The sequence below is a fragment of the Nonomuraea sp. ZG12 genome (assembly GCF_052068115.1).
Taxonomy (GTDB): Bacteria; Actinomycetota; Actinomycetes; order Streptosporangiales; family Streptosporangiaceae; genus Nonomuraea.
Genome location: NZ_JBQHCW010000014.1, coordinates 164,307 through 216,801 on the forward strand (window position 1 = coordinate 164,307; position 52,495 = coordinate 216,801).

53 protein-coding genes (1 of these 53 running past the window's edge) are annotated in these 52,495 nt (G+C 69.0%); 25 read left to right on the forward strand and 28 right to left on the reverse strand.

Annotation, left to right across the window (positions count from 1 at the left end):
* On the forward strand, positions 1 to 630 hold the 3' portion of the coding sequence (locus ACTMTF_RS31560) for a DNA cytosine methyltransferase (RefSeq protein WP_441113939.1). The gene continues 483 nt to the left of window position 1, outside the view; the window shows 630 of its 1,113 coding nt (coding positions 484–1,113); the start codon falls outside the window, past its left edge; the stop codon is at positions 628 to 630.
* A 263-nt stretch (positions 631 to 893) separates the two neighbouring features.
* Here ACTMTF_RS31560 and ACTMTF_RS31565 read toward each other — a convergent pair whose 3' ends face one another.
* Positions 894 to 1,823: an HNH endonuclease gene (locus tag ACTMTF_RS31565; RefSeq protein WP_441113940.1), complete on the reverse strand. Its 930-nt coding sequence runs from the start codon at positions 1,821 to 1,823 to the stop codon at positions 894 to 896.
* A gap of 252 nt (positions 1,824 to 2,075) precedes the next feature.
* Between ACTMTF_RS31565 and ACTMTF_RS31570 the strand changes: the two genes are divergently transcribed.
* Both ACTMTF_RS31570 and ACTMTF_RS31575 read left to right on the forward strand, forming a co-directional pair.
* Positions 2,076 to 2,354, forward strand: a complete 279-nt coding sequence (locus tag ACTMTF_RS31570) for a hypothetical protein (RefSeq protein WP_441113941.1) — start codon at positions 2,076 to 2,078, stop codon at positions 2,352 to 2,354.
* 189 nt (positions 2,355 to 2,543) lie between these two features.
* The gene (locus ACTMTF_RS31575; protein ID WP_441113942.1) at positions 2,544 to 3,023 is read left to right on the forward strand and encodes a hypothetical protein; all 480 of its coding nucleotides are present in this window, start codon (positions 2,544 to 2,546) and stop codon (positions 3,021 to 3,023) included.
* 250 nt (positions 3,024 to 3,273) lie between these two features.
* On the opposite strand, the gene ACTMTF_RS31580 is transcribed toward ACTMTF_RS31575, so the two are convergent.
* Positions 3,274 to 3,741 carry a hypothetical protein gene (locus ACTMTF_RS31580; protein WP_441113943.1) on the reverse strand — a complete coding sequence of 156 codons (468 nt, stop codon included), beginning with the start codon at positions 3,739 to 3,741 and terminating at the stop codon, positions 3,274 to 3,276.
* Positions 3,742 to 3,920: 179 nt separating this feature from the next.
* The gene (lgt, locus tag ACTMTF_RS31585) at positions 3,921 to 4,739 is read right to left on the reverse strand and encodes a prolipoprotein diacylglyceryl transferase (protein ID WP_441113944.1); all 819 of its coding nucleotides are present in this window, start codon (positions 4,737 to 4,739) and stop codon (positions 3,921 to 3,923) included.
* 112 nt (positions 4,740 to 4,851) lie between these two features.
* Here lgt and ACTMTF_RS31590 point away from each other — a divergent pair, with 112 nt between their 5' ends.
* The 3 genes from ACTMTF_RS31590 to ACTMTF_RS31600 all read left to right on the forward strand — a co-directional run bounded on the left by ACTMTF_RS31590 (position 4,852) and on the right by ACTMTF_RS31600 (position 7,443).
* Positions 4,852 to 5,991: a sensor histidine kinase gene (locus tag ACTMTF_RS31590; RefSeq protein WP_441113945.1), complete on the forward strand. Its 1,140-nt coding sequence runs from the start codon at positions 4,852 to 4,854 to the stop codon at positions 5,989 to 5,991.
* Positions 5,992 to 6,014: 23 nt separating this feature from the next.
* Entirely contained in the window at positions 6,015 to 6,647 is a 633-nt protein-coding gene (locus ACTMTF_RS31595) for a response regulator (RefSeq protein WP_441113946.1), read from the forward strand.
* A 214-nt stretch (positions 6,648 to 6,861) separates the two neighbouring features.
* On the forward strand, positions 6,862 to 7,443 hold the full coding sequence (locus ACTMTF_RS31600) for a nitrilase-related carbon-nitrogen hydrolase (protein WP_441113947.1): 582 nt from the start codon (positions 6,862 to 6,864) through the stop codon (positions 7,441 to 7,443).
* On the opposite strand, the gene ACTMTF_RS31605 is transcribed toward ACTMTF_RS31600, so the two are convergent.
* Entirely contained in the window at positions 7,424 to 9,028 is a 1,605-nt protein-coding gene (locus tag ACTMTF_RS31605) for an FAD-dependent monooxygenase (protein ID WP_441113948.1), read from the reverse strand. The two genes, ACTMTF_RS31600 and ACTMTF_RS31605, sit on opposite strands and share 20 nt — an antisense overlap.
* 245 nt (positions 9,029 to 9,273) lie before the next feature.
* Between ACTMTF_RS31605 and ACTMTF_RS31610 the strand changes: the two genes are divergently transcribed.
* The 3 genes from ACTMTF_RS31610 to ACTMTF_RS31620 all read left to right on the forward strand — a co-directional run bounded on the left by ACTMTF_RS31610 (position 9,274) and on the right by ACTMTF_RS31620 (position 14,743).
* On the forward strand, positions 9,274 to 9,798 hold the full coding sequence (locus ACTMTF_RS31610) for a hypothetical protein (RefSeq protein ID WP_441113949.1): 525 nt from the start codon (positions 9,274 to 9,276) through the stop codon (positions 9,796 to 9,798).
* A gap of 362 nt (positions 9,799 to 10,160) precedes the next feature.
* Positions 10,161 to 13,103: a hypothetical protein gene (locus ACTMTF_RS31615; protein ID WP_441113950.1), complete on the forward strand. Its 2,943-nt coding sequence runs from the start codon at positions 10,161 to 10,163 to the stop codon at positions 13,101 to 13,103.
* 71 nt (positions 13,104 to 13,174) lie between these two features.
* A complete protein-coding gene (locus ACTMTF_RS31620; RefSeq protein WP_441113951.1) occupies positions 13,175 to 14,743 on the forward strand; it encodes a DUF5722 domain-containing protein in 1,569 nt (522 codons plus the stop codon).
* 166 nt (positions 14,744 to 14,909) lie between these two features.
* On the opposite strand, the gene ACTMTF_RS31625 is transcribed toward ACTMTF_RS31620, so the two are convergent.
* Both ACTMTF_RS31625 and nhaA read right to left on the reverse strand, forming a co-directional pair.
* Positions 14,910 to 15,764 (reverse strand): alpha/beta fold hydrolase, encoded by an 855-nt coding sequence (locus tag ACTMTF_RS31625; RefSeq protein WP_441113952.1) that lies wholly within the window; start codon positions 15,762 to 15,764, stop codon positions 14,910 to 14,912.
* A gap of 37 nt (positions 15,765 to 15,801) precedes the next feature.
* A complete protein-coding gene (gene nhaA / locus ACTMTF_RS31630) occupies positions 15,802 to 17,112 on the reverse strand; it encodes a Na+/H+ antiporter NhaA (RefSeq protein ID WP_441113953.1) in 1,311 nt (436 codons plus the stop codon).
* Positions 17,113 to 17,302: 190 nt separating this feature from the next.
* Here nhaA and ACTMTF_RS31635 point away from each other — a divergent pair, with 190 nt between their 5' ends.
* Positions 17,303 to 18,289 (forward strand): serine hydrolase domain-containing protein, encoded by a 987-nt coding sequence (locus ACTMTF_RS31635; RefSeq protein ID WP_441113954.1) that lies wholly within the window; start codon positions 17,303 to 17,305, stop codon positions 18,287 to 18,289.
* Here the strand turns inward: ACTMTF_RS31635 and ACTMTF_RS31640 are convergent.
* Both ACTMTF_RS31640 and ACTMTF_RS31645 read right to left on the reverse strand, forming a co-directional pair.
* Positions 18,273 to 19,442: a serine hydrolase domain-containing protein gene (locus ACTMTF_RS31640; protein ID WP_441113955.1), complete on the reverse strand. Its 1,170-nt coding sequence runs from the start codon at positions 19,440 to 19,442 to the stop codon at positions 18,273 to 18,275. The two genes, ACTMTF_RS31635 and ACTMTF_RS31640, sit on opposite strands and share 17 nt — an antisense overlap.
* 33 nt (positions 19,443 to 19,475) lie before the next feature.
* Entirely contained in the window at positions 19,476 to 19,853 is a 378-nt protein-coding gene (locus ACTMTF_RS31645; RefSeq protein ID WP_441113956.1) for a hypothetical protein, read from the reverse strand.
* 233 nt (positions 19,854 to 20,086) lie between these two features.
* On the opposite strand from ACTMTF_RS31645, the gene ACTMTF_RS31650 reads away from it, so the two are divergent.
* Positions 20,087 to 21,244, forward strand: coding sequence for a DUF418 domain-containing protein (locus ACTMTF_RS31650; protein ID WP_441113957.1), 1,158 nt, complete (start codon positions 20,087 to 20,089; stop codon positions 21,242 to 21,244).
* 1 nt (position 21,245) lies between these two features.
* On the opposite strand, the gene ACTMTF_RS31655 is transcribed toward ACTMTF_RS31650, so the two are convergent.
* From ACTMTF_RS31655 to ACTMTF_RS31670, 4 genes are all read right to left on the reverse strand, one after another.
* On the reverse strand, positions 21,246 to 22,250 hold the full coding sequence (locus ACTMTF_RS31655) for a nucleoside hydrolase (protein WP_441113958.1): 1,005 nt from the start codon (positions 22,248 to 22,250) through the stop codon (positions 21,246 to 21,248).
* Between the two features lie 61 nt (positions 22,251 to 22,311).
* Positions 22,312 to 23,703: an extracellular solute-binding protein gene (locus tag ACTMTF_RS31660; protein WP_441113959.1), complete on the reverse strand. Its 1,392-nt coding sequence runs from the start codon at positions 23,701 to 23,703 to the stop codon at positions 22,312 to 22,314.
* Positions 23,700 to 25,586, reverse strand: coding sequence for a hypothetical protein (locus ACTMTF_RS31665; RefSeq protein ID WP_441113960.1), 1,887 nt, complete (start codon positions 25,584 to 25,586; stop codon positions 23,700 to 23,702). The genes ACTMTF_RS31660 and ACTMTF_RS31665 overlap by 4 nt, the downstream gene beginning before the upstream one ends.
* Before the next feature lie 149 nt (positions 25,587 to 25,735).
* Positions 25,736 to 25,942 carry a cold-shock protein gene (locus ACTMTF_RS31670; protein ID WP_055509312.1) on the reverse strand — a complete coding sequence of 69 codons (207 nt, stop codon included), beginning with the start codon at positions 25,940 to 25,942 and terminating at the stop codon, positions 25,736 to 25,738.
* 475 nt (positions 25,943 to 26,417) lie between these two features.
* Between ACTMTF_RS31670 and ACTMTF_RS31675 the strand changes: the two genes are divergently transcribed.
* The 4 genes from ACTMTF_RS31675 to ACTMTF_RS31690 all read left to right on the forward strand — a co-directional run bounded on the left by ACTMTF_RS31675 (position 26,418) and on the right by ACTMTF_RS31690 (position 30,052).
* The gene (locus tag ACTMTF_RS31675) at positions 26,418 to 26,936 is read left to right on the forward strand and encodes a phospholipase (RefSeq protein WP_441113961.1); all 519 of its coding nucleotides are present in this window, start codon (positions 26,418 to 26,420) and stop codon (positions 26,934 to 26,936) included.
* A gap of 120 nt (positions 26,937 to 27,056) precedes the next feature.
* Positions 27,057 to 28,199, forward strand: a complete 1,143-nt coding sequence (locus ACTMTF_RS31680) for a serine hydrolase domain-containing protein (RefSeq protein WP_441113962.1) — start codon at positions 27,057 to 27,059, stop codon at positions 28,197 to 28,199.
* A gap of 72 nt (positions 28,200 to 28,271) precedes the next feature.
* Positions 28,272 to 28,979: a ThuA domain-containing protein gene (locus ACTMTF_RS31685; protein WP_441113963.1), complete on the forward strand. Its 708-nt coding sequence runs from the start codon at positions 28,272 to 28,274 to the stop codon at positions 28,977 to 28,979.
* The gene (locus ACTMTF_RS31690) at positions 28,964 to 30,052 is read left to right on the forward strand and encodes a Gfo/Idh/MocA family protein (RefSeq protein WP_441113964.1); all 1,089 of its coding nucleotides are present in this window, start codon (positions 28,964 to 28,966) and stop codon (positions 30,050 to 30,052) included. Before ACTMTF_RS31685 ends, ACTMTF_RS31690 begins: the two co-directional genes overlap by 16 nt.
* Before the next feature lie 7 nt (positions 30,053 to 30,059).
* Here the strand turns inward: ACTMTF_RS31690 and ilvD are convergent, their stop codons facing one another.
* From ilvD to ACTMTF_RS31715, 5 genes are read right to left on the reverse strand one after another with little or no spacing between them, the layout of a single operon-like run.
* Positions 30,060 to 31,727, reverse strand: coding sequence for a dihydroxy-acid dehydratase (ilvD, locus tag ACTMTF_RS31695; protein WP_441113965.1), 1,668 nt, complete (start codon positions 31,725 to 31,727; stop codon positions 30,060 to 30,062).
* Positions 31,728 to 31,759: 32 nt separating this feature from the next.
* The gene (locus ACTMTF_RS31700) at positions 31,760 to 33,127 is read right to left on the reverse strand and encodes an FAD-dependent oxidoreductase (RefSeq protein WP_441113966.1); all 1,368 of its coding nucleotides are present in this window, start codon (positions 33,125 to 33,127) and stop codon (positions 31,760 to 31,762) included.
* A 12-nt stretch (positions 33,128 to 33,139) separates the two neighbouring features.
* On the reverse strand, positions 33,140 to 33,379 hold the full coding sequence (locus ACTMTF_RS31705; protein WP_441113967.1) for a hypothetical protein: 240 nt from the start codon (positions 33,377 to 33,379) through the stop codon (positions 33,140 to 33,142).
* Positions 33,372 to 34,469 (reverse strand): hypothetical protein, encoded by a 1,098-nt coding sequence (locus ACTMTF_RS31710; protein ID WP_441113968.1) that lies wholly within the window; start codon positions 34,467 to 34,469, stop codon positions 33,372 to 33,374. Before ACTMTF_RS31710 ends, ACTMTF_RS31705 begins: the two co-directional genes overlap by 8 nt.
* Positions 34,470 to 34,478: 9 nt before the next feature.
* Positions 34,479 to 35,126: a UGSC family (seleno)protein gene (locus ACTMTF_RS31715; protein ID WP_441113969.1), complete on the reverse strand. Its 648-nt coding sequence runs from the start codon at positions 35,124 to 35,126 to the stop codon at positions 34,479 to 34,481.
* 194 nt (positions 35,127 to 35,320) lie between these two features.
* Here ACTMTF_RS31715 and ACTMTF_RS31720 point away from each other — a divergent pair, with 194 nt between their 5' ends.
* From ACTMTF_RS31720 to trxA, 6 genes are all read left to right on the forward strand, one after another.
* Positions 35,321 to 36,106 carry an IclR family transcriptional regulator gene (locus ACTMTF_RS31720; RefSeq protein ID WP_441113970.1) on the forward strand — a complete coding sequence of 262 codons (786 nt, stop codon included), beginning with the start codon at positions 35,321 to 35,323 and terminating at the stop codon, positions 36,104 to 36,106.
* A gap of 80 nt (positions 36,107 to 36,186) precedes the next feature.
* A complete protein-coding gene (locus ACTMTF_RS31725; RefSeq protein ID WP_441113971.1) occupies positions 36,187 to 37,266 on the forward strand; it encodes an ABC transporter substrate-binding protein in 1,080 nt (359 codons plus the stop codon).
* A gap of 57 nt (positions 37,267 to 37,323) precedes the next feature.
* On the forward strand, positions 37,324 to 38,175 hold the full coding sequence (locus tag ACTMTF_RS31730; RefSeq protein WP_441113972.1) for an ABC transporter ATP-binding protein: 852 nt from the start codon (positions 37,324 to 37,326) through the stop codon (positions 38,173 to 38,175).
* A gap of 6 nt (positions 38,176 to 38,181) precedes the next feature.
* Positions 38,182 to 38,979 (forward strand): ABC transporter permease, encoded by a 798-nt coding sequence (locus tag ACTMTF_RS31735; RefSeq protein WP_441113973.1) that lies wholly within the window; start codon positions 38,182 to 38,184, stop codon positions 38,977 to 38,979.
* A gap of 23 nt (positions 38,980 to 39,002) precedes the next feature.
* Positions 39,003 to 39,935: a thioredoxin-disulfide reductase gene (trxB, locus tag ACTMTF_RS31740; RefSeq protein ID WP_441113974.1), complete on the forward strand. Its 933-nt coding sequence runs from the start codon at positions 39,003 to 39,005 to the stop codon at positions 39,933 to 39,935.
* Between the two features lie 26 nt (positions 39,936 to 39,961).
* Positions 39,962 to 40,285, forward strand: a complete 324-nt coding sequence (gene trxA / locus ACTMTF_RS31745; protein ID WP_397014344.1) for a thioredoxin — start codon at positions 39,962 to 39,964, stop codon at positions 40,283 to 40,285.
* 123 nt (positions 40,286 to 40,408) lie between these two features.
* Here trxA and ACTMTF_RS31750 read toward each other — a convergent pair whose 3' ends face one another.
* The 8 genes from ACTMTF_RS31750 to ACTMTF_RS31785 form a co-directional block, all read right to left on the reverse strand.
* A complete protein-coding gene (locus tag ACTMTF_RS31750) occupies positions 40,409 to 41,116 on the reverse strand; it encodes an alpha/beta fold hydrolase (RefSeq protein WP_441113975.1) in 708 nt (235 codons plus the stop codon).
* On the reverse strand, positions 41,113 to 41,955 hold the full coding sequence (locus ACTMTF_RS31755; protein ID WP_441113976.1) for a class III extradiol dioxygenase family protein: 843 nt from the start codon (positions 41,953 to 41,955) through the stop codon (positions 41,113 to 41,115). The genes ACTMTF_RS31750 and ACTMTF_RS31755 overlap by 4 nt, the downstream gene beginning before the upstream one ends.
* A gap of 3 nt (positions 41,956 to 41,958) precedes the next feature.
* On the reverse strand, positions 41,959 to 42,303 hold the full coding sequence (locus ACTMTF_RS31760; RefSeq protein ID WP_441113977.1) for a hypothetical protein: 345 nt from the start codon (positions 42,301 to 42,303) through the stop codon (positions 41,959 to 41,961).
* A gap of 59 nt (positions 42,304 to 42,362) precedes the next feature.
* On the reverse strand, positions 42,363 to 43,751 hold the full coding sequence (desA, locus tag ACTMTF_RS31765) for a syringate O-demethylase (protein WP_441113978.1): 1,389 nt from the start codon (positions 43,749 to 43,751) through the stop codon (positions 42,363 to 42,365).
* A 158-nt stretch (positions 43,752 to 43,909) separates the two neighbouring features.
* Positions 43,910 to 44,635, reverse strand: a complete 726-nt coding sequence (locus tag ACTMTF_RS31770) for a 4-carboxy-4-hydroxy-2-oxoadipate aldolase/oxaloacetate decarboxylase (protein WP_441113979.1) — start codon at positions 44,633 to 44,635, stop codon at positions 43,910 to 43,912.
* Positions 44,632 to 45,348 (reverse strand): PIG-L deacetylase family protein, encoded by a 717-nt coding sequence (locus ACTMTF_RS31775; RefSeq protein ID WP_397014331.1) that lies wholly within the window; start codon positions 45,346 to 45,348, stop codon positions 44,632 to 44,634. The genes ACTMTF_RS31770 and ACTMTF_RS31775 overlap by 4 nt, the downstream gene beginning before the upstream one ends.
* Positions 45,349 to 45,480: 132 nt before the next feature.
* Entirely contained in the window at positions 45,481 to 46,143 is a 663-nt protein-coding gene (locus ACTMTF_RS31780; RefSeq protein ID WP_397014329.1) for a response regulator, read from the reverse strand.
* Positions 46,140 to 47,690 (reverse strand): ATP-binding protein, encoded by a 1,551-nt coding sequence (locus ACTMTF_RS31785; RefSeq protein ID WP_441113980.1) that lies wholly within the window; start codon positions 47,688 to 47,690, stop codon positions 46,140 to 46,142. The genes ACTMTF_RS31780 and ACTMTF_RS31785 overlap by 4 nt, the downstream gene beginning before the upstream one ends.
* 210 nt (positions 47,691 to 47,900) lie before the next feature.
* Here ACTMTF_RS31785 and ACTMTF_RS31790 point away from each other — a divergent pair, with 210 nt between their 5' ends.
* The 4 genes from ACTMTF_RS31790 (at position 47,901) to purU (ending at position 51,081) form a co-directional block, all read left to right on the forward strand.
* Entirely contained in the window at positions 47,901 to 48,176 is a 276-nt protein-coding gene (locus ACTMTF_RS31790) for a muconolactone Delta-isomerase (protein WP_441113981.1), read from the forward strand.
* 228 nt (positions 48,177 to 48,404) lie between these two features.
* A complete protein-coding gene (locus ACTMTF_RS31795; RefSeq protein ID WP_441113982.1) occupies positions 48,405 to 49,280 on the forward strand; it encodes a methylenetetrahydrofolate reductase in 876 nt (291 codons plus the stop codon).
* Entirely contained in the window at positions 49,277 to 50,200 is a 924-nt protein-coding gene (locus ACTMTF_RS31800) for a bifunctional 5,10-methylenetetrahydrofolate dehydrogenase/5,10-methenyltetrahydrofolate cyclohydrolase (protein ID WP_441113983.1), read from the forward strand. Before ACTMTF_RS31795 ends, ACTMTF_RS31800 begins: the two co-directional genes overlap by 4 nt.
* Positions 50,197 to 51,081 (forward strand): formyltetrahydrofolate deformylase, encoded by an 885-nt coding sequence (gene purU, locus ACTMTF_RS31805; RefSeq protein ID WP_441113984.1) that lies wholly within the window; start codon positions 50,197 to 50,199, stop codon positions 51,079 to 51,081. Before ACTMTF_RS31800 ends, purU begins: the two co-directional genes overlap by 4 nt.
* Positions 51,082 to 51,173: 92 nt before the next feature.
* Here the strand turns inward: purU and ACTMTF_RS31810 are convergent, their stop codons facing one another.
* From ACTMTF_RS31810 to ACTMTF_RS31820, 3 genes are all read right to left on the reverse strand, one after another.
* A complete protein-coding gene (locus ACTMTF_RS31810) occupies positions 51,174 to 51,530 on the reverse strand; it encodes a hypothetical protein (protein WP_441113985.1) in 357 nt (118 codons plus the stop codon).
* A 65-nt stretch (positions 51,531 to 51,595) separates the two neighbouring features.
* A complete protein-coding gene (locus ACTMTF_RS31815) occupies positions 51,596 to 51,796 on the reverse strand; it encodes a hypothetical protein (protein WP_441113986.1) in 201 nt (66 codons plus the stop codon).
* Positions 51,790 to 52,398, reverse strand: coding sequence for a hypothetical protein (locus ACTMTF_RS31820; RefSeq protein WP_441113987.1), 609 nt, complete (start codon positions 52,396 to 52,398; stop codon positions 51,790 to 51,792). The genes ACTMTF_RS31815 and ACTMTF_RS31820 overlap by 7 nt, the downstream gene beginning before the upstream one ends.
* Positions 52,399 to 52,495: the final 97 nt, after the last annotated feature.

Consider the following 52,495-nt stretch of genomic DNA (forward strand, 5'->3'; position numbering starts at 1 on the left):
TACGACGCGATCGTCTTGGAGCAGGTACGCGCTGTGCTCCCGGTATGGGAGGTCATGAAGACGATCCTTGAGAAGGAGGGATACAAGGTCGCCTGCGACGTACTGCGTACAGAGGAGTTCGGGGTGCCTCAGACCCGTCGTCGGGCCGTGCTCGTTGCACGCCGACACGGTGAGGCCGCTCTCCCTGAACCGACGCATCGCCCCTTTCGCAAAGATGTGCCGCGTGAAAAGGGTGATCCGGAATTGTCCCCATGGGTGGCGATGGATGATGTGCTCGACCGGCCGGATCCGTTCATTGTCGTCTCTAATTACGGCACCGGTGGAGATCCGAAGAATCGAGGCCAACGCGCCTCCGCTGAACCCGCTTTCACTGTTACTGGAAAGATCTCCCGCAACCGACTAGAGACGCTCGATGGGCGCCCCGCCGATCCTTCTCGCTTCACTCTTAGGGAATCCGGGCAGTTGCAAACCTTCCCCGCAGACTATCCCTGGAGCGGGCGAGACATTGCGCAACAAATAGGCAATGCTATTCCGCCCCGGCTGGCTGCCTATATCCTCACAACTGCGCTCGATCTCGACCGCGATATTCTCGAGAAGATTTTTCCAGATCTGAAGCGCCCGTCAGCATAGTCGGCCCGGGCGCCGAAGTCTGCTGCTCCTAGTCGCGTCAGTGCCTTTCATAATTAGCGCCCTGCTGCTTCCATGTATTGTTCATTAATGGACGAAGTCGTACAGGCTGTCATCGCGTAAGCGCTCAGTCATCTGTGGCGATCCCGTCCGGGTGACGAGGCTTTGGCCGGCAAGGCATTTCACGCCGATCGACTGCACGGAAGTCGTCCTCGAAATCACGTGGCATCCCACCCTCGTGAAGGGCCTCCATCATGTATTGCTGGTCAACCGAGGAAGACTTCTGCACGGTGCCAGGCGTAGTACTTCTCGCGAGCCTCGCTCCACCAGGGGGTTCGACGTCCAAGCAACCCAATCCGGAGGAACTCAGCCGTGGGATCCGGGAGGAGGAGGGCTTCCGAGCTGACCAGAAGCGTTCCGCCGTGGGCGACACCGATGTAGCCGAGTTCGTAGAGAGCGTCACAACCGAGCAGGCATGCTGCCATACCGATGTTGGAAAGTTGACGACGTTCGTCGTCGGAGCATTCGCTCCGGGGTTTGATGTGCGCAGCCACGAGCAGGCGACGAGGAAACTCCACCCCGCACAGGGCGCACTGACCAGCCTGGACCTCGGGGGGCAGCAGGTGATTCCTTAATTGCTCTTGCTCTCCACGGTGGAGGTCCATTCTGTGACGGTTCAAAGCGCCTTCGAACAAGGCCTCTATAGCGCTGGGTGGCGCGGTAGGAGATGGCGCGGGGCGGAATTGGGCGAGCAAAGTCTCGAGGCGCTGTCCGTCCTCGGGGCCGAAACCAGGCACTTCGAGCGCGAGGCGAATTCGCTTTCTCCGGTTGCCGTCTGGCGACCTGCCGACCCTGCTCTGACCTCTCGTCAGCTCGCCCGCAAGTGCAGCTGTTTCCGCAAGCTCGCCGAGACTGACGCCCTCGGGGAGGAGCCTCCTGTCGTCCTCTGCGAAGTCCTGCAGCGCTGTCCTGGAGATGACCTGCGCATCTGTGATCATGGCATCGAGCGCGCGGAGCCTGTTGAGGAGCAGGGTGAGCACCAGTTCGTAGTCCGAGTTTCTAGGCAGATCCTGCCTTGGCTGGTTGCGAGGCGGGCTCCCCCCAGCGCTTTCCAGGATCAAGGCCAGCCTCGCTCCCAAGCGTTCCACGGTGAACACGGCATTCAGCTGGACATCATTTTCGTCATACGGCCGCACGCGGCAAAGATCGCACGAGGCCGGCTAGTTTGCAAAGTGAACGTTGCGCAGCCACATATCAGGGCGCTGTTCCCCGTCCATGATCGTCGCGCCCCGTGGGCCCTGGGTTATGTATCTGCGCGAACTGGTCGCCGCCGTTCACCCCAGGTCTTCCCCGTGCGTGCACGCCATGCGTGGCCGCGGTTTGTCCCCGGCAGCGTGGGCAGAGCCGGGATTGATCCCAGTTCCCCAGCAAGCAGTGGAGGGTTCGACATGGACGAGGCGATGGAGAGTCAGACGGTGCGGCTGCTCGCGGCGCGCCTGCCGAGCTGGACAGTCTGGTACGGCCAGCACACCGGCCGCTTCTGGGCGCTGCTCAAGCGACGGCCGGGCGTTCACGAGCTCCACATCGAGGCCGGGACGGCGGCTGAGCTGGAGAACCAGGCCGCGCAGGCCGAGCGGCGGCTGCTGGGAGCGACCGATGACCCGCCATCGCTCACGCACGTCGCTCCGCTCGAGGGCGTCCTGGTGGATGACCGCGCCGGCTCCTAGCCAGGGAGTTTCTGTCGATTCGGCGTACCGGAGCCAGTGCATGAGCGAGGTGCCGGCGACACCCGCCAGGACGCTCCAGCCCCAGCCATCACAAAAAAGATCTCAGGGTCGCGAACCATCCTCTCTTCGGAGGTATCAAAACCAGATGTACGCAAGGCACAGAAACACCTCCAGAAAGGGCATCCCACGATGCGATCGAAGCTCACCACCCTGCTCCTCACCACGCTGGCCGCCGGCAGTTGTGTTCTCGCCGCCGCCTCACCCGCCTTAGCGTCCTCGGACGCGCAGGTCGGCAAGCGTAAATGGATCAGCTCCGAGAGTGGCTGGCAGCGGGCGGGCGTCTTCGTCGAGCCCGGCGACCTCGTACGGGTGCAACAGGTCGGCGGCAGCTGGACGGTCGACCACCGCAGATTCGACTACGTGTCCGCGCGCGGGTACACCTGGCGCGCTGACCGCCACATCGCCCAGGGATGCAAGATTCTCAACAGCCGCACGTACGGCACGATGGTCGGGAAGGTCAACGGGCACGTCTTCAAGGTTGGCACTGGGCTCGTCTTCCGGGCGCAAGAGGAAGGCTTCCTCGAGCTGCGCATCAACGACGCCGACCGTTGCCTCGGCGACAACGATGGCGCCATTCGCGTGAAGATCTCCATCCTCGACGAGGGCTGACGAGCGTCGAACACGTGATCAACGTGCACGCTTGAACGGTCGATCGTGGGGATGTGACCGACAAGGCGTGGGCGCGGATAGAGCCGTTGGTGCCGATGGCCGACGGGCGGGGGGACGTCCCTGGCGAGGCCATCGGCGTACACACTCCAACACCGCATGCACGGCATGAACATCCAGGTCATCGCCACATCTGACGGCCTAGGTCTCCTTGATGCGGCACGGTCCGCCAGGCCGGGCGCCGAACCCCGGCTCAGTCGCAGTTGCCCCAGCGCTTCCAGCGGGATTTGCCTTCGACGGCATTGCGGCCGTCATCCTGAATCCTCCCCATGTATTTGACACACCGGCCCTTGCCGTAGGTCTTCACCGGGCCCAAGTAGCGTTTGACGCTTCGGCCCTCGTTCTCGCCGCTCGCGCGTGGGTTGGCCCCGCGCGTCTGGGTCGTGATCGTGGCCATGGTGAAGGTGGGGATGCCGACATTCGAGGTCTTGAACGTGGTGACGCAGTTGTAGCCGGTCTTGCGGTTGTACAGCAGGTAGACGTAACCGAGGACGCGTTTGGAGGGAGTCTTCACGGCCTGCTTGCTGTGGGCGACCCGGGCGAAGCCGGGACCGCACACCCGCTCCGGGGTGGCGGCGGAGGCGGCAGCGTACGCGGGAGTGACCATGAGCCCTCCGGTCGACAGTGCCGCGGCGAGGAGGATCGTCGTTGACTTGCGCATTCAGCCAGCCCTTCTCAACCGTCCCCCGCCATCCGGGGGGACTAACGGTTGATCATCTTGCCGGATGATTCCACATCGAATGACCGAATGGTCGAATTGCTGGGTGGTGGAACGGTCGTCCCCCCGATCCTGATCGGCGCGGACTGGTCGCCACATGACCGCACCGTCTCCTGGCGAGGTCATGATGTCGGATCCGTGGGCACAGCCGCCGTGTGCCGGGGCCTGGTAGCGATGAGATAGATGACCGCCGCCGCGAAGACGAGCATGGCCGTCCAGTCGTTGAGCCGCAGGCCGAGGACGTAGGGGGCGGGGTCGATGCGGAGCCACTCGATCCAGACGCGACCGGTGGCATAGGCCGCGGCGTATACGGCGAACGTCCGGCCACGGTCGAGCCGGAACCGCTTCTCGGCCCAGAGGACGAACCCGGCCACCCCCAGGTTCCACACCGACTCGTACAGGAACGTCGGATGGTAGGTGGCCGTCGACTCCAGGCCGGGCGGCCGGTGGGCCGGGTCGATCTCCAGCGCCCAGGGCAGGGTGGTCGGCCTGCCGTACAGCTCCTGGTTGAACCAGTTGCCCCAGCGGGCGATCGCCTGTCCGAACGCGATCCCGGGCGCGACCGCGTCGGCGAAGTCGCGCAGGCCGATGCCGCGCCGGCGGCAGGCCAGCCACGCGCCCACTGCGCCACCCGCGACCGCGCCGAAGATGCTGATCCCGCCCTCCCAGATCGCGAAGGCGCGCAGCGGCTCCCTGCCGGGGCCGAAGTACTGCTGCCAGTCGGTGGCCACGTGGTAGAGCCGGGCGCCGACCAGGCCGAACGGCACGGCCCAGGTCGCGATGTCGCCCACGGTGCCAGGCTCGCCGCCGCGGGCGACCCAGCGGCGGCGGGTCACCCAGACGCCGACGAGGACGGCGAGCACCATCAGCAGGGCGTAGGCGCGGATCGGGATCGGGCCGAGGTGCCAGACGGCCTGGGACGGGCTGGGGATGGCGGTCACGCCGTCGAGTCTGGTTCCGGTACGGCTCCGCCCGCATCGAGCGGACCGCCGATCATGCGATCAGTCGACTGGTTGATGCCGATCCGACGGAAGGCTGATTATCGTCAGCGGTGTGGAGTCCTGGGAGCGGTCGCGGCGCCGGTGGCAGCACGCCTTCTTCGCCGCGTGGCTGGTGCTGACCTCGGCCGGCGCCCTGATGGAGACGGGACGGGTCCTCCCCGTGGTGCTGGTGGCCGGGCTGGCCGCCTGGTACGCGGTGTGGTTCGTGCTGCGCACGCCGCCCTTGAGTGACGTGCCCCTGCCGTACGTGCTCGGCGGCGGACTGCTCTGGCTGGGGCTGTTCGCCATCGACTCCTCCTTCCTGGTGGTCGGACTGAGCGTGCTGGTGCCGTACTGCATGGACGCCGTGCGGGTCGGCCTGGTCGCGGTGGTGTCGTGCGCCGGGGGCTGGCTCTGGCACCGGTTCCACGCGAACGGGACGATCACCTGGACCGAGATCGCCATCAGCGCGCTGATCGCGATCAGCGCGGCCACCGCGGTCGGCTACTTCAACGCGGTGGCCCGGCAGAGCGACGAGCGCAAGCGGCTCATCGATCAGCTGCAGGCCGCGCAGGAGGCGCGGGCGGCGGCCGAACGGCGGGCGGGCGTGGCGGCCGAGCGGCAGCGGCTGGCCCGCGACATCCACGACAGCCTCACCCAGGGGTTCGCCAGCGTGGTGATGCTGCTGGAGGCGGCGCAGGAGACTCTGCCGGACGACAGGCACCTGACCCAGGCGCTGCGGGCGGCCCGCGAGAACCTGGCCGAGAGCCGCCGCGTGGTGCGGGCGCTGCGGCCCGGCGAACTCGACGAGTGCGGCCTGCCGACGGCCCTGCAGCGGTCGTCCGGCCGGCTGTCCGACGAGACAGGCATCGAGGCGCACACGGTGATCACCGGCACGGTCCGGCCGCTGGACGCCCAGGTCCAGGCGGAGCTGCTGCGCGTGGCGCAGGAGGCAGTGGCCAACGTACGCCGCCATGCCCGCGCCGAGCGGGTCACGTTGACCCTGTCGTACATGGAGGACCTGATCGTGCTGGATGTCCACGACGACGGCGACGGGTTCGATCCCGGGCGGGCCGCCTCCGGCCACGGCCTGTCGATCATGCGGGAGCGGATGGAGCAGCTCGGCGGCACCCTGCTCGTGGAGAGCGCTCCTGGCGCGGGCACCACGGTCGTGGCCAGCCTCCCGGCTGTGGCGCTGAGCGGGGCGCGATGAGCGGGTGCGCTGAGCGGGGGGTGATGACCGTCCGGGTCCTGATCGCCGACGATCATCCGGTGGTCCGCGACGGCATCCGGGCGATGCTCGGCACTCAGGACGATCTCAAGGTGGTCGGCGAGGCGGTCTCCGGCACGGACGCGGTACGGCTGGCGCACGACCTGCGACCCGACGTCACGTTGATGGACCTGCAGATGCCCGAGATGGACGGCGCCACGGCGATCAGCCGGATCCGCGACCACGACCCCGGCGCCAAGGTGATCGTCCTGACCACGTACGACACCGACACCGACATCTCGCGCGCCATCGACGCGGGAGCCATCGGCTACCTGCTCAAGGACACCCGCCGGGAGCAGTTGTTCGACGCGATCCGGGCGGCGGCGCGCGGGGAGAGCGCGCTGTCGCCGGCGATCGCGACCCGGGTGCTGTCGTGGGCGCGTGCCGACGCGCGCGACGCCCTCAGCGCGCGGGAGATCGAGGTGCTGGGCGTGGTCGCCCAGGGGATGAGCAACAAGGCCATCGCCGCTCACCTGTGCATCAGCGAGGCCACGGTCAAGACCCACCTTCTGCACATCTTCGCCAAACTCGGCGTCGACGACCGCACCGCCGCCGTGACGGTCGCCGCGTCCCGCGGCATCCTCCGCCTCGGCGGGTAGGACAACCTCGGCGGGTAGTACCAAGGGTGGGGCAACGGGTGGGGCAACCACTACCGCCCACTCGGGTGCGCACGTGATCGTCCAGGACCGCCCCGGTTTCTTACCTTCGCCCTATGAAGAACACATGGGTTCTGCTCGGCCTGGGCACCGTGGTGTCGCTGGCCGGGCTGCATGGGCGATGGGAAGTGCTCGGGTCCTGAAGCAGGCGCCGTGGATGCGCAACGAGGCGGTCATGGTCGACCCGCGGGGCAAGGTGGTGTGGACCTATCAGAAGGCGCATCCCGTGCCCGGTATGGACCCCTTCCCCGCCGGTGACGGGGTGGTGCCGACGGTGGACTCGCCGTTCGGGCGGCTGGCCAACGTGATCTGCTTCGACGCCGACTTCCCCACCCTCCTACGTCAGCCTGACGACGTGGACGTGATGCTGGTGCCGGCCAACGACTGGTACGGCTTCGGCGCCGCGCACACGGAGAAGGCCGTGATGCGTGCGGTGGAGAACGGTTATGGGCTGGTCCGGCAGGACAGCAACGGCCTGGCCGCCGCCTTCGACCACCAGGGCAGGGTGCTGGCCTCCGCGGACTACTTCACGACGGACCAGCAGGTGATGGTCGCGTACGTGCCGACCGAGGGCACGAGCACGATCTACGGCACAGTGGGCGACGCGTTCGCCTGGCTGAGCATGGCGGGGCTCGTGGCGCTCGTCTTCGTCGGTCGCAGGGGCTCGGCCGTTCCACGAGCCCTGGGGAGTCAGCGGGCTCCCACTCGGCAAGAACCGATCAGGAGGGCCGATCGTTGACGTGCCCTGTGGTTTCCAGGGGCGCGCCGAACCAGCATGAAAGTGCTGCTCGCAGTGTGCGCCCGGCGGGTTCGTCGAGGGTCGCGGCCCAGGCGATGTGGGCGTCCGGGCGGATCAGGAGGGCGTCGGCCGGTCGATCATCGGTTTTGGCGGTGTGGACGTCGACGCGATGCCGCCAGCCCTGGGCGATCTCGCGGAGGTCGGGGCGGTCGGCGAGGTCGAGGAGGATGGGCCGTGCGGTGTGCGTGAGTTCCGCGACGCTGGTCGTGCCCTGGTCGGTGTGCAGGGTGAGGTCCGGGGCGAAGGCGCCGGCCAACGGGTGATGGTGGGAGCCGGGCATCGGGTAGCGGATGTCGGCGCCGGAGATGAGGGCTCCGATGCGGCGCAATGGCTGCTCGTCGGCGAACAGCTCCAGGAAGACCTCCCTGAGCGCATCGGCGGCTGGGTCGTCGCCGCGCCGCAGTGCCACCTGAGCCTGGGTGTGGAGCATGGTGCGGGCGCCGGCGAGATGGCGTTCGTGGTGGTAGGTGTCCAGCAGGCCGTCCGGTGCCCAGCCGTGGATGTCGGCGGCCAGCTTCCAGGCGAGGTTGACCGAGTCGAGCATGCCGGCGTTGAGGCCCACGCCCGTGGAGGGGAACTGATGAGCCGCGTCGCCGGCCAGCAGGATCCGCCCGTCACGGTATCTTTCGGCCTGCCGAGCCTGGAACCGGTAGCGCGACAGCCGGCGCGGTTCTCCCAGGGGGAAATGAGCACCGAGCACGCGGCGGATGCTGTCCTGGAGCTCGGTCAGGGTCATCGGCGCGTCATCGTCGACTGCGGTGGATTCGTCTTCGGCGGATTCGTCTTCGGTGGTGGAGACCATCAGAATCTCCGGGGTGAGCCACCCGAGCCCGAAGACGCCGCGGTCCGTCCGGGTGAAGGCACCCGCGCGCATCCTGCCCAGGCCGGGGACGTCGAGGTCGCCGTCGTCCAGCCGGGTCACCGAATCGGGCACGGTGACCTGGCCCAGCCGGTTGACCTCCGGATACGTCGTGCCGGGGAACGGGATGCCGGCCCGGTCGCGGACCTTGCTGCGCCCGCCGTCGCAGCCCACCAGGTATCGGGCGGTCAGCTGGTACGGCCCGTCCGGGCCACGCACGTCCGCGGTCACCGTGGCGTCGTCCTGGCTGACCTCGACCATCTCGTGGCCACGGCGTACGTCGGCGCCGAGTTCGCGGGCGTGCTCGTCGAGCAGGCGTTCGAGGTGCGGTTGCGGGAGGGTCAGCCCCCGCAGTGGGGGCTCCGGCAGGGGCGAGAAGTCCACATGCACACCGCCGAACGGGTAGCGGGGAGCCGGGTGGCTGGGGGCGGTGCAGGCTGCTTCGAACCGGTCCAGCAGGCCTCGGTAGCGCAGCAGTTGCAGGATCTGCCCGCCGAGACCGTTGGCCTTCGGGGTCTCTCGGAGCTGCGGCTGCCGCTCCAGGACCAGCGGTCGCACTCCGGCCAGGCGCAGTTCGCTCGCCAGCATCAGACCGGTCGGGCCGGCGCCCACGATGATCACATCGGCGTCCGTCACCGGGCACTCTCCGGACGGCTTCTTGGTCATCGCTACTCCCATTTCCGCAGGTTCTGGCCTCGGCCGACGATTCTGCGGCACGACCCGGGTCTTGCCGCAAGCCCCCTGCTGCGCTATACGTTGAGAGTGGAAAGGAGTAGGCGCTCCATTTCCTTCATCGTCCGCTCTGGACGGGCAACCTCGTCGCCCGATTCGCCCGAGACCTGAGCGCGTGTCACGCGCACGATCGGACGTCGCAGTAGCCTCACGAGGATGCGAGCCGAAACCCCCCAGGTATGAGCCCGCCAGGTGCCCGTGACGCGCTGCGACGTCGCCTGCGGTCGCTGGCCGTCCTCGAAGTGGCCAACATCCCCCTGCAGGCGTTCGCCTGGTTCGGCGCGATCGGATTTCCCGCCACGGGGGCCAACCTCACCGGCTTCGCGCTGTTCGTGATCATCCTGATCCAGGGCGCGGCCTACTGGGCGGCCAAACTGGATCAGTTGCGCAACCGACGGCCCCACCCCCGTGGCCTGGCCGCCTTCGCGGCGGCACGCAAGGTGAATCCCGTCCTGCTCGCCGCCGGACTGCTGGTGACGGGCGCGGCGGCGCTCGCCGATCCGGGGGTCGGCTCGTGGCCGGGGCTTGGGTTCGCCCTCTTCGCGGTGCTGGAGCACGTCAACTACTTCCACGTCCAGCTCATGCACGACACCGCCGCCGACCTTCGGCGCCTTCGTACGGTGGGGTTGCGTCGTTCTCAGCTCGCCCGCGACCTGGCGCGCGTCAAAGGCTTCCCACGGGCCCGGGTCTTCCTCGAAGAGTAGAGGGCCTGGTCTCTCGTAGATCGCGCTGATGATGAGGCGCCCGAGCCAGGTCGTCCGCAGTGAAGTGAATCCTCCGCATCCGTCACCCGGCATACGCGTCAGCATGCCGCCACGCGGTCACAGAATGCGCTGGGCTCGTGCCCTCGTCACTGATGGGCGGTCGGAGGCTTGGCAGGAATCCGGCGAATAATGGCTGTTGTGATGCTTTCTTTGGGTGCTCAACCTGGCATGCTGTGACTGTATTTATCTAGTTTGATTTTGAGCAGGATGTGCGGCGTGGTGGAGCCATTCGTCGGACGATTTCAAGTGCCGAAACGTTCGTGCCGCACTGGCGGAAAGTGGTGACCTATCAATGGAGACGCATGAAGATACGTAATGGCCGCGCGGTCACCACGCTCATCTTACTATTGGTGACCGGGCTGATGGCAGAGGTCTTCGGCATGCCGAAGCCGGCCGCGGCCAGTATGCCCTTGCAGGGCAGGGGCGCCGCATCGGCGGCCTACCCCTGCAGTGCCACTACGGAGACCGATCGGCTCTCCAGAATCATGGCGAAGGTCGAGGAGAACGTTCCTGCCAATCACAATGGTTCGGCAGTGGAAAACTGGGACTCCAGGCCCTTGGCGAAGCAGATAGAGTACGAGTGGAGCGAGACTCTTTCAACGACAACGAGTTTCGACGCTGGAGGCACCGGTGGCGAGGCTGCGAAAATCTTCAACGCCACCGTAAATATCCATCATGAGACCAGCATCTCAAAGACTCATCGCCAGAAGATAAATTATTCCCCGGTGGTAGACGCCCACAGGGGTCTCTGGCATCGCCCCATGGTCCGCAGATGGTGGATCGTCTACTACAATGAAACCTACCTGGATAAATGGTGGTTCTTCGGCTGGTGGTGTACGCCGATGAAGAAAATGGATCTGCGTTCCGCCTATATCCCGACCGTCTCATACGACTGTAACTGGAGTTTCCCCCTCCCGATGGGCGCGACTAAATGCCCATCACAAGGCATGGTCAACCCAGCCGCGACAGAAGGCGGGAGCGGGGGCGGGGGGCAACCGCCGGCCGGTGGGACTCCTCCACCGGCATCAGGACCGATTCCAGTGACCGATGTGCGTGGTCTGGCTGACGGCACACTGTTGTCCACCACCGACACCGGCAGGGTGTACAAGATGGTGGGCGGCGCACCGATCTGGCAGGCGACCTGCGCCGACGGGATCTGCGCCACCACCCCACGGCCCACCACCCAGGCCGTGATCAACGCTGGCCCCGCCACCCCGCGTAACGGCGTCACCGTCGTGGACCAGCGCGGCAGGGTCCACATGTTCGTCGGTGGAGCCCCCATCTGGCAGGACAGCTGCGCGGCGCCGGTGACCTGTGGCACCCCCGTCAAGGTGTCCAACTGGTCGGTCGACGCCCGCGACCACATGAACCACAGTCCGGCCGACGGCAACCTGGTGCAGGCCAAAGCCGGGACCACCGACCTTCCGGTAGCGGTCACGGTCGGCGGCGCCCTCATCCCGTTCGCCTCCCCGCAGGAGGTCATCGACGCCGGGTACGGCTCTGACTGGGCCGGCAGGGTGGTGGCCATCTCCGCCAACAGTTACAACACGATCAGGCGCACCCCGGCCGACGGCACCCTGGTACAGGGCGCGGCGGGTGGCACTTCCACGCCGGTGGCGATGCTGCTGGGCGGCGCCGCGATCCCCTTCGCCAACCCGCAGGAGGTCATCGACGCCGGATACGGCACCAACTGGGCATCGCACGTGCGTGGTGTCCCCGCCCGCTACCTCAATGCGCTACCACCGGTTCCGCAGGATGGCACCCTCGTCCAGGGCTCGAAGGGGTCCACCCCAGTGGCCGCCATCATGGGTACGGCCAGGGTGAACTTCGGCAGCCCGCAAGAGGTCATCGACGCCGGGTTCGGCACCGACTGGGCCTCCAAGGTCCGAGCCATCCCTGAGCGGGCTTTCAGCGCCTTGCCGACACAGATCATGGACGGCACCCGGATCAAGAACGGGGCCTCGACCTCGCAGGCCGTGGTCGTCGGCGGGGCGAAGATGCCCTTCGCCAGCATCGAGGAGCTCAACGGTTCCGGCTACGGTGACCGGCCCGTATGGACCGTCCCTTCCCGCACCTGGGACGCCCTTCCGGAGAAGATCGCGGACGGGACGCGGATCAAGAACGCCGGTTCGGCGGCACAGGCGGCCATCATCGGCGGCGCGAAGGTGCCCTTCGCCAGCATCGAGGAGCTCAACGCTGCCGGCTACGGCGATGACCCGTTGTACGTCGTGCCCGCTCGCGTCTGGAACGAGCTGCCCAACGACATCGGGGACGGCACCCGTATCGGCAAGGCCGGCAACACCGCGCAGGGGGCGGTCGTCGGTGGGGCGAAGGTGCCTTTCAGCACTATGGAGGAGCTCGAAGGCGCCGGTTATGTGGACAAACCACTGCACATCCTGCCACCTCGAGTCTGGGACGCCCTGCCGGAGCAGATCGGGGATGGGACGCGGGTTGCCAAGGCGGGTTCGACTTCGGAGGCCGCCATTGTGGGTGGTGCGAAGGTTGAGTTCCACACGATGGATGAGCTCGTTGCCTCTGGTTACAAGGACAAGCTGCGGCAGGTGGTCCCTGTTCGGGTCTGGGATGGGTTGGCCAGGCAGATCGGTGATGGGACGCGGGTCGTCAAGGCGGGTTCGACTTCGGAGGCCGCCATTGTGGGTGGTGCGAAGGTTGAGTTCCACACGATGGATGAGCTCGTGGCCTCTGGTTACAAGGACAAGCTGCGGCAGGTGGTCCCGGTTCGGGTCTGGGATGGGCTGACCAGGCAGATCGGTGATGGGACGCGGATTGTCAAGGCGGGTTCGACTTCGGAGGCCGCCATTGTGGGTGGTGCGAAGGTGGAGTTCCACACGATGGATGAGCTCGTGGCCTCTGGTTACAAGGACAAGCCGCGGCAGGTGGTCCCGGTTCGGGTCTGGGATGGGCTGACCAGGCAGATCGGTGATGGGACGCGGATTGTCAAGGCGGGTTCGACCTCGGAGGCCGCCATTGTGGGTGGTGCGAAGGTTGAGTTCCACACGATGGATGAGCTCGTCGCCTCTGGTTACAAGGACAAGCCGCGGCAGGTGATCCCCGTCCGCGTCTGGGACGGGCTGACCGAACAGATCGCCGACGGCACCTACGTCAAATCCCCCGATTCGGCATCAGTGTGGCTGATCAACGGCGGACGGAGGACGGCGGCGCAGCAGTCCAGCAACGTGCAGGTGATCCCCACCCGCGTCCTGGACGCCATCCCGTCGAGCTGACGATCTCGGTGGAGATCTGCGCCGCGGATCGAGCGACGCGGATCTCCACCCTTTTCATGAGAGGACCCTTTATGCGGGCCTATCGATGGTGGCTGTGCATCGGCGCCCTTCTCCTGACCGCACTGGTGCCCAACGCCGCGCAGGCGAGCGGCATCACGCTCCCGTACCCGGTACGAGACGCGTACCGGATCAAATCCATCCAGCCCGATTTCTGGCCCGACAAGGCGGAAATAGCCGGGAACAACACCGGCGGCGTGGCGATCAACCTGGTGTGGGCCCACTGGGAACCGCAGATCAAACAGGCGCCCTGCGCCGCGAGCGAGCAGGAGTACGACGGCCGCTGCTTTGCCGTGCCGGCTGCCGTGGACGCCGAGATCCGCGACTGGAGCGAGCGCGGGCTCGTGGTCACCGGCATCGTGTACGGCACGCCGGCCTGGGCGCGTGCCGGCAAGGCGTGCTCGCCTGCCGCTCCCGGGTTCGAGATCTTCTGCACCCCTGCCGACGCGGCGGACTACGGCCGCTTCGCCGGCATGCTCGCCGAACGATACGACGGGTTGCACGACCACGGCCGGGTGGCCGACTTCGTCATCGGCAACGAGGTCAACAGCAACGTCTGGTTCGACATCGGCTGCGGCCAGGGCACCGCATGCGACCGGGAGCAGTGGCTGGCGGAGATCTCGGCGACCTACAACGCCGCCTACGACCGCATCGTCGCCGCACAACCCCACGCGCACGCGCTGATCTCGCTGGACCACCAGTTCGGCCCGGAGCTGGAGCGACCCGCCGCGGCGGACGCCACCCTCGCCGGGCAGACGGTCCTGCGCGGGCTGGCTGAGCGGGCCGGCGCCAGACAGTGGCGGGTGGCCTTCCACCCGTATGCGCGTGACCTGCGCAGCGACGCGTTCTCCACCGACGACTACCCCTACGTCACCTACGGCAACCTGGGCACGCTGGTGGGCTGGCTGCGCGCCACCTTCCCCGGCCGGACTTCCGCGTGGTCGCAGGTGCAGCTCACCGAAAGCGGCGTCAACTCCCTGAGCCCGTCCTCGCCGCAGCGTCAGGCCGCCGCGATCTGCGACTCCTTCCGTAACGTTCTCGCCACCCCCGGCATCGTCAACTACGTCTACCATCGCATGAGCGATCACCCCGACGAGGTCGCCGGCGGGCTCGCCCTCGGCCTGCGCAACCCCGACGGCACCGCCAAGCCCGCCTGGGCCACCTGGGCGCTGGCCAACCGCAACGACCTGACCCCGCGCCGGCTCTCATGCGGTTTCGAAAGCCTGCCGTACACCAAGCTCACCCGGGCGAACCATCCCACCCGAGGTCACTGGGCCTCCTCTCGCCTCCTGCCGCCCGGTTTCACCGCCGAAGGCAGTTGGCGGCTGCACCGTGACCAGGTCACCGGCACCGTCCCGCTGTACGAATGCCAGGTCGGCGGCCACAATCTGCTCACCCGCGAGCCCGGCTGCGAGGGCCAGCGCCCGCTCGGTCCGGTCGGCCACATCCATACCGAGCAGGTGCCCGGGTCCATCGCCCTCTACCGATGCCAGATTCCACGCAACGGCGACCACTTCATCTCTGCCAGCCCCGGATGCGAAGGCCAGCGGACGGAGGGACGTCTGGGATTCGCCCTTCAATGAGGATCGGCCACAACGGGGAAGCGCGCCGGGCGCAGAGACCTGGCGCGCGTCACCCGATGACCCGATCCGGACCGTCCAGCCACACTTGCCGCCCCTCGGCCGTGACCGTCATCATGGCGGCGAGGTTCTCGGCCAGGGAGGATGTCCACGAGCCTTCGCCTGCGCTTCAGCCAGGTGTGGTCGGCAGGCGGCTCAGCAGAGCGGGCAGCAGGGCGGGGTCCTCGTGCGGCGCCAGATGCCCCAGTCCAGGCGCGGTGACCACCTCACACCCCAGCAACTCACGCGCCGCGCCGCTGATCCAGCCGGGTGGATAGAACCGGTCCTCGGCTCCGGTGGCCACGACCGCAGGCGTGCCGGCCCAGCGGCGTACGACAGGGGCGGGCAGCGGCGGCGGGGCCAGGCTGGTGCGGCTGTGGCGGGCAACCAGGGTCATCCACTCGGCCAGCCAGTCCGCCGCCCGGTGCGCCGTACCGCTCATGTACCGCAGCAGGGCCTGACTGCGCCCCACGGTAGGCGCCACCAGCCAGGGCAGGGTGGCCCCGAGCAGCGCAGGGGTCAGCCGCGCCCGGCTCAGTCCGGCAGGGGAGAGCAGCACCAGCCCCGAGATACGCGGCCCGGGTGGCGCCGCCAGCGCCACGGCCGCGCCCAGCGAGTGCCCCACCAGGACGACCGGCCCAGGGCTCACCTGGTCGACGATCTCCCCGGCCCAGCCCCCGTAGGCGGCCAGGTGTCCTCGCCCGGGTCGCGCAGGGGCGCTCAAGCCAGGCTGGCCCGGCAGGTCAGCCATGATCACCTGGTGGGAGGGAAGCAGCGCATCAGCCACCTCCAGCAGCGTCGCGGCACAGAAGTTCGTGCCCGGTAACAGCAGGACACCCGGCCCCCGCCCGGCGATGACCACCGTCGTGGGCCCCAGGCCGGTCCCCAGCGTGTGCACCTGGTGGGGAGCCGACCAGGCGTCCAGCCGCTCCTGGCACCAGCGGCGGACCTGTCGCTCACCGGCGGCAGAGGTGTAGATGGTCACAAGGAAGGCCTTTCACCACGAATCCGCATGAAGAAGGTCAGCCGACCCGGTCGCTCTCGTACACGTCCGGCACGCCGTCGTGGTCGTGGTCGGCGGTCTCCAGCTCGTGGATGCGCCGATAGACCCGGTTGCGCACGCGCAGGATCACCGCCGCCAGCAGCGCCGCCGCCACCGACCCGGCCAGCACCGCCACCTTGACGTGCTCGTCGGCGCCGACCCCGAAGGCCAGCTCGCCGATCAGCAGTGACACGGTGAACCCGATCCCCGCCAGCACCGACAGCCCGAGCATGTCCACCCAGGTCAGGTCCTCGTCCAGGTCGGCATGGGTGAAGCGGGCGGTCAGCCAGGTCGCGGCCATGATGCCGAGCGGCTTGCCCACCACCAGCCCCACCGCGACCCCCACCACGATCGGGTCACCGAACGCGCCGGCCAGGCCGTCGAGCCCGCCCAGCGCCACCCCGGCCGACAGGAACGCGAACACCGGCACGGCCACCCCGGCGGAGAGGGGGCGGAAGCGGTGCTCGAAGTGCTCGGCCAGGCCGGGCCCGGCGTCGGGGCCGCCGGCCTTCTCGCTGCGCACCACCGGGACGGCGAAGGCCAGCAGCACCCCCGCGACGGTGGCGTGCACGCCCGAGGCGTGCACCAGCGCCCAGACCGCGACGGCCAGCGGCAGCAGCAGCCACCAGGACCGCACCCGGCGCTGCACCAGCACGGCGAACAGCGCCAACGGCGCCAGCGCCGCCAGCAGCGGGACCGGTGACAGGTGGTCGGTGTAGAACAGCGCGATGATGACGATGGCGATGAGGTCGTCGACCACGGCGAGGGTGAGCAGGAAGGTGCGCAGCGCCGTCGGCAGGAACCGGCCGATGACCGCGAGCACGGCCAGGGCGAAGGCGATGTCGGTGGCGGTGGGGATCGCCCAGCCCTTGCCCGCGCCCGCGACGCCCTGGGTGATGAGCAGGTACAGCGCCGCCGGGACGATCACCCCGCCGAGCGCGGCCGCGATGGGGACGGCGGCCCGCCGCAGGTCGCGCAGGTCACCGGCGACGAACTCGCGTTTGAGCTCCAGCCCGGCGACGAAGAAGAAGATCGCCAGCAGGCCGTCGCCGGCCCAGGCGGCCAGGCTCAGGTTCAGGTGCAGCGCCTCCGGGCCGACGTGGACGTCGCGCAGCCACTCGTAGGCGTCCGCCCACGGGGAGTTGGCCCAGATCATCGCCGCCACCGCGCCGATCAGGAGCAACGCCCCGCCGACGGTCTCCTTGCGAAGGATGGCGGTGACGCGGCGGGCCTCGGTCCACGACCCCCGGCCCAGCAGGGCAGGCTGACGCGAAGGGGCAGAGTTGGTCATAAGGGGCTCTCCGGATGTTCGGGTACAAGTCGGACGTTGCCGACCAGACTTCCCGGCGCACCACCTTCACTGTACCCACCGTCCGGCGGGCACCCGTCGAGCGGGGCCCGCCGGAAGAGAGGGCGCCAGGCTGCGGAGCCCAAGCAACTCATGTTGACTATCGCCGAATTAGTCAACTAAGGTTGCTCGCATGCCCTTGAAAGACAACGCGCTCCAGCGCGCCCTCGACCAGATCGTCGCCGACGGTGGTGGCCCCGGCGTCGTCGCCGAGCTCAGGGACGGCCAGGCGGAGCCGTGGTTCGGCACGGCGGGAGTGGCTGACCTGGCGACCGGTCGCCGGCGCTCACCGGGTGAGCACTTCCGCATCGGCAGCTTCACCAAGGCGTTCGTCGGCACGGTGGTGCTGCGGCTGGCGGCCGAGGACCGGCTGACCATGGACGACACGGTGGCCAAGTGGCTGCCCGGCGTGGTGGAGGAGCACCTCGGCGCGGACGGCGCCACGATCGGCGTCAGGCAGCTGCTCAACCACACCAGCGGACTCCCCGACGCCTTCCCCGGCCAGGAGACCCCGCGCCCGGAAGACCCCGGGAAGCGCTTCATCTATTCGAAGGTCAACTACGACCTCGCCGGAATGATCGTCAAACAGGCGACAGGCTCCACCCTCGCCGCCGAGATCGACCGCCACGTCGCCCGTCCGCTGGGCCTGACGGAGACGTACCTGCCGACCGGAGATCAGACGTTCCGCGGCCCGCACGCCCGGCACTACTCCAAGCAGGACGAGACGGGCGGCCCCACGGAGATCCACGACGTGACCGACGCGGACCTGAGCTGGGCCGGAGCCGCCGGGGGCATGGTCTCGACGACGTCCGACCTGCACCGCTTCCTCAGCGCCCTGCTGCGCGGCAGCCTCCTCCCGCCCGCCCAGCAGGAGGAGCTGTTCACCACCGTCCCGACGGACGGCTCCGGCTGGGTCCCGGACACCCGGTACGGCCTCGGCGTCTACTCCCAGCGGCTCCCCGGCGGAGCCACGCTCTGGGGAGGCGGCGGCTACATCCAGGGCTCGACGTCGTACGCAATGGGCGACCGCGAGGGCACCCGCCTGCTGGTGAGCAACCTGAACGGCGACTGGAACGACTTCCAGGAGACCTTCACCCGGCTCTTCAGCACGCGCTTCTGACCGCCGCCAGGAGACCGGCCGCTCTCAGGTCCGGCACGCCTTCCTGTACGTGGTTCATGACGTAGCCGAACGCGAGCCCGGTGGCCGGGTCGGCGAAGCCCAGCGATCCGCCCATGCCGGGGAACCCGAAGGCGGTCGGGCTGTACCAGAACGCATCGGGCGTCGGCAGGCCGAACCCGGCGCCGATCCGTACAGGGATGCGCAGGATGCGATCGAGGCCGCTGACCTGCTCCGCGGTCGCCGCCGCCAGGGTGGCGGGGGTGAGGATCCGGTGCCCGTCGACCTCGCCGATGAGCGCGGCGTAGAAGCGGGCCAGCGCGCGGGCGGTGCAGATGCCGTTGGTCGACGGCATCTCGGCGGCCTGCTCGGCGGGGTCGTTGTGGTCCAGCGGGGGTGACACGACGCTCATCGAGCGTACGGTCAGCGACGTCGGGTCGGCGTAGGCCGCCATCACCTCGCGCATGGGCTCGGGAAGGGCCGCCAGGTCGATCCGGGACAAGGCGTCGAAGTCGGGCACGGCGGCGATGATCCGGCTGACCCGGTGATGCTCGGACTTCGGCAGGCCGATCCACAGGTCCAGGCCCAGCGGCGCGGCGATCTCCGCCGCGAGGAAGGCGCCGATGCTGCGGCCGGTCACCCGGCGGACGACCTCGCCGACCAGCCACCCGTACGTCAGCCCGTGGTAGCCGTGCTCGGTGCCCGGCTCCCAGGCCGGGCGCTGGGCGGCGAGCGCGGTCACCATCGGCTCCCAGGCGATGGCCTCCGCCGGGGTGATCGGGTGGTCGATCGCGGGCAGGCCGGCCTGGTGGGTGAGGAGCCAGCGGACCGGGACGCGCTCCTTGCCGTTCGCCCCGAACTCCGGCCAGTACGTCGCGACGGGGGCGTCGAGGTCGAGTTCGCCGCGCTGGGCCAGCAGATGGGCGCAGGCGGCGACGACGCCCTTGGTCGTGGAGTACACGACCTGCAGGGTGTCGTGCTCCCAGGGGCGGCCGGTCTGTGGATCGGCGATTCCGCCCCACAGGTCCACGACCTTGCGGCCGTGCAGGTAGACGGCGACCGCCGCGCCCACTTCCTGGCCGCCGGCCAGATTGGCCGCGAACGCCTCGCGTACTCCGTCGAATCCCGGTGCGGTGGTCCCGCCGATTTCGGGCATGCGTCATCGCCTTCCGTGCCGTTGAGGGGTGTGTTACGGGCGCCACTTGTCGATGAGCCAGGCGCAGAGCTCCGGCTCGGTCATCTCGGGGAACTCCTCGGTGAACGTGGCGAGCACCCGCATCGCCTCGTCCCGGTCCAGGCCGAGCATCAACGCTCGTTTGAAGTAGTCCTGGCGCGCGGCCGTCGGACGGCCGCCGCCCGCGCCCCGGCCCGGCAACCCGTCACGCCACCGCACGATCTCCTCGACCCGGTCGGCCCGCCAGCCGGGAGCTCCGTCGATCTCGACGTCCGGCTCGGGGAACGGGTGACGCGAATCGCCAGGATGGCGGGAACGCCATTTGTGCACCGCGTGCCGGGTCACGCCCAGCGCCTCGGCGAGGCCGATCACGCCGAGGTAGTGCTCGGTCATGGCGCACCACCTTGTCTGCCCGGCCTCCTCTGGACTGCCATAGATACCACGCCTGAACATCGTCTCTGTCATGGACGACGTTAATGCAGTCGCAGAACATCGTCAACATCGAAGACGAAGTTCTACCTGGGCCCTGTGCCTAGGTCCACCCCCGCGGGCATCTATCCGCATTCCGGGCCCGCGATCCCGTCCGTAGCGTCGGAGATCCAGGGTCTTCGAACGAGGGACATGACATGACAACGTCGACACAAGCGCCACCAGGCCAGCTCGACACCGCCACGCGGGCGCTCGCCCCGGACCTGGCCCGGGGCGGCATGCTGCTGGCCATCGCGTTCGCGCACGCGCCGCTGTTCGTGGTCGCCGTCGACCGCGGCCCGGCCGTGCTCAACGACCTGGTCGGCTTCTTCCACATGCTCTTCGTCAACAACCACGCCCGGCCGATGTTCGCCTTCCTGTTCGGCTACGCGTTGGTGCAGCTGCTGCACCGGCAGACGGCGCGCGGCGGCGACTGGCCGGTCGTTCGCAAGCTGCTGCGCCGCCGGGGCTGGTGGCTGGTCGCGTTCGGGTTCGCGCACGTGGCGCTGCTGGTCCCCATCGACATCCTCGCCGTGTACGGACTCAGCTCCGTCCTGCTCGTCGGCATGTTGCGGGTCAGGGACTCCGTCCTGCTGTGGACGGCGGGGCTGACCATGGTGCCCGCCACCGCGCTGGTCGGGTTCGGCATGTGGCTGCCGCTGTCGCGGGGCAATTCCACGTACGCCGCGGGCTCGATCGCGGCGGGCACCAGCGGGCTGGGGGAGATGGTCGCCGGCCGGGTGGAGCTGTGGCCCTACTCCCTGGTCGCGGGCGTCATCATGGTCATTCCCGGGGTGCTGCTCGGCATGTGGGCGGCGCGGCGACGCGTGCTGGACGAGCCCACGCGGCATCGGACGTTCCTGGTCCGCGCCACGGTCATCACCATGGTCGTGTCGGTCGCCGGCTCCGTCCCCGCAGGACTCGTCCAGATCGGGGTCTGGGCGCCGTCGGGAGCCGCCGTGTGGATCACGGCGCTCGTGCAGCCGCTCACCGGATACTTCGGCGGCCTCGGCATGGCCGGGGGCATCGCGCTGATCGCCATCGTGGCCGAGCGGCGGCGCAACCGCCTGACCGTCGCGGTCGAGGCGCTCGGTCAGCGGTCGATGAGCCTGTACCTCTTCCAGTCGATCGTGTTCGTCGCGGTGTTCTACCCGTTCGGGCTGGGGCTGCAGGACGAGCTCGGGCTCGCGGGGGCCACGGGGGTGGCCGTGGCGACCTGGCTGCTGTCGTTGGTGATCGCCGATCTGATGCGGCGTGCCGGACATCGGGGCCCGGCGGAGATCCTGCTGCGCCGCCTCGCCTACCGCCGCCGATGACTCAGCCCCGGCCGTTCAGCGTGTCGAGGAAGCGCTGCTCGAACGCCTCGGTGTCGGCCGCCGTGCCGTACGAGAGCAGGCGCCCGGAGGGCGACAGGATCGTGCGCCCGGCCGAGGGCCCGTCCAGCACCACATCGAGGCGTCCGGCGGTGAACTCGACGTGTCCCGGATGGACGGCGCTCATCGCGGCCAGCGGATCCCACCAGTACAGCAGGTCGTCGGCGATCAGCGGCCGCACCTCGGGATGCGAGACGATCTCCAGCACGGTGGCGGCGGCCGGCGTGCTCTGGTCGGCGCGCAGCCGGTCGATGAACGCGTCGGTGATGAGCACCTCGTTGGCGGCGTCCAGCGACACCATGCGCACGCTTCCGCCGCTGCGGGTGAGCGCGGCCCGCGCCGCGGCCGGGTGGAGCCAGTAGTTGAACTCCTGCGTGCCGTCGAACTCCGGCGGGGTGCCGCAGCACAGGTTCCCGCCGACCTTCACCGCGCCGCCCATCGAGGTCAGCCGGGAGGCGGAGTACGGCAGCGCGGCGGCCACGTTGCTGAGCGGGCCGGTGGCGATGATCTGCGTGGCCGGTCTGGCCCGCAGCAGCTTCCTGATCAGGTCGGGGGCCCGCAGCTTCGACGGCGTCTCGTCGCCCGGGCAGCCGGGAGTCGCCGCGGTGAGCACCCGGTCGAAGAGCTGCCTCAGCTCGGCGGGAAAGGTGTTGGGCGCGTCACTCGTCGCGTCGGCGATCAGCACCTTCCGCAGCCCGAGCCGTTCGGCCAGGCACCGGGCATGCCGGATCGCCCGGCCCGGCAGGCCCGCGCCGCTGTTGGTCACCGTGATGGCCCGTAAGTCGATGCGCCCGGCCTTGTGCTCCTGCGACAGGTACGCCAGCGTGGCGGCGTCGTCGAAGTCCATGTCGGTGTCGAAGATGACCGCTGGTGGACGGGCCTGGGCCGCGGCGGGCAGCGCCGCCCACGGTGCCAGGGCCAGGACGAGGGCGAGCAGGATTCTCCGCATGGGATTCCCCCGGCTGCGAGACGACAGTCCGAGACCAGTTGAACCCGGCTCCTGAGCCCGGTCAACACGAGGGACCGTCGGCGGGGACTCTGCCGTTCAGGGCCGCCTCCAGGAGGCCGGGGGCGGTGGAGAAGAACGTGGCCCGCGGCACCCTCGTCTCCCAGGCGCCGCGTGCGCACGTGCGGAAGGCCTCGCTGAACTGCGCGTAGTAGGGTGACTTGGGTCTCGGGCGGGCCAGGTCGATCGACTTCCTGAGCTCGGCGGCCAATCTGGCCAGCTCGTCCTCGCTCACGGGAGTGGTCTCGGAGCCGCCCTCGTCCGGGCAGGTGGCCCCGTGGCCGGCCTGGTAGTCGTCGTACACCTTGGTCAGCACCGGACCGTAGCCGCCGCAGGCGAACAGCCGGGTCTGCACCGGCTCGCTGGTGAGCCGCTCGATCAGCTCCTTGGCCGGTTTCCGGTGCTTCGGCTGGATGTGCTGGGAGATCGCCAGCACCGAGCCGCCGAGGACGCCGCCCGGCCGGTTCGGCGCGGCTACCTCGAACAGCAGGTGCTTGTCGTCGCGGCGCATCAGCGGCTCGGCGGCCAGCCGGTGGAAGGCGATCGGCCAGTTGCGCATGTAGGACACCGGCCGGTCGCCGATCTCGCCGTCCTCGAAGGCGGTGGTGCTCGCGTCCTCGTCCAGCTGGAGTGATGCGGGCAGGACGGGCACGCTGTCTCTCGCGTCCCCGGCGAAGGGCACGATCTCGGGCGTCGTCAGCGCCTTCCAGGTGGCGTCCTCGTCGTCGCTGAGGACCACGTCGGTCCGGTCGGCGCCGTCGAGCGCCTTTCCGCCGCCGAACTCGATCATCTCCAGGAAGTTGATCGTGCTGATCTCCTTGTCGTCCAGCTGCAGGAGGTAGCCGCCGTCGGTCTGGTCGAGGCGGCGGAACTCCAGCAGCGCGTCGGCGGCGAACGGCACGCCGTACTGGTCCCCGTCGATCTGCGCCGCCTTCAGCGGGCCCGTCAGGAACCGGCCGGGATCGTCGAGCTCGATCGGCTCGATGTAGCCGTGCCGGGCGAACTCGGCCACCCACGCCACGTCGAGCACGAGCACGTCGTACTCGCAGCTGCCCACCTGCGCCACCGCCGCCATCTGGGCCCGCCGCAGGTCGGTGCTGTCGGAGAGCTCCAGCAGCTTGACCCGAGGGTACTTCTCCGGCCGGTCCCCGCTGTTCCAGCGGTCGAACACCTCACGCCGCATGCTGCCGGTGCTGATGTCGTCGCCGGTGGCCACGACGAGCTCGTTGCTGCCGCCGCAGTGCTCCGTGTGCGTCGTGGGCACGACGACCGGGTCGACCAGGGTGATCGCCGGGGTGGGCAGGGGCGCGGGGCTCGGGAGGCGGACCGTGCCCAGCAGGATCACCGACATCACCGCCGCGCCGCCCAGGAGCGCCCACACGGGCCGGGCCTTCATCGCCACCTCCGCACCGTGAGGAGGGCGTCGGCGATCGGTTCGCGCGTGCTGCTCGCCGTCACGCACATGTACGGCTTCGACGTGCCGCGAAGCTTGGACACGGCGCAGTCGTTGGGGCCGAAGACGATCACGTACAGGCCCGAGACGGCGGATGCCTCCGCCAGCGCCTCGCCGATCGACTCGGCGGCACCGGCGCCGCCCTCGTTGTCGAACAGGCGGCCGTCGGTGAGCAACACCACGGGCGCCGATCCGTCGCCTTCGCCGAGTTCCCTGACCCCGGCGGAGACCGGCGCGTCCCACCTGTCGAACTCGGCATTCTCGATCTCCGTGGCCACCGCGCCGAGTCTGGGGGCGCGCCCGGAGGCGATGTCGATCACCTCCGCACGGCCGTGCTCGGTCCTGCTGCCCAGGCCGAACACCTGGACGTCGTCACGCGGCCCGAGCATCCTGCCCTGGCCCCGCAGCGCCTCGGCGGCCTGGACGCGGACCGGGCGGGCCGCCGAGCCCGAGACGTCGAGCATCAGCCGCATGTCGACCGGTGTGCGGATCTTGTCCAGCAGCAGTTGGCTCAGTGTCGTGAGGCTGTGCGCGGTGGCCCTGCCCTTGCCGGGGATGGACTCGTGGTGGAACAAGGGCTTGCTCTTCAGCCACTGGCCGAACTTCTCGACCAGCGCTTCCTTCTCCGCCGAGCGCTGCCCTGCCCAGGTCACCGGGACGTACTGGTAGTCGAGCTTGCTGAGCTCGTGGTGACCCACGCCGACGAGCTCATGGCTCTGGCCGGTGTCCGGGCAGCCCTCGACGCGATCGTCGTTGAAGTCGCGCACGCTGTGGCCGGGCACGAGCATGACGATGCCGGGCCCGCTGGGCCGTCCCGCCACCGTCCCCGACTGACGCGCGGGCTCGTCGGCGAGGCGGTCGAACTCGCACAGCAGCGAGTTGACCGTGTCCGCCCCGAGGCCGTGGGTGACGAGGTCCTGCTCGGCCCGCTGGTACTTCGCCGGGGCCTGTTCGTACTCCGACACGGCCAGCCCACGCCCCTCGAACAGGTCGTGGGTCGCGATCAGCGCCGCCACTGACGTCTCGGGGTACGGGCGCGCGATCTTCATCCCCATCTCCGTGGTGAGTGTCGTCCACACCTTCTCGAAGGAGTAGTCGTCCGGATCGTTCATGATCCTGTCCAGCTCCGCCTTCCGGCCCTCGGTCATGGCCAGCACCAGCTGGTCCTCGCCGGCCGGGAGGTTCGCGCCCAGCTGCGCGGACACGCGCCCTCTGAGGTCGTCCGGTTGGGCGGCCGACGTGGCGACCCAGGCGTCGGGCTGCAGATCGTGCAGCCGGGCGTACGGCCGGCCGGTACGGTCTTCCATCTCCCAGCCGCTGTTGAAGGCGTTCAGCAGGTGGACGGGCGGCGGCACGGCGGCCACGGTCATCCGGAGCAACGGGCAGCCGTCCCGCTGCTGCTCCCCGCTGTACTGCCTGGACCGTTCCCTGAGCTGGACGACGTTCTCCGGTGCGGTGACCAGCCGCAACTCGGTCGGCACCGGGCAGGGGCTGCCCGCCGTGATCCCCTGGACGACCACCGACAGCAGGCCGACCAGCGCCATTCCGGCCAGCGCCCACAGGCCGAGCCGGATCGCCTGCGCGTGCGCGACGACGAAGCGGCCCAACGCCGGAATGTGCAGCAGCCCCGCGACGAGCACCGCGACGGCCAGCGGCGGCCAGAGCCTGAGAGGCAGGGGCAGCCGGTTGAACAGATCGAACCAGGGCGCGAGGATCCCGGTCACGACGGCGCTGGCCACAGCACCGATCAGCGCGGCCTTCGTGGTGCCGAACCTCGGCTGCGCGGGCGCGGGAGGGGGCGTCTCGTGCTGGGGGGCGTCGGGCATCTGAAGGGCTGCCTCCATGTGATCTGGATCACTTAGAGCTTAGTCAGCTTCCTCCTGAAGCGGGGCTGAAAGCGCCCTTCTGTGCCCCCGAACGCAGGCAGGGCCCGCACCGAAGAGGTGCGGGCCCTGCTGTGGAGCGTGTGCCGTGACTAGGCGGGAACGATGTTCTCCGCCTGCGGGCCCTTCTGGCCCTGGACGACGTCGAAGGCGACCTTCTGGCCCTCGGTCAGCTCACGGTAGCCACCGTTGGAAACGATGTTGGAGTAGTGGGCGAAGACGTCGGCGCCGCCGCCGTCCTGCGCGATGAAGCCGAAGCCCTTTTCAGAGTTGAACCACTTCACGGTTCCGGTTGCCATATCGATCTCCTTTTGATAGGTGCAGAGACGGGATCCGCACTTCACGAACCCCCATGTCGCTGGGATAAGCCCATCCGGAGATGACCGGCAAACAGAAAACGCACCTGAAGCGTTCTGTCAGGTGCGCACAAGTCCTTATGGGTACCACAACTGCAACTCGTTCAACGTACCACGTGCTTCCCGAAGAGCGCAAATGGGCGCGGTACGGCCCTCCTGCGGAGGGTGTCCGGCGGCGCCGAGGTGGCGCCCGCGCCCGCGCTGGACCGGCCGGGCGCCGTCCCGCGCCCGCCGGCCCGGAGCCGTCTGACGACGCCCGCTGACAGAAAGGAGGCTCGATGTAAAGGGCGGTCGTTGGCCAACCGACGAGAAGAAATTGATCGAGATCTGCTTCCGCCCCGTTCGGCATATCGCTTCTTCATCGGGAGGGATCAAGGGAAACTTGGGTTCCCCCCGGCCTACGAGAAGCAGGTCTCCCATGAACGGACGATTCCGCGCCACGCTGGCCTCGGCCGGCCTCTCCCTCGTCACCGTCATCGCGTCGGCGGCCCCGGCCCACGCGGTGACGCTGGAGCAGAAGCTCGCCGCGCTCTCCGGATTCACCCAGCCCACCGCACCCAGCGCTGCCTCCTGGCGGTCGGCCTGGGAACAGCAGGCGTCGTGGGCGGACTACACCTTCGACTGGTCCACGGACCTGTGCTCCAGCAGCCCCGACCAGCCGCTCGGTTTCGATTTCCGGATGTCGTGCCGGCGGCACGACTTCGGTTACCGCAATTACAAGGCCGTAAGTCAATTCCCGCAGAACAAGGGCCGCGTCGACGACGCTTTCTACTTCGACATGCGGCAGGTGTGCGCCGGATACTCCGGAATTCGCAAGTCGACCTGTGACGGCCTGGCCTGGACCTACTATCAGGCCGTCCGGCAGTTCGGTGACCTCCGGGTCAGTGACAAGCAGATCGAGCAGGTCCAGCGCGACGCCGAGCTCGCCGCCGCGTGACCTCTTCCTGGAAGGCCTCCGGGCGGGCGCGTCCGGAGGCCTTCTTGGTACAGCAGGCACCACCATGAGACTCCCGTCTGCGGGATCGAAGCGGCCCGCCCCCGGCCCTAGCTTTGCACCATGACGAATTCACGCTCCCGGAGGTTGACCGGCGCCTCCGTGCTCGCACTCGCGGTTCTGGCAGGCCCGGCCGCGACCGCCGTCCTGGCCGACGCGGCTCCCACGCCGTCCGTCCAGGGGGCCCTGGACGACCTGGTGAGCAAGGACGGGTTTCCCGCGGCCCTCGCCGCCGTGCAGGGCAGTGGCGGGCGCACGAGCGACTACGTCGCCGGGGTGGCCGACCTGGAGGCCAGGACCGCCGTGCTGGCCGACGGGTACGTGCGCATCGGCAGCAACACCAAGACCTTCACCGCCGTGACCCTGCTGCAGCTGGTCGGCGAGGGCAAGGTCAAGCTCGACGGCCCGGTCGAGACCTATCTGCCCGGCCTGCTCCGCGGCAAGGGCGTCGACGGGCGGCGCATCACCGTGCGGCAGGTGCTGCAGCACACCAGCGGCCTGCCGGAGTACACCGACTTCCTGGCCAAGGGCGCCCTGCCCTACCAGCACGCCTACTTCCAGCCCCGCGACCTGCTGGACATGGCGCTGAAGAAGAAGGCGCAGTTCAAGCCCGGCAAGAAGTGGATGTACACCAACACCAACTATCTCGTCGCGGGCCTGATCATCGAGAGGGTCACCAAGCGCCCGGCGATCGAGGAGATCACCGAGCGGACGATCAAGCGGATCGGCCTGGAGGAGACCTACTTCCCGAACGTGGGCGACGAGCGGGTGCGCACCCCGCACGCCAAGGGCTACCACCGGGACGACCCGAAGAAGCCGATGACCGACGTCACCGTGTTCGAGCCGTCCCAGGCCTGGACCGCCGGCCAGATGATCTCCACCCCCAGCGACCTCAACCGCTTCTTCACCGCCCTCCTCGACGGCAAGCTGCTCAAGCCCAAGCAGCTCAAGCAGATGCGCACCACGGTCAAGGTGCCGGAGCTCGGCCCCGGCGGGGAGTACGGGCTCGGCCTCAGCGGCGTCAAGCTGACCTGCGGCGGCACCGCCTGGGGGCACGGCGGCGCCATCCCCGGCTACTACACCGCCAACGCCGCCACGGACGACGGCCGGGCCGCCGCCATCGCCGTCACCCACCTGCCCACCACGCTGCCGGCCCGCGCCAACGTCGAGAAGGCCCTCGACACCGCCCTCTGCGCCAAGTCCTGATACGCCCCTTACGTGGTTTGGTATGAGATGCGACGATTTGAGTCGTTATCCAGCTGAACGATGGGCGAACGCATGACAGACGAACACGGCCGGAAGGCTCTCGTGGTGCGGGGCGGGTGGGACGGACACGTCCCGGTCGCCGCCACCGAGCTTTTCATCCCCTACCTGGAGAAGAACGGGTTCGAGGTCGTCCGGTCAGAATCTCCCGCCCCGTACGCGGACGCGGAGTTCATGGCCGGGGTCGATCTCATCGTGCAGTGCTACACGATGGGCACGATCCAGGCGGAGGAGCTCAAGGGCCTGGAGGCGGCGATTCGCGCCGGCACCGGAATGGCGGGCTGGCACGGGGGCATCGCCGACTCCTTCCGCAACTCCTCCGACTATCTGCACCTGATCGGCGGGCAGTTCGCCTGCCATCCGGGCAAGGACCCGACGCTGGAGGGCATGGGCACGCAGGAGCACAATTTCGTGCCGTACACCGTCACCATGGTGCCCGAGGCGGCCGATCACCCCATCACCAAGGGCATCGCCGACTTCGACCTCGTCACCGAGCAGTACTGGGTGCTGACGGACGACTACATCGACGTGCTGGCCACCACGACCCAGAAGATCCGCCCCTGGGACCCCTGGCACCGGGAGGTCACCTCGCCGGCCGTCTGGACCCGGCAGTGGGGGAGCGGCAGGATCTTCGTCGCGACCCCGGGCCACAGCCTCGACGTCCTGCAGGACGACAACGTGCGCACCATCATCGAGAGGGGCATGTCGTGGGCCAGCCGGTGAACGTCGGCGTCGTCGGGTGCGGGGCCATCTCGGCCCAGTACTTCCCCACCATCGACCGGCTGCCGGGGCTGCGGCTGGTGGCCGTGGCGGACCTGGACCCCGAGCGGGCGCGTGAGGCCGTGCTCCCCTACCCGGGGGTCGACGTCCTGTCCGTGGCGGAGCTGCTCGCGGACCCGCGCGTCGACGTCGTGCTCAACCTCACCATCCCCGCCGCGCACGCCGAGATCGCGCTCCAGGCCATCGCGGCGGGCAAGGACGTCTACTGCGAGAAGCCCCTGGCCGCGACCGCGGAGGACGCCGAGCGCATCCTGCGCGCCGCCGACGCCGCCCGGGTGCGGGTGGGGTGCGCGCCGGACACGGTCCTGGGCACCGGTACGCAGACCGCGCGCAAGGCGATCGACGACGGCCTGATCGGCGCACCGATCGCCGCCACCGCGACGATGATCACGCCCGGCCACGAACGCTGGCACCCGAACCCCGACTTCTACTACCTGCCGGGCGGCGGCCCGCTCCTGGACATGGGCCCCTACTACGTCACCAGCCTGGTGACGCTGCTCGGCCCGGTGGCGTCGGTCATCGGCGCGGCCAGCCGCACCCGGTCCAAGCGCAGGATCGGCTCCGGCCCGCGCCAGGGCGAGGAGATCCAGGTCACGGTCGACACCCACGTCACCGGAGTGCTCGTGCACGCCTCGGGGGCGCTGTCCACCCTGGTGATGAGCTTCGACGGGACGGCGACCAGGGCGTCCAACATCGAGGTGCACGGGGAGAAGGGCTCACTCGTCGTGCCCGACCCCAACTATTTCGACGGCTCCGTCCTGGTGTCGGGGCCGGACGGCTGGCGGGACCTCCCCGCCTCGGCGGGCTACGCCGAGGCGGGGCGCGGGGTCGGGCTGGCCGACTTCGCGTCGACCCCGGCGGGTCAGGAACCCCGTGCCGGGGGAGCGCTGGCCTTCCACGTGCTCGACGTCATGGAGGCGTTGCTGTCCTCGGCGCACACCGGCGTCGCCGTGAACGTCACGAGCACCTGCGAACGCCCCCCGCCGGTCTACCTGCGGCCGAGCGAAGAGGCGTAAGAGAGACTCACTTGCCCAGGGTCGCGCCCTGGGCAAGTGGGCTCACCGTGCGGGCGTAGACCGAGAGCCAGCTGCAGCCGGCCGGGGCGGCGAGCGCGGGAAAGGCCGCGCGCCGCTCGGCCAGCTCGGCCTCCGGCACCTCCAGGTCGATCGTGCGGGTGTCCACGTCGACGCTGATCACGTCGCCGTCCCTGACCAGCCCGAGCGGGCCGCCGACAGCGCCCTCCGGGCTCACCTCGGCCACCACCAGGCCCTTGTTGACCAGCCCGGACATCTGCCCGTCGGTGACCACGGCCACCTGGTCGCCCAGGCCCGCGCCGTCCAGGGCGAAGATGAACGCCGAGGTCAGGCCCATGCCCGGCGAGCCACGCAGGCCCAGTCCGGTCAGCACGAGAACCTGGCCGGGACGCACCTCGCCGGCGCGGATGCCGGCGATCCCCTCCTCACGGGAGCGGTAGACCTTGGCGGGACCGGTGAAGCGGTGCACGCCGTCGTCGGAGACCGTGCGCTTGACGACGCCGCCGTCGGGCGCCAGCGTCCCCCGGACGATGACGATGCCCGGGTGGCGGGCCAGCGGCCGGTCCAGCGGGCTGATCACGTCGGAGTCCACCCGGTCGACGCCCGCGAGGGCTTCGCCGAGGGTGGGGCCGGCCACCGTGGGCTGGTCGAGGTCCAGCATCGGGCCGAGCTCGCGCAGCAGGCCGAGCGTGCCGCCGGCCGCCTCGAACTCGTCGATGCGCCGCTCGCCGTTCGGCTTCACCGCGGTGAGCAGCGGCACCTTCGGCGCGAGCTCCTCGAACAGGGCGTAGACGTCCACGTCGGTGCCGGCCTCCACCGCCACGGCCTGGAGGTGCTTCAGCGTGTTGACCGAGCCGCTGATCGCCAGCATCGCGGTGACCGCGTTGCGGAAGGCCCCGGGCAGCAGGATGTCGCGCGGCCGGATGTCCTCGTTGATCAGCTCGACGATGCGCTGCCCGGCCGCGGCCACGGTCTGCCACATCCTGGGGCCGTTGGCCAGCACCGGGGTGCTGCCGGGCAGGGCCATGCCGAGCGCCTCGGTGGCGATGTGCATGGAGTTGGCCGTGCCCATGCCCGCGCAGACGCCGGGGCCGGTGATCGCGCAGCTGCTCATCTCGGCCAGGTCGCTGACGGTCATCCGGCCCGAGGCGACATGGCCGGCGTAGAGGAAGACGTCCTCGAAGTCGACGTGCTCGCCGCGGAAGACGCCGGACGGCTGGTAGCCGCAGGCGACCACGATCGTCGGGATGTTCAGCCGGCCGGCCGCCATCAGGTGCGCGGGCGTGGTCTTGTCGCAGGACGCCAGGCAGACCATGCCGTCCAGGAGCGCGCCCTCCGCCGCCACCTCGATGTCGCCCACGATCAGGTCCCGGCTGGGCAGGATGTACTGCCCGGCCGCGCCGGCGCTGGTGATGGCGTCGCTGGGCGCGGCCGTGCGCACCTCGAACCCGATGCCGCCGGCCTCGCGGATCGCCTTCTTCAGCGGGCCGACGATGTCGTCCAGATGGCTGAAACAGCTCGCCAGGTCGGACGAGCTGTTCACGATCGCGATCTTCGGCTTCTCCATGTCCTCAGGGGTCAGCCCGAGCGCCGTCCACTGGGCGCGGCGCATGGCCCACCTGGTGGTCCCCGGCTCGAAGTTGCTGCGCAGAATCACGGGCTGACTCACTGGCTGACTCACGGGCTGACTCACTGGGCGACTTCTTCCCGGCCGAGGTAGACCCCGGCCTTCTCGAGCTTGAGCTGCAGCGCCGCCACGTCGATGTCGCCACAGGCGACACCGGCGTCGAGCGCCAGGTCGGCCGCCGTGCCCGCCGCCTGTCCCATGACGAAGCACGGGCCGGTCACCCGGGCCGCGGAGGCGGCGTCATGGGTCAGCGACGCGCACCGACCGGCCACGTACAGGTTGGCGACCCGCTCAGGGACGATCATCCGGAACGGGAGCTGGTTGAAGCCGCGCGGGTTCTCCCCGCGCTGGAAACGGAAGTCGACCGTGCCGGCGACGTGCGCCTCCACCGGCCAGCCGTTCACGCCGATGGTGTCCGGGAAGTCGGCGCAGTCGAGCACGTCGTCCTCGGTCAGCCGGTAGCGGCCGATGACGCGCCGGGTCTCCCTGATGCCGATCTGCGGCGCCAGGTCGACGATGTAGGAGTCGCCGAATCCCGGGGTGTTGTCGCGGATGAAGGTGAACGCGTCCAGCACCTGCTGGCGGCCCTGCAGCTCGCCGTGGGTGAGCTCGTCCACGTCGGTGCCGTCGACGGCGCTGCCGTCCGGGTTGCTGAGCTGGGTGAGGTTGGCGCGCCACTCCAGCGGGTTGCGCTGCGGCCGGACGATCGGCTTCTTGCGCGGGAACGTGTGCGTCCCGGCCCGCTCGGCGGCGTCCATCAGCCGCTCGACCGTGCGCCACGGCTTGTCCCCGGCTGCTGCGGCGTCCACGCCGTTGATCCGGAACATCAGCGACGGGTACAGCAGCCCGTTGTCGGCCGGCGACTTCTCGAACGGCACGCCGGCCCACGCCGACACGTCGCCGTCGCCGGAGGCGTCGATGAAGATCCGGCCGCGCACCGCCGCGCGGCCGGACTTGGACTCGATCAGCACCGCCTCGATGGTGTCCTCGTCGGACATCACCACGCCGACCGCGAGCGCGTGGAAGAGCAGGCGAGCCCCCGAGCCGCCCACCAGCTCATCCGCGGCGATCTTGTAGCTGGAGATGTCGAACGCCTGGGCCTGGATGCCGTCGTTGATGGTCAGGTGCGGCTTGGACAGCCCGTCCAGCTTCTCCAGCCGGTCCAGGAGCTCGTCGGCGAGGCCGCGGATGACCCGCCGATGCTCGCCGTACACCTTCGCGTGCAGCCCGCAGAACGTGCTCAGGCCACCCGCGGTGCCCGCGCCGCCGAGAAAGCCGTACCGTTCCAGCAGGATCACCGAGCGGCCGGTGCGGGCCGCGGCGGCCGCGGCCATGATCCCCGCGGGCCCGCCGCCCACGACCACCACGTCGAACTCGCCGTACACGGGCGTTCGGTGGCTCGGCTCGATGATCGTCATCGGTTGGTCCACGGGCTTGCTCCTTTAATGCTCTGCCGGCATCACGACATGGTCGAGCTGGTACGGTGTCGGCTCGAGTGCGTCGGACATGATCGATTCCATGATCGGCAGCGGCACCAGGCAGTCGGCGCACGCGTCGGCGCCGGCCACGATCTCCACCACCACGCGGTTCTCGCCCGCCACGGAGTAGGTCAGCTCGTACCCGTCGGTGGCCATCAGCTCGCGGAACTTCTCCAGCGCGCTGTCCAGCACCGGGCTAGACATCTTCCGGCACCTGAACGGTCGACGGGGTGTCCCCGCGACGGCCGAACGTCTCGATGACGGCGGAGACACCGGCGTTGTTGGCGCCGGCGACCATCACCACGACCGAGGAGGGCACCTTCAGCGCGGGCACCCTGTCCGGGGTGTCGGTGGCGCTGGCCTCGTCGGGGATGGCGTCCGGGTGGCCGGACGGCAGCCGCCAGCGGGTGTGCTGGGAGAGCGCGTCCTTCCCGACCGCGACCAGGTCCTCCCGGGAGTTCACCGCGTTGTCGAAGATGAACTGCCGCACGTCGTCCTTGCTCCAGCCGGCCCGGCCGAACAGCTGCGCGTGCTCGGGGCCGAGGACCACGAGCGCGCTGCTGGTCTCGTGCAGCAGGGCGCCGGTGCGGCGGATGGAGTTCGCCAGGTCCAGGCCGAGCTGCTCGGGCTTGCCGGTGTGCCGGGCCTCGATGTGCATGTTGGACCGGAAGACCATCGCGGTCACCGTGCTGGCGGCCGGGTCGAAGCCGTGCTCGACGTGCAGCGGCTCCCAGGGGCTCTCCTCCTCGTTCTCCGCGATGCAGGCGGAGTACTTGCCCAGCGTGGCCTGGGTGGCCTGGTCCAGGTGGTGCGGGTGCAGGCCGAAGACGTTGATGGAGGCGAGCCGGATGGCGCGGCCGAGGGTCGCGTTGGCCCGGAAGCCGGAGCCGAACACGTTGCCCTTGCTGTTGAAGCCGAGCCGCTCACGGACGGGACCGTTCACGATCAGCAGCGGCGCGGTGCCCGTGGTGCTCTGCCAGATGCCCCGCTTCGGGTACGGCTCCGCGGCGGTCGCCTCCCAGGCGGCCAGCACGACGGGGAAGTACTCCGGCAGGCAGCCGGCCATGGCCGCGTTGATGGCCGCGAGCCGGATGGTGAGGCTCCGGTTCAGGTGCGGCATCGTGAACAGGACTTCGTCCGGATCACGGTTGACCTGGGACAGGAACTCGGCCAGGTAGGACTCGGTGACCGGCACCACCGGCAGGCCGTCGGTCCACTGGCGGCTGTTGTAGTACTCGAGGGTCGAGCGGATCTCCGCGGCGTCGGCCAGCGGAGCCTCGATCAGTGTGCTCATCTCTACCTTTCAGGATTCCACGCCGAGGACGCGCAGCACCTCGGGCATCAGGGCCTGCATGCGGCCACGGATCTCTTCCTCGTTGAGACTCGCCACGGGGTGCTGCGCGGCGAGGAAGTCGAACCCGGGGAAGCCCTGGACCTTGGCCATGGCGGCGCCGGACACCAGGAACGAGTCCGAGACGATGCTCACGGTGGGCATGCCCAGCCGCTCCAGCAGGATTCCGTCCGCGACGGTGGCCGCGCTGCACGAGCCACAGTCGCCGACTGCCGTGATCACTACGTCGCATTCCTCGACGATCTGCTTGAGCAGGTCGTCCTTGGCCGGCGTGCCGAAGTAGTCCTTGGTGTACAGGATGGACTCGCCGGCGCCGAAACGACGCTGAAGCTCGCCCGCGATCTCCTGCAGCAGCAGCACGGCGTTCGGCTTGGTGTTGTCCAGCATGCCGATCCTCAGCCCGCGCAGGCTGGTCGGCCGTGGTGCGAGGGTGCTGTCCGTCGCCCTCTCGTCAAAGCCTGTGGGATCGAGTAGCTTTTCTCGTCCTGCCATGTCCCCAACGCCTCCAGCTCGTGAGGTTGAGGGCGCAACGTAGTGCTGTGTCGCACGCGCCCGATGTTGACAAGTTCGCTCCACCGGCCGGGTGATGACTACCTGCATTTCCGTATAACGGAAGGCTGGATCCGCACAATCTTGCGAGGCGGCAAGGCGGTTGGCCGGCGTCCGGCAGCCCGGGATGATGGGCGATCAAGGGTCTGCCGGCGTGTTCTGCGCCACATCGGCAGATAGCCTGAGATATGCCGCTACCTGCCCGAATCGTACGCAGGGAAACGGTGGTGGAAGGAGCGATGGAGATGACGAACGAGCGGCGATCCGTTCTCCATCGAGCGTTGCGGATCCTGGAGACCCTCAAGGACGCGCCGAACGGTCTGAGTCTCTCCGACATTAGCCGCCGCTCCGGCGTGCCGCTCACCACCGCCCACCGGATCGTGGGCGAACTGCACGACTGGGGCGCGCTGGAGCGCGACAGCGTCGGCGTCTACCGGGTCGGGCTGCGGCTGTGGGAGGTGACGTCGGTCACGCCCAGGTCGGTGGGCCTGCAGCGGGTGGCCCTGCCGTTCATGCAGGACCTGTTCGAGACCACCCACCGCGGGGTGCACCTGGCGATCCGGGAGAAGGACCAGGTGGTGTTCGTCGAGCGCTTCCTGAGCCCGGAGACGGCCACCGACCGGACCCGGCCGGGCGTGCGGTACGAGCTCCACGTCACCGCGATCGGGCTCATCCTGCTCGCGCACGCGCCGCTGGAGCTCCAGAACGAGGTGCTGACCGGGCCGCTGACGGTGCCGGACTGGGCTCCGCCGGTCACCGAGCGTGAGGTGCGGCAGAAACTCGCCGACATCCGCCGCCTGGGTTACGCGACCACTCCGGTTCGCCAGGAGTACATCTCGGTCGCCGCTCCGATTTACGGCCAGGCCGGTACGGTCGTGGCGGCGCTCTCCGTCATTCTGCCGAACACCGAATCGTACGGACCGCGACTCGCGCACCTCCAGGGCACGGCCCGGGGCATTTCACGCGCATTGGGTGCTCCGCAGAGACGAACAGGTTACGCCCTGCCTTCCGATATGCGGAAAGGCGGGTAGTCATTACGCCAATGTGGCGCAAGTCTCAAGTCGGTCGGCTGGGGCTGTGAGCCGACCTGAACACACCTAGGAGAACGATCGTGCCCAACACTCCCCACCCTTCGCTCTCGCTCAGCCGCAGGTCCTTCCTCAAGCGCTCCGCCCTGACCGTGGGGATGGCGACGGCGGGGTCGGGTCTGCTGGCCGCGTGCGGCTCGGACGAGCCCACAGGCGCCGAAGCGGAGGGCGGCCTCAAGCCGTTCACCTTCCTCAGTGGCATCCCGCTGGAGACCCTGTCGATGGCGATCGAGCTGTACGCGGTGGCCGGCGGTTTCTTCGCCAAGCACGGCCTCGACGTCACCCTGCAGCCGACGAAGGGCACGTCGCAGGCGATGCAGACCCTCCTGTCAGGCGTCGCGCCGGTCACCCGCCTGGGTCAGATGGAGGTCATGTCGGCCATCACCGACTCCAACCAGCCGCTGATCAACATCGGCACCTGCTTCCGCACCTCCGCCGTGCGCTTCGTCTACAGCAAGGAGAGGCATCCGGTGGAGAAGCCGGAGGACCTCGTCGGCCAGACGATGGGCGTGCCCTCCGAGGGCGGCAACAGCGACAAGGTCGTCTCCCTCGTGATGGCCGCCGGCGGGCTCGACCCGAAGCAGTGCAAGCGCCAGGTCGTGGGGCTCACTCCGGGCACGTTCAGCCTGGTCAAGCAGGGCCGGATCGTCGGCTACGTGACGACCGTCGACGTCGCCAACATCCTGGTGGGCCAGGACCCCGACGTGGGTGTGTTCGACCCCGCCAAGTACGCCAAGGCCGACGCGCAGGTCTACGTGACCACGAAGGACGCCCTGGTCAAGGACGCGGAGGACCTCCGCAAATTCCTCGCGGGAGTGAACGACTCGCTGGCGGCGCTGGTCGCGGACACGAACTTCGACAAGGCGATCCCGATCCTGCGGGAGAAGTACTCCTTCGCCACGCTCGACGACGACAAGATCGCCAGGGCGAGCCTGACCATGCTGCGCAACGGCTGGATGGGCGGAGACATGAGCGGGCCTCTGCTGACCTCCGACGAGGAGGCGTGGACCGCCGGCTACAAGGAGCTCGTGGACGCCGGGATGGTCAAGGCCGGCGGCACCCCTGCCTCTTGGTACGACAACAGCTTGCTGCCCAAGACCTAAGGGCCAACAGGGATTGACAGGACGGATCTATGAACGAGATGGACGGGAGGAGCCGGGATGGCAGCGGACAGCGCCAGGACGGTTGATCAGACCGCGGGAGCTCGGCCGGCCGCGTCACCCGGGCCGACCAAACTTGAGCTGATCGGGATCGGCAAGGAGTTCCGGACCAAGCGCGCGCACACGCAGGCGCTGTCCGGCATCGACCTGACCATCAGTGACGGCGAGTTCGTCTCGGTCATCGGGCGATCGGGTTGCGGGAAGACCACACTGCTGAGGATGCTCGCGGGGCTGCTCAGCCCATCGGCCGGCCAGATCCTCATCGAGGGCAGGTCACTGTGGGACGGCACCAAGGTGGACACCTCCGTCGTGTCCCAGCTCGGCGTGGTGTTCCAGGAAGCGAACCTGTTCCCCTGGTACTCCGTCGCGGAGAACATCGCGCTGCCGCTGCGGCTGCGCGGTGACGCCAAGGCCGAGCGGCTGGCCCGCGCCGCCGAACTCGCCGATCTGGTCGGCCTCGGCGGGTTCGAGAGCTCCTACCCCCGTGAGTTGTCCGGTGGCATGCGTCAGCGGGTCGCCATCGCCAGAGCGCTGAGCACCCGGCCGAAGCTGCTGCTCATGGACGAGCCGTTCGGCGCCCTGGACGCGCTCACCCGCGAACGCATGAACCTCGAACTCCAGCGCATCGCGCTGGCCACCCAGGCCACCGTGGTCTTCATCACCCACGACATCACCGAGGCGGTCTTCCTCGGTGACCGCGTGGTTCACCTGACGCCGCGGCCCGGCCGCATCCGCCAGGTGAAGACCGTCGACTTCCAACGCCCGCGCTCCATCGACGTGCAGACGGAAGCGGCGTTCGGCGCCATGGAACGGGACCTGCGCCATGCGCTCGACGAAGACGAGAAGGGCTGAGCGGCGATGAACAACGATCGAGTCCGCAAGCTGCTGCCCTGGGTGAGCACACCGATCATCCTGCTGGTGTTCTTCGTCGCCTGGGAGGTGTTCGTCCGCGTCTTCGAGGTCTCCCCCCTGGTGCTGCCGCCGCCGATGGCCGTACTGGAGAGCTTGACCGAGGTCGTCGTCGATCCGGAGACGTGGGAGCACGCGGGGGTCACGGCCGCCGAGACCATCGGCGGGTTCCTGATCGCCCTGGTGACCGGTGTGGCGGTCGGCGTGGTGCTCGGCAAGGTGGCGTGGATCGAGCTCAGCCTCCGCCCGCTCATCGTCGCCTCCCAGGTCGTGCCCAAGGTGGCTCTGATCCCGTTGTTCGTGATCTGGTTCGGCTTCGGCATGACCAGCAAGGTGATCATGTCCGCGATGCTGGCCTTCTTCCCGATCATGCTGAACGTGCAGCTCGGCGTCCGCTCGGTGGACAAGGGGCAGCGCGAGGTCATGCGCAGCCTCAACGCGACCCGATGGCAGACGTTCAACCACCTGGAGCTGAAGAGCACCATGCCGTACGTCTTCGCGGGCATGGAGGTCGGCATCGTGCTGGCCATCATCGGCGCGATCGTCGGCGAGTACCTCGGCGGCAACGAGGGCCTCGGCTATCTGGTGGTGCGTACGCTCAACGAGCTCGACGCGCCCGCCCTGTTCGCCACGATCATGTTGCTCTCGGTCCTCGGCCTGGTGCTGTACTTCGCGGTCAACAGCCTCAAGCGGTTCGTGATCCCCTGGCACGAGTCCGTATACGGTCAGCACGACGTTAACGGTTAACGGTTCCTGAGAAGGCGAGTTCGTTGAGCGACACCCGTAATCTGATCATCATTGGGTCGGGCCCGGCCGGCTACACCGCGGCCGTCTACTCGGCCCGAGCGGAGCTCAAGCCGCTCGTGTTCGAGGGCTCGGTCACCGCCGGTGGCGCCCTGATGAACACCACCGACGTGGAGAACTTCCCCGGCTTCCCGGACGGCATCATGGGGCCCGATCTCATGGGCAACTTCCGCAAGCAGGCCGAGCGGTTCGGCGCGGAGCTGGTGGCCGACGACGTCATCGAGGTCGACCTGGCGGCCACCCCCAAGGTCGTCAAGACGTACACCGACACCTACTACGCGCACGCGGTCATCCTGGCCAACGGCTCCGGCTACCGCGAGCTCGGCCTGGAGAACGAGAAGCGCCTGTCCGGCCGGGGTGTCTCCTGGTGCGCCACCTGTGACGGCTTCTTCTTCCGCGACCAGGACATCGTGGTCGTGGGCGGCGGCGACACGGCGATGGAGGAGGCCACTTTCCTCACCCGGTTCGCCCGGACCGTCACCGTCGTGCACCGCAGGGACACCCTCCGGGCCAGCAAGATCATGCAGGACCGGGCGCTGGCCAACGAGAAGATCCGCTTCGTCTGGGACAGCGAGGTCGCCGACGTCCTCGGCGACGACAGGGTGACGGGCGTCCGGGTCCGCAACCTGAAGACCGGCGAGGAGAGCGAGCTCGCGGTCACCGGCCTGTTCGTCGCCATCGGCCACGACCCGCGCACCGAGCTGGTCAAGGGCCAGGTGGCGCTGGACGACGAGGGTTACGTGCTGGTGGACGCGCCGACGACGCGGACCAGCGTCGACGGGGTGTTCGCGGCGGGCGACGTCGTCGACCACACCTACCGCCAGGCGATCACCGCAGCCGGAACCGGGTGCGCCGCCTCGCTCGACGCCGAGCGCTGGCTGTCCCACCACCACGCGTGACCGCATCGATCAAGAGGGAGACAACCGTGGGCGCCGTCAAGATCGTGACCGATGGAAGCTTCGAGGCCGACGTCCTCAACAGCGACAAGCCCGTGCTGGTCGACTTCTGGGCCGAGTGGTGTGGTCCGTGCCGTCAGCTCGGGCCCGTCCTGGAGGAGATCGCCGCGGAGAACGCGGACAAGCTCACCATCGTCAAGCTGAACGTCGACGAGAACCCTGTGACCGCCCGGGACTACGGCATCCTCCAGATGCCGACGATGAACGTCTTCCGGGGCGGCGAGGTCGTCAAGAAGATCACCGGTGCCAAGCCCAAGGCCGTGCTGCTGCGCGAGCTCGACGGCATCATCTGACGCCCGCCCAAGCCCCCGCGTATCCCACACGGGGGCTTCGCCGTACGAGAATGTGAAGCCGTACGGGAACGTGAGAAGGCCCTGGCCGCCGAATCGGCGGCCAGGGCCTTCTCTCTCGTGTCGTTACTCCGCGGCGACCCGCTGCAGCAGCGCCGCGAGCTCCTCGGGCGCGGTCACCATGGCCTCGTGGCCGGTGCCGATCTCGTGCACCGGCCAGCCGCGCGCGGCGGCCCGCTCGGCGTGCGGGGTGAACACCCGCATCCAGTCGACGCACTCGATGAACGCCGCCGGCACCTGCTCGCCCTTGCCCGTCAGCCGCAGCGGCTCGGTGTAGGTGAGCCACGGGTGCGGGGTGAGCCTGGGGGAGAGCCAGTCGAGGTCGGCCTGCTCGGTGACCCCGAGGACGCTCAGCTTGCGCACCGGGATGAGCCAGCCGAACCCGGGCCCCGCCACCGACTCCCGGTAGTGGCCGGCGATCGTGGCGGGCAGCAGGTCGATCGCCGCCTCCCCGTCGTCGCCGACGAAGGCGTCCAGGTGGATCCGCTTGGCCAGGCGCTCGCCGATGCGGTCCGCGACGCCGGTCACGACCTGCCCGGCGTAGCTGTGCCCGACGAGCACCACATCGCGGGCGTCGTACGCCTCGATGAGGGAGACGACGTCCTGAATGTGCGTGCCGAGCCCGACCTGCGGGTTCAGCAGGTGAGCGCGGTCGCTCACACCGGTCAGCGTCGGGGCGTGCACCTGGTGGCCGGCCGCGCGCAGCAGCGGGGTCACCCGCTGCCACGCCCAGCCGCCGTGCCAGGCCCCGTGGAGCAGGACGAACGTACTCATGCGTTCTCGAGAACGATCATCCCGGCCCCGGTCATCGAGGCGGGCACGAAGTAGTGCGAGAACTTGGCCACCACGTCGGGGTTGAGCGCCCCCCGCATGACGAGCCACATGATGAGCTCGGCTCCCTCACCGCCGAAGGTGTCGACGTACTGCTGCCGGCTCCAGCCGGCGAGCTTGTCGGGGTTCTCCGCGATGTCGATGAGGAACTGCCGGTCGGCCGGCGGGTTCACGAACCCGGCGCGGGCGCCCTGGAGCTGGTGCGACAGGCCGCCGGTGCCGAGCACCACGAACTTCTCGTCGCTGTCGTAGTTCTCGATCGCCCGGCCCAGCTGCTTGCCCAGGTCGTAGAGGCGGGCGGGCAGCGGGATCGGGTACTGGAGCACGTTGACGAAGATGGGCACGACCTTCACCGGCCACGCCTCCTCCGGCTTGCCCCAGAAGAGCTCCAGGGGCACCTGCAGGCCGTGGTCGACCTTGATCTCCTGGATGATCTCCGGGTCGAAGTGGTTCTCGACCAGGGTGTCGACCAGGTGCCAGGAGAACTCGCTGTGGCCTGTGAACGAGGGGATGGCCCGCGGGCCCCAGCCCTCGTCGACGATCTGGTACTCGTCGGCGCAGCCGACCCCGAAGGTGGGGACCCGATCGAGGAACATGGCGTTGTAGTGGTCGTTGAAGACCACCACCGCGACGTCGGGCTTCTGCTCCCGGACCCATTCCTGGGCGGGCACGTAGCCGTCGAAGAACGGCTTCCACTCAGGCGTGTCGCGCAGGCCCTTGTCGAGCGCCACCCCGATCGAGGGAACGTGTGAGGTTCCCATTCCCCCCACAAGTCTTGCCATCTCCTACACCTTCTTCCCGAGCCTGTCCCGCAGGAACGACTCGTGGTCCATGTCCACCTGGTGGGCACCGATCTCGGTGATGCGAACCGGGTCCACCGCGGTGATCTTCAGGATGAAGAAGAGGTTCCCGCCGAGGCGGATCATCTCCTTCCAGTTCCTGGTCAGCACGGCGGTCTTCTCTTCGTCGCTCAGCCCGAAACGGTCCAGGTAGGCGGGCTCGTCGGCCTTGAACGCCTCCCGGTTGACCGGGTCGCCCAACCCCATGGCCATCTTGTTCATGCGGTAGCCGCGAAGCTGGCGCTGCCGGTCGAGGATGGGGGTGTCGGGTATGCGATCTGGTTCGCCCATGGGCATCTCCCTCGTCTTCGCAGTGCTTCGAACTTCGCAGCCGACGCACCGTTGGTCAATCAGGCGGTCGCGCGCCAGCCGCCGTCCGCGTAGATCTTGCGGGCGACCTCGGTGTAGGGGACCGGGCTGACGGTGGCGCTGATCTCCACCTGGGTGTGCGGCTCGACGGTGAGCTTGCCGGTGCCGCCGTCGGGCTCGCCCCACACGAGGGACACCTGGGCGCCTGGCTCGGCGTGCTCGACGTCGAGCATGGCCAGGGTCAGCATCTTGCGCTCGTTGGAGCTGTAGCCGATCCAGGTGGAGATGCCGGCGGGCTCGCCGTGCGCCTTCACCAGGTCGTACGGGTGCATCGAGTAGACCGCGGACGGGTACTCGACCCACTTGGCGTTCGACCCGCGCTCCAGCTGCGATTCGACGACCTTGAGGAAGTCGGCGTTGTCCAGGGCCAGCGTGACCTTCTTGCGGTGCGGGCCGTCGGCCTTGGCCTCCAGCGCCTCACGGCCGATGAACTCGTGGTCGAACTTGACGAAGTTGCCGTAGCCGAGGTCCCACGGCGTCAGGTAGTAGTCCTCGATGTCGTCCGAGACGAAGCTGCCGCCGATGGAGGCGGCGGCCTCGTAGCCGTCGGACGGCAGCCACTGGCGGTAGGCCTTGAGCGACTCGCCCGTGTAGATCGCCGGGAGCGGCGAGGGGATCCAGCCGGACTCCAGGGTGTTGGAGGAGTAGGCCCGGCCGCCGACCAGCCGCATGCCGAACTCCTCGCCGGCCTTGACCAGCGCCTCGTGCACGGCCTCGCCCTCGGCCCACGGGCCGAACAGCTCGTAGCCGGGCTGGCCCGCCATGCCGTGGCGCAGCGCGCGGACGGTCTTGTCCGCGATCCGCATGGTCGTCATGTGGAAGAACTTCAGCTCGGGCGCCGACGCGCCCGTCACCTTCTCGATCACCTTGGAGGCGTTCGGCCCCTGGATCTGGTAGCGGTAGTTCCTGCGGTTGAACGGGTCCGGGCGGGCCGCCGAACGCTCGTCGAGAGTCGTCTCGACGTCGTAGCCGCCGGTCTCGGCGTGGAAACGCACCCAGTTGATCGCCGGAATGCGGCCGACCAGGTTGAAGCTGTTCTCCGCCAGGTGGAAGAGGATGACGTCGCCGATGACGTAGCCCTCGGGGGTGACGGGCACGAACTGCTTGGCGGTGTCGACGGGGAACTTCGCGAAGCTGTTGACGCCCAGGTAGGACAGCAGTTTCAGCGCGTCGGGGCCTTCGACCAGCAGTTCGACCATGTGGTACGACTGGTTGAAGAGCACGCAGGTGTTCTGCCAGGCCTGCTGCTCGTCGCGCCAGTTGGTGTACTCCGGCGGGACCCCAGGATAGGCATTCGGTCCGACGGGAAGATTGCGGAAATGAGCCGCGAGATTGGTGTTCGCGCCATTGAGAATGTCTTGGAGGCTCATCGGGGGTTCCTTATTCTAGGGGGTTCGCTATACGCATATTTCGAGGCCTGACCTGGATGTTACGGAGGAGGGATCAGGCGGCGACATATGCAATTGACGGCTCCTGCGGAGATGGCGGACCTACGTCGTCTAGGACAAGTGACGTAGGCCCGCGGCCGTCATCGCTCGTCTGATTCGTCTGATTCATCCGGGGCGTCGACGTAGCGGACGCCGAGCCGGTCCAGGGTGGCGCGCAGGCCGTACAGGTCCAGGCCCAGGACCCCGTTGCGGAACTGCTCGCGCTTGTCGGCCTCGTTGGCCATGCGTTCGGTGGCCTTGCCCGCCACCGCGGTCGCGTCCTGGCGGGCCACGACGAGAACTCCGTCGTCGTCGGCCACGATGACGTCACCAGGGGCGATGAGGGCGCCGCCCAGGACGACGGGCACGTTGACGGAGCCGGGGCTCGCCTTCACCGTGCCCTGCGAGCTGATGGCCCGTGACCACACCGGGAAGCCCATCTCGGTCAGGTCGGCGACGTCGCGCACGCCCGCGTCGATGATCAGGCCGGCGACGCCGCGGGCCTTCAGCGCGGTGGCGAACAGGTCGCCGAACATCCCGTCGTGCGACAGCGAGGTGGTGGCCACCGCCAGGACGTCGCCCTCGCCGCACTGCTCGATCGCCGCGTGGATCATCAGGTTGTCGCCGGGGTGACTCAGCACGGTGACCGCGCGACCGGCGATGCGCGCGCCGGAGTAGATCGGGCGCAGCACGGGGTCGACCAGGCCGCGGCGGCCCATGGCCTCGTGGGTGGTGGCCACCCCGGCCTCGGCGAACACCTTCACGGCCGCGGCGTCCGGGCGCACCCGGGTCCGTACGATGATGTGCCCGTCAGAAAAACCGCTCATACCAGCTCATCTCCCACCACGGGGAACACCCGCTGGTAAGCCTCGGCGTGCACGACGTCGCCGGGCGCTCCATTACGACGGGCCTGGACGCCGCGCCGTCTCCCGAGCTCGGTGTAGTACTCGATCAGGTGATGCTGGGCGGACATCACCTCCATCGCCTTGCGCTTGCGATCGAAGACCGGCGTGATGTCCAGCAGCATGTTCGGTACGAATCCGCACACCTCAGGCTGGTGCGGCTCGAACATCTGCACCTGCGCCGCCCCGATCGGCTCGGTGGTGCGGTCGTGGCCCATGGCCTGTGCCACCATGCGGGTGGCCAGCGAGGTCTCGTGGGCGATGTTGTGGTCGCGGTTGTAGGGGTCGTTCGCGACGTGGGTCAGCAGCGTGTCGGGCTGGAGCTCGCGCAGCGTCGAGACGATCCGGTCACGGGCCTCGTCGGTCACGACCAGCGGGTAGTCGCCCAGATCGTAGAAGTCGACCTGGACCCCGAGCGCTTCGGCGGCCGCCTCGGCCTCCTCGCGGCGGACCCGCTTCACCGTCTCCATGTCCATGCCGGGCTTCTTCCACAGGCCCTGCGCCTCGCCTCGCTCACCGAAGCTGAGACAGATCACCCGTACGGAGTCGCCTCGCGAGGCAGCCAGAGCCAGCGCGCCGCCCGCCCGCCACACGAAGTCCCCCGAATGGGCTGTGATCGCCACAATCGAGCGAGCCACCCGAGATCCCGTCATACCGCTGCTACCCGCTTTCCATCGACCGTGCCGCCTGGTCCTTCGAACGCTACAGATCAGGTGCCCACGATGGATCGCGCAATTGACCGCGCTGACGTACGACAAGTGACGTAGGCGTCAGGACGGCGGGTCGACCAGCCCCTCGCGCATCGCGGCGAGGACCGCCTGGGTGCGCGAGCGCAGCCCGAGCTTGCCCAGCAGGTTGCTCACGTGCGTGCGCGCCGTACGCTCGCTGATCACCAGTTTCGCGGCGATCTCCCGGTTGGAGCGGCCCTCCGCGATCAGCACGAGCACGTCCCGCTCCCGGCTGGTCAGCCCGGCGACGCCGCGCTGCGGCGCGCGCATCTTCTGCACCAGTCGCCGCGCCACGGCGGCGTCCAGGAACACGTCGTCGTTGGCGGCGGCGTAGATCGCGGCGGCCACGTCCGACGGCCCGGCGTCCTTCAGCAGGTAGCCGGCCGCGCCGTGCTCCAGGGCGGCATGGATGCGCTCGACCTCGCCGAAGCTGGTCAGGATGACCACGCGGACGGTCGGGAACCGCTTGGCGATCTCCGCCGTCGCCTCCACCCCGTCCATCTTCGGCATCATCAGGTCCATCAGGGCCACCCGCGGCAGCGGCTGCCGCCGGACCTTCAGCGACTCCAGGCAGTCGAGCGCCTCGCGCCCGTTGCCCGCCTCGCCGACCACCTCGACGTTGTCCAGCGCCTCAAGATAGGCGACGACGCCACGCCGGACCACCGCGTGGTCGTCCACCACCAGGACGCCGATGGTGTCGCTCACTTCTGCTTCCAGACGGTCGTACGGGGGCCGCCGTGGAGTCCCGTCGGCAGCGAGGGCGGCAACGGAAGCACGAGGCACACGGTCGTCCCCTTGCCGGAGCCGGACCGGGTCGTCAAAGTGCCCGCCCATCGGTTGGCACGCTCCTTCATCGCTGTCATACCGAAACCACCCTCCTCTGCGGGAACGTCCGCATTCTGTGCCAGCAGGCCACGCCCGTCGTCGGTGACCTCGCCCGTCAGCCACCGCTGCGTCCCGCGCCTGGTCAGGCTGAGGTCGATGGTGACCGTAGAGCCGTGCGAATGCTTGACGCTGTTGTGCAACGCCTCCGCGATCACGCGGTAGGCGTCCTCCTGGAGCTCCGCCTCCAGGTCATCGAGCTCGTCGTGCGGGTCGCTGATCGAGACCCGCACGTCGAAGCCGGTACGGCTCATCGTCGACTCGGCCAGGGCCAGGAGCGACTCCGACAGCCCCTGATCGGCATGGGCGGTGGGGTGCAGGTCGGTCACCATCGCCCGCAGGTCGGTCAGCACCGCCTTGGAGATGTGGCCCAGCTCCCGCGCCACCCGCATCACGTACGCCGAGTCCACGACCGTGTCGCGCCCGGACAGCATGTTGAGCGACTCCACCTGCATGCCCATCGAGAAGACGTTCTGCACCACGGAGTCGTGCAGGTCACGCGCCAGCCGCTGGCGCTCCTCCCGGCGCGCGACCTCCCGCTCCCGCTCCAGCAGGGCCGCGTAGTCCACCGCCTGCGACGCCTGCTCCGCGATCGCCAGCAGGAAGTCCAGGGCGGTCTTGGTGATCTCCTGGCCCGGGGCGAAGTAGGCGTTCAGGATGCCGACGGGTTCGCCGCGCACCATCAGCGGCACGCTCGCGAACCAGTCCCACTCCGGATAGCGCATGTACTCCTGCAGCGGACCCCACGCCGGGTCCGTCATGATCGCGTCGTAGCGGTGCGGCACCACGACCGGCTTGCGCGTGGTGAACGCGTCGATCATCCGCAGCTCGGCGCCGGATTCGAGACACTCCAGGAGAAGGTCGAAGAAGTTCTCCGCCTGGCCGAAGCCCGCGGTGCCCATGACCCGGAACCGCTCACTGGTGGAGTTGACCGTCAGGATCTGCACGCTAGCCATCGCGTCGGCCTCCAGCACCTCCTTCGCCAGCGCGTCCAGCGTGCTGCGCAACGACCGCTTGGCGGCCACCCGGCTCGCCGCACTGGCGATGGCGGCCAGCCTGCGCTGGTGCCGCCGGCTCTCGGTGACGTCCCTGAACGCCACGATGCGCTCGGCACGACCGGCGAGCCGGCTGACCCGGAACGCGAACTCCCGCCGCGGCCCCGACTCCGGCTCCCACACGGTGACGGCCTCCGCCTCCGCGTCACCCGCCTGAGCCGGCGGGAACGGGGACGCCGCCCCGGCGACACCCGCCGGGTCCAGCCCGCACAGCGTGATCGCCGCCGGATTGGCCTGCACGAAGCGCCCTTCCGGATCGATCACCGCGAGACCGTCCGGCGTCTGCTCAAGCAGGGTGCGCGGGTCGAACATCATGGACGTCCTCCTCGCACGTCAAGTCACTAACCCCCATGATGCCCCCGTTCTCCGGCAACAGCACCACTTCGACCAGCACGTACACCATTTGACGTAGACGCCGGCTCCGCGAGGCACACAGCGGCGTGGCCCGGCGTCCGATGACGTCGTACGACGAGAGCTCTAGCGTCGCTCACTGGTACGTTGACAACGGCACACTGAGAGGCAGCGATGGAGTTCCTGGTTCGTTTCGAGACCCGGCTTCCCGACAGCATGGACGACGCCGAGCGCAAGCGGCTCAAGGACGCCGAGCGCGCCCGTGCCATGGAGCTGCGTGAGGACGGCGTCCTGAAGAGGCTCTGGCGGGTGCCGGGACGGCGTGCGGTCATCGGCCTCTGGGAAGCCCCCGACGCCACCGTCCTGCATGACGCGCTGGCGTCCCTGCCGCAGTTCCCGTGGATGGACGTGACCGTCGAGCCGCTCGCCACCCACCCGCAAGAAGCCTGACACCTTTCATCCCGAGGTCACTCCGGGGCACCCGTTCTACGTCACTTGTCGCATTCCGGCTAGGACGGGCGCAGGCGTAAGAGCCGTCATCCGCGTCGTTTCTCTGACCAGGCCGATGCCTACTGTCGGTAGTGGAGCCCGATGCCCGGCGTCCCCCGCCGGCCTGCGTCCCCGGCGTCTGCCTGCTCGATGAAAGGTCTCTCTCACCATGCCCGCAAAGAGTCTGTGATGACCAGCCTGCGTACCGGCGGGACCGGACCGGCGCCCACCCGCCGCCAAGCACTCGCGCAGGCGCTGAACGCGATCAGCTACGAGATCCTGCCGTTCGGGAGCACCGAGGACAAGGTCCTCGAACACGTGCCGGCCGGCATCTCGATGACGGTCACCACCACCGAGGCCAAGGGCCTGGGCCCCACCCTCGACCTGGCCCAGAAGCTGGCCGGTCACGGATACACGGTGGCCCCGCACCTCGCCGCCCGCCTGGTCAGGGACGAGCGGCACCTGATCGACATCGTCGCCCAGCTGCGCGAGGCCGGCATCGACGGCATCTTCGTGATCGCCGGCGACGCCCCCACACCCGCCGGCGATTTCCACGACGCCTACTCGCTGCTGGAGAAGCTCGACGCGAACGGGCACCACTTCACCCGGATCGGCATCGGCGGCTACCCCGAAGGCCACGGCACCATCAGCGACGAGCTGATCGACCGCGCCATCGACCTCAAGTCGACGTACGCCACCCACATCGTCACCCAGCTCTGCTTCGACGCCGACACGACGACCACCTGGGCGCGCAAGCTCAAGCTTCGCGGCGTCGAGCTGCCGATCTACGCCGGCATCCCCGGAGCCGTCAGCCGGCAGAAGCTCATCCGCATCTCCGCCGGCCTGGGCCTCGGCCAGTCCGCCCGCTTCCTCAAGAAGCAGCAGAACATGCTGTGGCGCTTCTTCCTGCCCGGCGGATACAGCCCCGACAAGCTGTTCGAGCGCCTCGCCCCGCGCGTCTCCGAGGCGGAGACGAACCTCGCCGGATTCCACCTGTTCACCTTCAACGAGCTGGAGAAGACCGAAGCATGGCGGCGCAAGCTGCTGGCCCGAGTCGGCTCATGAGTGCCCAGGTCATCGACGGGCGAGCCTGCGCACGCGCCCTCAAAGCGAGCGTGGCGGCCGAGATCGAGCAGCTGAGGGAGGAACGCCTGCCCATCGGTCTCGCGACCGTCATGGTGGGCGGCACCTACGGCTCGCTCGCGTACGAGCGCCGCCTGCGCCGGCTCGCCGCCGACCTCGACGTGCCGTACGTCCCCCGCAAGCTGCCCGTCACCGTCTCCCAGGCCGAGCTCGACGACACCATCGCCGAGCTGAACGCCGCCCCCGGCGTGTCCGGCATCCTCATCCTCCGCCCACTGCCGCCGCACCTCAGTGAGGCCGCCACCTTCCAGTCCATCCACCCCGCCAAGGACATCGAGGCCGTCCACCCGCAGAACGCCGGCCTCCTCGCCCTCGGCGTCCCCCGTTACGTCCCCTCGACGGCGGCCTCGGCCTACCACCTGCTGGACACCTGGCTCGACTCCGTCGGCGAGGACCGGGCGGACTTCTACCACCGCTCGCTCATCGTCGTCGTCGGCCGCTCCAACAACGTCGGCAAACCCGCCGTCTCCCTCGGCTACGACCGGCAGGCCGCCGTCGAGTCGATCGACGAATGGGCCAGCCGCACCGGCACCCTCGGCCGCCACACCCGCCGGGCCGACGTCCTCATCGTCGCCGCGGGCCGGCCCGGCCTGATCCGGGCGGAGCACGTGAACGACCACGCCGTCGTCATCGACGTCGGCATCAACCCGCGGACCGGCCCCGACGGCGTCACCCACATGGTCGGCGACGTCGACCACGACACCGTCGCCCCCCGCGTCCGCGCCATCACTCCCGTCCCCGGCGGAGTCGGCCCCGTCACCGACGTGTGGCTGCTGCGCAACACCGTGGCCGCCGCCCGGCTGAACAGCGCCCGCCTCCTCAGCAGCCAGGAGCCCTCATGACCGCCACCGCCGAAGCAGCCCGCTCCACCGGGCAGTACGTCCTCATGCTGTCCTGCCCCGACACCCCCGGCATCGTGTACGCGGTCGCCGGATTCCTCGTCGAGCGGCAGTGCACCATCGTGCAGAGCCAGCAGTTCGACGACCCGGACAGCCGCACCTTCTTCATGCGCGTCCAGTTCAGCCACGCCGAAGGCGAGGCGCTGTCGGTGTCGGACCTGCGACGCGACTTCGCGGAGGTGGCGTCCCGCTTCGGGATGACCTGGCGCCTCGGCGACGCCGCCGCCCGCCAGCGCGTCCTGATCATGGTGAGCAAGTTCGGCCACTGCCTCAACGACCTGCTCTACCGCAACTCCGTCGGCGAGCTGAACATCGACATCGCGGGCGTCGTCTCCAACCACCCCGACCTCGCCGTGCTGGCCGACAACTACAGCGTGCCCTTCACCCACATCCCGGTCACCCCCGACACCAAGCCCGAGGCCGAGGCCCGCCTCATGGAGATCGTGGAGACCGAGAAGGTCGACCTCGTCGTCCTCGCGCGCTACATGCAGATCCTCTCCCACGACCTGTGCAAGCAACTGGAGGGCCGCGCGATCAACATCCACCACTCGATGCTGCCCAGCTTCAAGGGCGCCCGCCCGTACCAGCAGGCCTACGACCGAGGCGTCAAGGTCGTCGGAGCCACGGCCCACTACGTCACGGCCGACCTGGACGAGGGGCCGATCATCGAACAGCAGATCATGCGGGTGGACCACGCGATGAGCGCGGACGAGTTCGTCGCCCGCGGCCGTGAGACGGAATGCCGGGCCCTGGCCCGCGCGGTCCGCTGGCACACCGAGAACCGCGTCGCCCTCAACGGCCACAAGACCGTCGTCCTGCACTGATTTTTCCTGGTGCAGCCATTCTGAGTCGGTCTCGCGGATCGCCGGCGATCTCCGGAGAGCGGGACCGGCACAGGGGGCTGGGTCCAGGACCCTCAGGTGCTTTCGCCGACCGGAAGCCCGCGTCCCCATGTCTGCTCAACGGCGATGCGGGTGAGCCAGCCGAGACCGGCGGTGAACAGTGGCGGCCAGATGATCGGGCCGAAGCTGTAGCCGACCAGTATCGCGAGCGGAATCCACACCCGGTGTACGGCTTGATAGGGCACTCCGGGCGGACGAACCCCGGCGAGTCGCGCCAAGTCGGGCAGCGCGAAGAACGCCAGCGCGGCGGCCGTGGTCGGCAGGCCGTACTTGGCACTCTCGAAAACCGCGAACGCGGCCAAGAACAGGGCGAACGCTCCCCAGCAGATACGGCGCAGCAGACCACCGGCAACCGGGTCGGGCTGCGCCACATCATCGCGCGTCTGTCCCGTTGTCTTACGTACAGCGTACGCCGAAGATCTCGAAGTGAGGCGGCTTACGTAGGCGGCCGGTGTTCGTCCGGGGTGCGGAGTCGCTCGGCGTCCTGGTAGGCCCTGGTGACTGCGGCGATCATGGCCAGCAGCGAGAGGATGGGCACCACGGGCCAGACGATGCCGCCCGGTAGGAAGAAGACGAAACCCATCGGGGCGGCGGCCACGAAGACCCATACGCCGGGCTCTCCGGGCACCCTCACCATTGCATCTCCCAGATGTACCAAGGGCCTTGGATGTGCGTGTAGTCCGTGTGGCTTTCCTGGGCCGGTGGGGCCTTCGGGCTCCAGCCGAAGCCGTACTGGCTCAGGAAGCCGGTGCCGCTCACCAGGAAGTGCGCGCCGTCCGCCGTCCGGCTGATCGATGTCAGTGGGTAGAGGCCCACCCACTGGTCGGCGTGGTCGGTTGATTCGGGACTCGACGCGACCGTCCGGGCGAAGCTCTCCAAACTGCTCTCCGACAGTGCGAACCGGGCTTTGAACGGCAGATCGGCGTACACCGAACCGATCACGGCCCCCGCCAGGACCGGCGCCGCCGCCCAGCGGACCCAGTGCCGGCGCAGCATGGGCCGGCCGTCCGACCGGAACAGGGCCACCACGAACCGGGCGACCCACACGATCACCATGCCGTACGTCAGCCCGAGACCCAGCAGCATCAACTCCAAGGGGCCGCCGCCCGGCATGCTGGTGCCGTTCAGGATGATCAGGGCCACCAGGACGGTAAGGGGAAGCAGGACCTTCCCCGGAGGGCCGATCAGGATCCGGGTGAGCGCCGGTAACGGTGGCTGGAGGGTGGCGTTTTCGGGCACGCCAGAGGGTATCGCGCCGCTGTGGTGCCGATCACATGCTGTGTGTGGATTCCTCCACAGTTGATCGCTGGGGTTCTCCGTAACGTTCGTGCTGTCG

Excerpts from the sequence above, each read along its gene's own strand:
- ACTMTF_RS31790 (WP_441113981.1), top strand. The coding sequence starts at position 47,901 with ATGGAGTTCCTGGTTCGTTTCGAGACCCGGCTTCCCGACAGCATGGAC.
- desA (WP_441113978.1), bottom strand. The coding sequence starts at position 43,751 with ATGAGCCTCCAAGACATTCTCAATGGCGCGAACACCAATCTCGCGGCT.
- ACTMTF_RS31640 (WP_441113955.1), bottom strand. The coding sequence starts at position 19,442 with ATGCCCGAAATCGGCGGGACCACCGCACCGGGATTCGACGGAGTACGC.
- ACTMTF_RS31615 (WP_441113950.1), top strand. The coding sequence starts at position 10,161 with ATGAAGATACGTAATGGCCGCGCGGTCACCACGCTCATCTTACTATTG.
- ACTMTF_RS31675 (WP_441113961.1), top strand. The coding sequence starts at position 26,418 with ATGAACGGACGATTCCGCGCCACGCTGGCCTCGGCCGGCCTCTCCCTC.
- ACTMTF_RS31720 (WP_441113970.1), top strand. The coding sequence starts at position 35,321 with ATGACGAACGAGCGGCGATCCGTTCTCCATCGAGCGTTGCGGATCCTG.
- ACTMTF_RS31650 (WP_441113957.1), top strand. The coding sequence starts at position 20,087 with ATGACAACGTCGACACAAGCGCCACCAGGCCAGCTCGACACCGCCACG.
- ACTMTF_RS31605 (WP_441113948.1), bottom strand. The coding sequence starts at position 9,028 with ATGACCAAGAAGCCGTCCGGAGAGTGCCCGGTGACGGACGCCGATGTG.
- ACTMTF_RS31730 (WP_441113972.1), top strand. The coding sequence starts at position 37,324 with ATGGCAGCGGACAGCGCCAGGACGGTTGATCAGACCGCGGGAGCTCGG.
- ACTMTF_RS31785 (WP_441113980.1), bottom strand. The coding sequence starts at position 47,690 with ATGATGTTCGACCCGCGCACCCTGCTTGAGCAGACGCCGGACGGTCTC.
- ACTMTF_RS31710 (WP_441113968.1), bottom strand. The coding sequence starts at position 34,469 with ATGAGCACACTGATCGAGGCTCCGCTGGCCGACGCCGCGGAGATCCGC.
- ACTMTF_RS31610 (WP_441113949.1), top strand. The coding sequence starts at position 9,274 with ATGAGCCCGCCAGGTGCCCGTGACGCGCTGCGACGTCGCCTGCGGTCG.
- ACTMTF_RS31770 (WP_441113979.1), bottom strand. The coding sequence starts at position 44,635 with ATGAGCGGTTTTTCTGACGGGCACATCATCGTACGGACCCGGGTGCGC.
- ACTMTF_RS31620 (WP_441113951.1), top strand. The coding sequence starts at position 13,175 with ATGCGGGCCTATCGATGGTGGCTGTGCATCGGCGCCCTTCTCCTGACC.
- ACTMTF_RS31755 (WP_441113976.1), bottom strand. The coding sequence starts at position 41,955 with ATGGCAAGACTTGTGGGGGGAATGGGAACCTCACACGTTCCCTCGATC.
- ACTMTF_RS31635 (WP_441113954.1), top strand. The coding sequence starts at position 17,303 with ATGCCCTTGAAAGACAACGCGCTCCAGCGCGCCCTCGACCAGATCGTC.
- ACTMTF_RS31665 (WP_441113960.1), bottom strand. The coding sequence starts at position 25,586 with ATGCCCGACGCCCCCCAGCACGAGACGCCCCCTCCCGCGCCCGCGCAG.
- ACTMTF_RS31580 (WP_441113943.1), bottom strand. The coding sequence starts at position 3,741 with ATGCGCAAGTCAACGACGATCCTCCTCGCCGCGGCACTGTCGACCGGA.
- ACTMTF_RS31645 (WP_441113956.1), bottom strand. The coding sequence starts at position 19,853 with ATGACCGAGCACTACCTCGGCGTGATCGGCCTCGCCGAGGCGCTGGGC.
- ACTMTF_RS31685 (WP_441113963.1), top strand. The coding sequence starts at position 28,272 with ATGACAGACGAACACGGCCGGAAGGCTCTCGTGGTGCGGGGCGGGTGG.
- ACTMTF_RS31795 (WP_441113982.1), top strand. The coding sequence starts at position 48,405 with ATGACCAGCCTGCGTACCGGCGGGACCGGACCGGCGCCCACCCGCCGC.
- ACTMTF_RS31660 (WP_441113959.1), bottom strand. The coding sequence starts at position 23,703 with ATGAAGGCCCGGCCCGTGTGGGCGCTCCTGGGCGGCGCGGCGGTGATG.
- ACTMTF_RS31575 (WP_441113942.1), top strand. The coding sequence starts at position 2,544 with ATGCGATCGAAGCTCACCACCCTGCTCCTCACCACGCTGGCCGCCGGC.
- ACTMTF_RS31600 (WP_441113947.1), top strand. The coding sequence starts at position 6,862 with ATGCGCAACGAGGCGGTCATGGTCGACCCGCGGGGCAAGGTGGTGTGG.
- ACTMTF_RS31760 (WP_441113977.1), bottom strand. The coding sequence starts at position 42,303 with ATGGGCGAACCAGATCGCATACCCGACACCCCCATCCTCGACCGGCAG.
- ACTMTF_RS31595 (WP_441113946.1), top strand. The coding sequence starts at position 6,015 with ATGACCGTCCGGGTCCTGATCGCCGACGATCATCCGGTGGTCCGCGAC.
- ACTMTF_RS31680 (WP_441113962.1), top strand. The coding sequence starts at position 27,057 with ATGACGAATTCACGCTCCCGGAGGTTGACCGGCGCCTCCGTGCTCGCA.
- purU (WP_441113984.1), top strand. The coding sequence starts at position 50,197 with ATGACCGCCACCGCCGAAGCAGCCCGCTCCACCGGGCAGTACGTCCTC.
- ACTMTF_RS31815 (WP_441113986.1), bottom strand. The coding sequence starts at position 51,796 with ATGGTGAGGGTGCCCGGAGAGCCCGGCGTATGGGTCTTCGTGGCCGCC.
- ACTMTF_RS31715 (WP_441113969.1), bottom strand. The coding sequence starts at position 35,126 with ATGCAGGTAGTCATCACCCGGCCGGTGGAGCGAACTTGTCAACATCGG.
- ACTMTF_RS31670 (WP_055509312.1), bottom strand. The coding sequence starts at position 25,942 with ATGGCAACCGGAACCGTGAAGTGGTTCAACTCTGAAAAGGGCTTCGGC.
- ACTMTF_RS31735 (WP_441113973.1), top strand. The coding sequence starts at position 38,182 with ATGAACAACGATCGAGTCCGCAAGCTGCTGCCCTGGGTGAGCACACCG.
- ACTMTF_RS31800 (WP_441113983.1), top strand. The coding sequence starts at position 49,277 with ATGAGTGCCCAGGTCATCGACGGGCGAGCCTGCGCACGCGCCCTCAAA.
- ACTMTF_RS31705 (WP_441113967.1), bottom strand. The coding sequence starts at position 33,379 with ATGTCTAGCCCGGTGCTGGACAGCGCGCTGGAGAAGTTCCGCGAGCTG.
- ACTMTF_RS31750 (WP_441113975.1), bottom strand. The coding sequence starts at position 41,116 with ATGAGTACGTTCGTCCTGCTCCACGGGGCCTGGCACGGCGGCTGGGCG.
- ACTMTF_RS31655 (WP_441113958.1), bottom strand. The coding sequence starts at position 22,250 with ATGCGGAGAATCCTGCTCGCCCTCGTCCTGGCCCTGGCACCGTGGGCG.
- ACTMTF_RS31570 (WP_441113941.1), top strand. The coding sequence starts at position 2,076 with ATGGACGAGGCGATGGAGAGTCAGACGGTGCGGCTGCTCGCGGCGCGC.
- nhaA (WP_441113953.1), bottom strand. The coding sequence starts at position 17,112 with ATGACCAACTCTGCCCCTTCGCGTCAGCCTGCCCTGCTGGGCCGGGGG.